Source organism: Methylobacterium sp. C1 (assembly GCF_001854385.1).
In the GTDB taxonomy this organism is placed as follows: Bacteria; Pseudomonadota; Alphaproteobacteria; order Rhizobiales; family Beijerinckiaceae; genus Methylobacterium; species Methylobacterium radiotolerans.
Genome location: NZ_CP017640.1, coordinates 2535933 through 2592677, shown reverse-complemented (window position 1 = coordinate 2592677; position 56745 = coordinate 2535933). Strand labels below are relative to the sequence as shown.

At 73.0% G+C, this 56745-nt stretch carries 48 protein-coding genes and 1 tRNA gene (2 of these 49 running past the window's edge); 32 read left to right on the top strand and 17 right to left on the bottom strand.

Annotated elements, in window-relative coordinates; genetic code table 11:
• Positions 1-277 carry the final stretch of a bestrophin family protein gene (locus tag BKE41_RS11925; protein ID WP_012319102.1) on the top strand. 620 nt of this gene lie to the left of the window's left edge, so 277 of the gene's 897 nt are visible here — the last part of the coding sequence; its start codon lies beyond the left edge, outside the window; it ends in the stop codon at positions 275-277.
• Between the two features lie 3 nt (positions 278-280).
• Here the strand turns inward: BKE41_RS11925 and BKE41_RS11920 are convergent, their stop codons facing one another.
• On the bottom strand, positions 281-862 hold the full coding sequence (locus BKE41_RS11920) for a histidine phosphatase family protein (protein ID WP_070999451.1): 582 nt from the start codon (positions 860-862) through the stop codon (positions 281-283).
• 153 nt (positions 863-1015) lie between these two features.
• Here BKE41_RS11920 and BKE41_RS11915 point away from each other — a divergent pair, with 153 nt between their 5' ends.
• The 4 genes from BKE41_RS11915 (at position 1016) to metH (ending at position 7231) form a co-directional block, all read left to right on the top strand.
• Positions 1016-2035 carry a metalloregulator ArsR/SmtB family transcription factor gene (locus BKE41_RS11915; RefSeq protein WP_070999450.1) on the top strand — a complete coding sequence of 340 codons (1020 nt, stop codon included), beginning with the start codon at positions 1016-1018 and terminating at the stop codon, positions 2033-2035.
• A 56-nt stretch (positions 2036-2091) separates the two neighbouring features.
• The gene (metF, locus tag BKE41_RS11910; protein WP_029359478.1) at positions 2092-3012 is read left to right on the top strand and encodes a methylenetetrahydrofolate reductase [NAD(P)H]; all 921 of its coding nucleotides are present in this window, start codon (positions 2092-2094) and stop codon (positions 3010-3012) included.
• 43 nt (positions 3013-3055) lie between these two features.
• The gene (locus tag BKE41_RS11905) at positions 3056-3307 is read left to right on the top strand and encodes a hypothetical protein (RefSeq protein ID WP_029359480.1); all 252 of its coding nucleotides are present in this window, start codon (positions 3056-3058) and stop codon (positions 3305-3307) included.
• Between the two features lie 171 nt (positions 3308-3478).
• Positions 3479-7231: a methionine synthase gene (gene metH, locus BKE41_RS11900; RefSeq protein WP_070999447.1), complete on the top strand. Its 3753-nt coding sequence runs from the start codon at positions 3479-3481 to the stop codon at positions 7229-7231.
• 132 nt (positions 7232-7363) lie between these two features.
• Here metH and BKE41_RS11895 read toward each other — a convergent pair whose 3' ends face one another.
• From BKE41_RS11895 to BKE41_RS11880, 4 genes are all read right to left on the bottom strand, one after another.
• A complete protein-coding gene (locus BKE41_RS11895) occupies positions 7364-8368 on the bottom strand; it encodes an SMP-30/gluconolactonase/LRE family protein (protein ID WP_089231347.1) in 1005 nt (334 codons plus the stop codon).
• Positions 8369-8419: 51 nt separating this feature from the next.
• The gene (araD, locus tag BKE41_RS11890; RefSeq protein WP_053622686.1) at positions 8420-10150 is read right to left on the bottom strand and encodes an L-arabinonate dehydratase; all 1731 of its coding nucleotides are present in this window, start codon (positions 10148-10150) and stop codon (positions 8420-8422) included.
• Between the two features lie 16 nt (positions 10151-10166).
• Positions 10167-11474, bottom strand: coding sequence for an MFS transporter (locus BKE41_RS11885; protein WP_012319095.1), 1308 nt, complete (start codon positions 11472-11474; stop codon positions 10167-10169).
• 81 nt (positions 11475-11555) lie between these two features.
• Positions 11556-12275 (bottom strand): ribonuclease activity regulator RraA, encoded by a 720-nt coding sequence (locus tag BKE41_RS11880; RefSeq protein WP_012319094.1) that lies wholly within the window; start codon positions 12273-12275, stop codon positions 11556-11558.
• A gap of 192 nt (positions 12276-12467) precedes the next feature.
• On the opposite strand from BKE41_RS11880, the gene BKE41_RS11875 reads away from it, so the two are divergent.
• From BKE41_RS11875 to ybaL, 8 genes are all read left to right on the top strand, one after another.
• Entirely contained in the window at positions 12468-13169 is a 702-nt protein-coding gene (locus tag BKE41_RS11875; protein ID WP_070999446.1) for a GntR family transcriptional regulator, read from the top strand.
• Positions 13170-13298: 129 nt separating this feature from the next.
• On the top strand, positions 13299-14969 hold the full coding sequence (locus BKE41_RS11870) for a thiamine pyrophosphate-binding protein (protein ID WP_070999445.1): 1671 nt from the start codon (positions 13299-13301) through the stop codon (positions 14967-14969).
• Between the two features lie 61 nt (positions 14970-15030).
• Positions 15031-16608: an aldehyde dehydrogenase (NADP(+)) gene (locus BKE41_RS11865; protein WP_070999444.1), complete on the top strand. Its 1578-nt coding sequence runs from the start codon at positions 15031-15033 to the stop codon at positions 16606-16608.
• Between the two features lie 82 nt (positions 16609-16690).
• Positions 16691-16765: transfer RNA gene (locus BKE41_RS11860), tRNA-Gln, on the top strand.
• Positions 16766-16982: 217 nt separating this feature from the next.
• Positions 16983-17183: a hypothetical protein gene (locus BKE41_RS11855; protein ID WP_012319090.1), complete on the top strand. Its 201-nt coding sequence runs from the start codon at positions 16983-16985 to the stop codon at positions 17181-17183.
• 56 nt (positions 17184-17239) lie between these two features.
• Positions 17240-17788 (top strand): HD domain-containing protein, encoded by a 549-nt coding sequence (locus tag BKE41_RS11850; RefSeq protein ID WP_070999443.1) that lies wholly within the window; start codon positions 17240-17242, stop codon positions 17786-17788.
• Positions 17789-18125: 337 nt separating this feature from the next.
• Positions 18126-18290 carry a hypothetical protein gene (locus tag BKE41_RS11845; RefSeq protein WP_245295952.1) on the top strand — a complete coding sequence of 55 codons (165 nt, stop codon included), beginning with the start codon at positions 18126-18128 and terminating at the stop codon, positions 18288-18290.
• Between the two features lie 501 nt (positions 18291-18791).
• The gene (gene ybaL, locus BKE41_RS11840; RefSeq protein ID WP_053622689.1) at positions 18792-20666 is read left to right on the top strand and encodes a YbaL family putative K(+) efflux transporter; all 1875 of its coding nucleotides are present in this window, start codon (positions 18792-18794) and stop codon (positions 20664-20666) included.
• Positions 20667-20727: 61 nt separating this feature from the next.
• On the opposite strand, the gene BKE41_RS11835 is transcribed toward ybaL, so the two are convergent.
• Together BKE41_RS11835 and BKE41_RS11825 are read right to left on the bottom strand one after the other, a co-directional pair.
• Positions 20728-21906, bottom strand: a complete 1179-nt coding sequence (locus BKE41_RS11835; RefSeq protein WP_070999440.1) for a heparan-alpha-glucosaminide N-acetyltransferase domain-containing protein — start codon at positions 21904-21906, stop codon at positions 20728-20730.
• Positions 21907-22262: 356 nt separating this feature from the next.
• Complete coding sequence (locus BKE41_RS11825) at positions 22263-23162, bottom strand: AraC family transcriptional regulator (protein WP_024830204.1); 900 nt, start codon at positions 23160-23162, stop codon at positions 22263-22265.
• Between the two features lie 96 nt (positions 23163-23258).
• Between BKE41_RS11825 and BKE41_RS11820 the strand changes: the two genes are divergently transcribed.
• Positions 23259-24005, top strand: a complete 747-nt coding sequence (locus BKE41_RS11820; RefSeq protein ID WP_024830205.1) for an SDR family oxidoreductase — start codon at positions 23259-23261, stop codon at positions 24003-24005.
• Between the two features lie 97 nt (positions 24006-24102).
• Here the strand turns inward: BKE41_RS11820 and BKE41_RS11815 are convergent, their stop codons facing one another.
• From BKE41_RS11815 to BKE41_RS11800, 4 genes are all read right to left on the bottom strand, one after another.
• A complete protein-coding gene (locus BKE41_RS11815) occupies positions 24103-27147 on the bottom strand; it encodes a PAS domain-containing protein (protein ID WP_053622692.1) in 3045 nt (1014 codons plus the stop codon).
• Between the two features lie 319 nt (positions 27148-27466).
• Positions 27467-29929 (bottom strand): two-component system VirA-like sensor kinase, encoded by a 2463-nt coding sequence (locus BKE41_RS11810; RefSeq protein WP_024830207.1) that lies wholly within the window; start codon positions 29927-29929, stop codon positions 27467-27469.
• Positions 29926-30975, bottom strand: coding sequence for a cytochrome c peroxidase (locus BKE41_RS11805; RefSeq protein WP_053622694.1), 1050 nt, complete (start codon positions 30973-30975; stop codon positions 29926-29928). The genes BKE41_RS11810 and BKE41_RS11805 overlap by 4 nt, the downstream gene beginning before the upstream one ends.
• A 2-nt stretch (positions 30976-30977) precedes the next feature.
• Entirely contained in the window at positions 30978-31739 is a 762-nt protein-coding gene (locus BKE41_RS11800; protein WP_024830209.1) for a response regulator, read from the bottom strand.
• Positions 31740-32114: 375 nt separating this feature from the next.
• On the opposite strand from BKE41_RS11800, the gene BKE41_RS11795 reads away from it, so the two are divergent.
• The 4 genes from BKE41_RS11795 to BKE41_RS11780 all read left to right on the top strand — a co-directional run bounded on the left by BKE41_RS11795 (position 32115) and on the right by BKE41_RS11780 (position 35943).
• Positions 32115-32417, top strand: a complete 303-nt coding sequence (locus BKE41_RS11795; RefSeq protein ID WP_053622695.1) for a hypothetical protein — start codon at positions 32115-32117, stop codon at positions 32415-32417.
• A gap of 147 nt (positions 32418-32564) precedes the next feature.
• The gene (locus BKE41_RS11790; RefSeq protein WP_024830211.1) at positions 32565-33848 is read left to right on the top strand and encodes a nucleotide disphospho-sugar-binding domain-containing protein; all 1284 of its coding nucleotides are present in this window, start codon (positions 32565-32567) and stop codon (positions 33846-33848) included.
• Positions 33839-35089: a Bcr/CflA family efflux MFS transporter gene (locus BKE41_RS11785; RefSeq protein WP_070999438.1), complete on the top strand. Its 1251-nt coding sequence runs from the start codon at positions 33839-33841 to the stop codon at positions 35087-35089. Before BKE41_RS11790 ends, BKE41_RS11785 begins: the two co-directional genes overlap by 10 nt.
• On the top strand, positions 35086-35943 hold the full coding sequence (locus tag BKE41_RS11780) for an alpha/beta hydrolase (protein WP_058621112.1): 858 nt from the start codon (positions 35086-35088) through the stop codon (positions 35941-35943). Before BKE41_RS11785 ends, BKE41_RS11780 begins: the two co-directional genes overlap by 4 nt.
• Before the next feature lie 39 nt (positions 35944-35982).
• Here the strand turns inward: BKE41_RS11780 and BKE41_RS11775 are convergent, their stop codons facing one another.
• Positions 35983-36222, bottom strand: a complete 240-nt coding sequence (locus tag BKE41_RS11775) for a hypothetical protein (RefSeq protein WP_024830213.1) — start codon at positions 36220-36222, stop codon at positions 35983-35985.
• Between the two features lie 244 nt (positions 36223-36466).
• On the opposite strand from BKE41_RS11775, the gene BKE41_RS11770 reads away from it, so the two are divergent.
• The 4 genes from BKE41_RS11770 to BKE41_RS11755 all read left to right on the top strand — a co-directional run bounded on the left by BKE41_RS11770 (position 36467) and on the right by BKE41_RS11755 (position 40643).
• Entirely contained in the window at positions 36467-37705 is a 1239-nt protein-coding gene (locus BKE41_RS11770; protein WP_070999437.1) for a cytochrome P450, read from the top strand.
• 160 nt (positions 37706-37865) lie between these two features.
• Positions 37866-39167: a nucleotide disphospho-sugar-binding domain-containing protein gene (locus tag BKE41_RS11765; RefSeq protein ID WP_029359506.1), complete on the top strand. Its 1302-nt coding sequence runs from the start codon at positions 37866-37868 to the stop codon at positions 39165-39167.
• Positions 39168-39432: 265 nt separating this feature from the next.
• Positions 39433-39678: a hypothetical protein gene (locus BKE41_RS11760; RefSeq protein ID WP_070999436.1), complete on the top strand. Its 246-nt coding sequence runs from the start codon at positions 39433-39435 to the stop codon at positions 39676-39678.
• Between the two features lie 8 nt (positions 39679-39686).
• The gene (locus tag BKE41_RS11755; RefSeq protein ID WP_024830217.1) at positions 39687-40643 is read left to right on the top strand and encodes an adenylate/guanylate cyclase domain-containing protein; all 957 of its coding nucleotides are present in this window, start codon (positions 39687-39689) and stop codon (positions 40641-40643) included.
• Between the two features lie 57 nt (positions 40644-40700).
• Here the strand turns inward: BKE41_RS11755 and BKE41_RS11750 are convergent, their stop codons facing one another.
• Positions 40701-42305 (bottom strand): ABC-F family ATP-binding cassette domain-containing protein, encoded by a 1605-nt coding sequence (locus tag BKE41_RS11750; RefSeq protein WP_070999435.1) that lies wholly within the window; start codon positions 42303-42305, stop codon positions 40701-40703.
• Between the two features lie 234 nt (positions 42306-42539).
• Here BKE41_RS11750 and BKE41_RS11745 point away from each other — a divergent pair, with 234 nt between their 5' ends.
• From BKE41_RS11745 to BKE41_RS11710, 8 genes are all read left to right on the top strand, one after another.
• Complete coding sequence (locus BKE41_RS11745) at positions 42540-43289, top strand: NAD(P)H-binding protein (RefSeq protein WP_070999434.1); 750 nt, start codon at positions 42540-42542, stop codon at positions 43287-43289.
• The gene (locus BKE41_RS11740) at positions 43286-44278 is read left to right on the top strand and encodes a sigma-70 family RNA polymerase sigma factor (RefSeq protein ID WP_024830220.1); all 993 of its coding nucleotides are present in this window, start codon (positions 43286-43288) and stop codon (positions 44276-44278) included. Before BKE41_RS11745 ends, BKE41_RS11740 begins: the two co-directional genes overlap by 4 nt.
• Positions 44279-44364: 86 nt before the next feature.
• Entirely contained in the window at positions 44365-44862 is a 498-nt protein-coding gene (locus tag BKE41_RS11735; RefSeq protein WP_070999433.1) for a peptide deformylase, read from the top strand.
• Between the two features lie 132 nt (positions 44863-44994).
• Positions 44995-45762, top strand: a complete 768-nt coding sequence (locus tag BKE41_RS11730; protein WP_070999431.1) for an FkbM family methyltransferase — start codon at positions 44995-44997, stop codon at positions 45760-45762.
• Positions 45763-45944: 182 nt separating this feature from the next.
• Entirely contained in the window at positions 45945-47069 is a 1125-nt protein-coding gene (locus tag BKE41_RS11725; RefSeq protein WP_244413236.1) for an HWE histidine kinase domain-containing protein, read from the top strand.
• The gene (locus BKE41_RS11720; protein ID WP_012319064.1) at positions 47066-47524 is read left to right on the top strand and encodes a response regulator; all 459 of its coding nucleotides are present in this window, start codon (positions 47066-47068) and stop codon (positions 47522-47524) included. Before BKE41_RS11725 ends, BKE41_RS11720 begins: the two co-directional genes overlap by 4 nt.
• Before the next feature lie 66 nt (positions 47525-47590).
• Complete coding sequence (locus BKE41_RS11715) at positions 47591-47785, top strand: helix-hairpin-helix domain-containing protein (protein ID WP_012319063.1); 195 nt, start codon at positions 47591-47593, stop codon at positions 47783-47785.
• 387 nt (positions 47786-48172) lie between these two features.
• On the top strand, positions 48173-49417 hold the full coding sequence (locus tag BKE41_RS11710; RefSeq protein ID WP_024830223.1) for a capsule biosynthesis protein: 1245 nt from the start codon (positions 48173-48175) through the stop codon (positions 49415-49417).
• 257 nt (positions 49418-49674) lie between these two features.
• On the opposite strand, the gene BKE41_RS11705 is transcribed toward BKE41_RS11710, so the two are convergent.
• The 3 genes from BKE41_RS11705 to BKE41_RS11695 form a co-directional block, all read right to left on the bottom strand.
• A complete protein-coding gene (locus BKE41_RS11705) occupies positions 49675-52395 on the bottom strand; it encodes an ATP-binding protein (RefSeq protein ID WP_070999430.1) in 2721 nt (906 codons plus the stop codon).
• 78 nt (positions 52396-52473) lie between these two features.
• Entirely contained in the window at positions 52474-53511 is a 1038-nt protein-coding gene (locus BKE41_RS11700; protein WP_043073660.1) for an HD domain-containing phosphohydrolase, read from the bottom strand.
• A gap of 53 nt (positions 53512-53564) precedes the next feature.
• Positions 53565-54956: a Tad domain-containing protein gene (locus tag BKE41_RS11695; protein WP_043073659.1), complete on the bottom strand. Its 1392-nt coding sequence runs from the start codon at positions 54954-54956 to the stop codon at positions 53565-53567.
• Between the two features lie 404 nt (positions 54957-55360).
• Between BKE41_RS11695 and BKE41_RS11690 the strand changes: the two genes are divergently transcribed.
• Together BKE41_RS11690 and BKE41_RS11685 are read left to right on the top strand one after the other, a co-directional pair.
• Entirely contained in the window at positions 55361-55987 is a 627-nt protein-coding gene (locus BKE41_RS11690; RefSeq protein WP_234742008.1) for a TadE/TadG family type IV pilus assembly protein, read from the top strand.
• On the top strand, positions 55981-56568 hold the full coding sequence (locus tag BKE41_RS11685) for a TadE/TadG family type IV pilus assembly protein (protein WP_043073658.1): 588 nt from the start codon (positions 55981-55983) through the stop codon (positions 56566-56568). Before BKE41_RS11690 ends, BKE41_RS11685 begins: the two co-directional genes overlap by 7 nt.
• 84 nt (positions 56569-56652) lie before the next feature.
• Here BKE41_RS11685 and BKE41_RS11680 read toward each other — a convergent pair whose 3' ends face one another.
• Positions 56653-56745 carry the end of a hypothetical protein gene (locus BKE41_RS11680; protein ID WP_012319056.1) on the bottom strand. It continues 129 nt past the right edge of the window, so the window shows 93 of its 222 coding nt (coding positions 130-222); its start codon lies off the right edge, out of view — the gene reads right to left on this strand; it ends in the stop codon at positions 56653-56655.

Below are 56745 nucleotides of genomic sequence, written 5' to 3'. Positions count from 1 at the left end.
GCTGCTCGTGTACCGGACCGCGTGGCTCTACTGCCTGCTCCTGCCGGTGGGCCTCACCGGCTCGCTCGGCTGGGCGACCCCGATCGTGGTCGCGCTCGTGGCCTACACGTTCTTCGGCCTCGACGCCCTCGGCGACGAGCTGGAGGAACCGTTCGGCACCGAGCCCAACGACCTGCCCCTCGACGCCATGGTCCGCGCCGTGGACCGCATCGTCCACCACGCCCTCGGCGAGCCGATGCCCCAGGCGCTGGCGCCGGACGGGTACTGGCTGCGCTAGCGCCTACCCGTTCCAGGCGCGCAGCACGGGCTCGGTCCGGTCGTGCTCGTAGCCGAGGACCGAGACGCTCGCCGTGCCGAGGACGAGGAGCGCGCCGCCCCGCGGCTCCAGGCCGATCCAGCGCGCGGCGAGCACGCGCAGGACATGCGCGCTGGAGAACACGATCAGGTCGGCGTCGCGGGCGCGGGCCCGGGCGATGACCCGGTCCGCCCGGACACCGACGTCCGCCGCCGTCTCGCCGCCGGGGCAGCCGTCGCGGAACAGGCGCCAGTCCGGCCGCTCGGCCAGGATCGCCTTGGTGGTCCGGCCCTCGTAGGCGCCGTAATCCCACTCCGCGAGATCCGGGTCGATCATGCGGCGGTCGCCGAAACCCGCCAGCGCGCAGGTCGTGGCCGCCCGGCTCGACGGGCTCGACCAGACCTCCGCGTAGGCGCGGGCCGCCAGGCGCGGGGCGAGGGCGCGCGCCGCCTCCTCGCCCTCCGGCGTCAGGGGGATGTCGCTGCGCCCGGTATGCTGACCGGACAGGCTCCAGGCGGTCTCGCCGTGGCGGACCAGCGTGATCTGCGGGAACGGGCTCTCGGCCATGCGCGCCTCCCGGGCGCGCGGTCCGCGGCCCTGCCATCGATCCTGCCGTCAACGCGGCCGCCGCGCTACCGTCTCATCGGCTCGGCACGATCGCCTCAGGCCGGTTCAAGATCGCGCTTGCGTCCGCGTCGAAACGGACATAAACATATCTTTATGTCTATCGAACGCAGGCAAGAGGCGGGGTCGATCCCCTTTCCGGAAGCCCTGGGCGTCCTGCGTGCGGCCGCGGAGGAGACGCGCCTGCGCATCCTGGCGCTCCTCGTCGAGGGTGAGCTGTCGGTCTCCGACCTCACCGACATCCTCGGCCAGTCCCAGCCGCGGATCTCCCGCCACCTGAAGCTCCTGGTGGAGGCAGGGCTGGTCGAGCGCCACCGCGAGGGGGCCTGGGCGTTCTTCCGGCTGTCCGACGCCCGCGCCGGCCTGGCGGACCCGCTGCTGTCCGGGCTCGACCGGACCGCGCCGCCGCTCTCGGAGGACCGCGCGCGGCTCGACGCCGTCCGGGCGCAGCGGGCCGAGGCGGCCACGACCTTCTTCGCCCGGCTGGCTCCCAAATGGGACGAGCTGCGCTCCCTGCACGTGCCCGAGGCGATCGTGGAGGCCGCGGTGCTCGACGCCCTGGGCGACCGCCCGATCGGCAGCCTGATCGATCTCGGGACCGGCACCGGCCGGATGCTCGGCCTCCTGGCGCCCCGGGCCGGCCGGGCCACCGGCCTCGATTCGAGCCACGCCATGCTGTCCGTCGCCCGGGCCAACCTGGAGCGCCAGGGCCTCGCGCGGGTCGATCTGCGGCAGGGCGACATTCACGCGCCGCCCTTCGCGCGGGCGAGTTTCGACCTCGTCGTAGTCCATCAGGTGCTGCATTATCTCGACGACCCGGCCCGGGCGCTCCGCGGCGCCGCGCGGCTCGTGGCGCCGGGCGGCCGCCTGCTGGTGGTGGATTTCGCGCCGCACGATCTGGAGTTCCTGCGCACCGGACAGGCCCACCGGCGCCTCGGCTTCTCGGCCGACCAGGTCTCCGGCTGGCTCGCCGAGGCCGGCCTCGCCACGGTCGCCACCTGCGATCTGGCGCCGCGCGAGTCCGGCCAGCTCACCGTCACCCTCTGGCTGGCCCAGGACGGGCTGGCCCAAGACGGGCTGACCGACACAGAACAGCCTCAGCGCGCCGTCGCCTGAGACACCGAACTCCGCAGACTTCGTCTGAACCGACCGACATAGAGGACGAGACCCCGATGCGCCGCTCCACCCACCGCGCCAGCCGCGACGGCTACCACCCGATCCGCGTCTCGATCGAGTTCTTCCCGCCGAAGACCGAGGAGATGGAGAAGATCCTCTGGGCCTCGATCGAGCGCCTTGCCCCGCTGCAGCCGAGCTTCGTCTCGGTGACCTACGGGGCCGGCGGCTCGACCCGCGAGCGCACCCACAACACGGTGGCCCGGATGGTCCGCGAGACCAGCCTCAAGCCCGCCGCCCACCTCACCTGCGTCGACGCCTCCCGCGAGGAGATCGACGCGGTGGTCCAGTCCTACTGGGATGCAGGCGTGCGCCACATCGTGGCGTTGCGCGGCGACCCGGCCGAGGGCGTCGGCCACGCCTACCGGCCGCATCCGGAGGGCTACGCCTCGACCGCCGAGCTGGTCGAGGGGATCAAGCGGATCGGCGACTTCAAGGTCTCGGTCTCGGCCTATCCCGAGAAGCACCCGGAGGCGGCCTCGCTCGATGCCGATATCGACGCCCTGAAGGCCAAGGTCGATGCCGGGGCCGATCAGGCGATCACCCAGTTCTTCTTCGAGAACGAGATCTACCTGCGCTACCTAGAGAAGGTCCGGGCGGCCGGGATCACGATCCCGATCATCCCGGGCATCCTGCCGGTGCAGAACTTCAAGCAGGCGGCGAACTTCGCCCGCCGCACCGGCGCCTCGGTGCCCTACTGGCTGGCGGCCCGGTTCGAAGGGCTCGACGACGACAAGGAGACCCGCCGCCTCGTCGCCGCCGCGGTGGCGGCCGAGCAGGTGCTCGACTTGGTGGACGAGGGGGTCAATGACTTCCACTTCTACTCGATGAACCGCTCGGATCTGGTCTACGCGATCTGCCACCTGCTCGGCCTGCGCGCCCAGGCGCCGAAGCTGGCGGCCGCGAAGGCGGCGGCTTAGATTTCAGTGGCGCCCGGTTCGGGCGTGACTGGGGGTGACTGCTATGGCTGAGCCGCAGGATATGATCGTTCCGCTCCTCAGGGAGCTGAGGACCGAAATTCGGGATCTGAGACAGGACAACACGCGCGAATTTGCAGTCGTCAATCAGCGTCTGGAGCATATCGAAGGGCGCTTGGCAAACATGCGCGAGGCGATCAACGGCGAATCGGTCCTGGGCCGCTACGCCGCCGCAGAAGTCGAGGAGCGGCTCGAAGCGATCGAGAAGCGCCTCACCGCCCTGGAGAAGGCAGGCTGACCGCAGCCGGTCCGAAATACCCGCATATCCCACCCTCCACCTCATCCTGAGGTGCCGCGCGAGCGGCCTCGAAGGGGGGCTCCAGGGAACACCGAAATATCTGGAGGCCTCCTGCGAGGCCTCCGCTTCGCTCCGGCACCTCAGGATGAGGTGGCTGATGGGATCACCCGAATGACCGCTTTTGCCCCCGTTGACGGCACCGAGATCGCCAAGGCTCTGCGCCAGCGCGCGGCCGAAAAGATCCTCGTCCTCGACGGGGCGATGGGCACCGTGATCCAGCGGCTGAAGTTCTCGGAAGAGGATTTTCGCGGCGACCGGTTCAAGGATCACGGCCACGACCAGAAGGGCAACAACGACCTCCTGATCCTGACCCAGCCCGACGCGATCCGGCAGATCCACCTCGACTACTTCCTGGCCGGCGCCGACGTCTGCGAGACCAACACCTTCTCGGGCACCACCATCGCACAGGCCGATTACGGCATGGAGTCGATCATCCACGAGCTGAACGCCGAGGGGGCGCGGCTCGCCCGGGAGGCCGCCAAGCTCGCCGAGGAGAAGGACGGCCGCCGCCGCTTCGTGGCCGGCGCCATCGGCCCGACGAACCGGACTTTGTCGATCTCGCCCGACGTGAACAACCCGGGCTTTCGGGCCGTGACCTTCGATCAGGTCAAGCAGGCCTATGTCGAGCAGGTCCGCGGCCTGATCGACGGCGGCGCCGAGCTGATCCTGATCGAGACGATCTTCGACACGCTGAACGCCAAGGCCGCGGTGGCGGCGGCGTGGCAGGTCTTCGACGAGACCGGCATCCGCCTGCCGATCCAGATCTCCGGCACGATCACGGATCTCTCGGGCCGCACCCTGTCGGGCCAGACGCCGGCGGCCTTCTGGCACTCCCTGCGCCATTCCGAGCCGCTGACCTTCGGCCTCAACTGCGCGCTCGGCGCCCGGGAGATGCGCGGCCACATCGCCGAGCTGTCGCGGATCTGCGACACGCTGGTCTGCGCCTACCCGAATGCCGGCCTGCCGAACGAGTTCGGCCTCTACGACGAGAGCCCGGAGGCGATGGGCAAGCTGGTCGGCGAGTTCGCCGAATCCGGCCTCGTCAACATGGTCGGCGGCTGCTGCGGCACCACGCCGGACCATATCCGCGCCATCGCGGAGGCCGTCGCCGGCAAGGCGCCGCGGCCGATCCCCGAGGTGCCGCGCCTGATGCGGCTCTCGGGCCTGGAGCCCTTCGTCCTCACGCCGGAAATCCCCTTCGTGAACGTGGGCGAGCGCACGAACGTCACCGGCTCGGCCAAGTTCCGCAAGCTCATCACCAACGGCGACTACGCGGCGGCGCTCGACGTCGCCCGCGATCAGGTGGCAGCCGGCGCCCAGGTGATCGACGTCAACATGGACGAGGGCCTGCTCGACTCCCAGAAGGCGATGGTCGAGTTCCTGAACCTCGTCGCCGCCGAGCCCGACATCGCCCGGGTGCCCGTGATGGTCGATTCCTCGAAGTTCGAGGTGATCGAGGCCGGCCTGAAGTGCATCCAGGGCAAGCCGATCGTGAACTCGATCTCGATGAAGGAGGGCGAGGAGAAGTTCATCGAGGCCGCCAAGGTCTGCCGCTCCTACGGGGCCGCCGTGGTGGTGATGGCCTTCGACGAGCAGGGGCAGGCGGATTCCTACGAGCGCAAGGTCGAGATCTGCACCAAGGCCTACCGGATCCTGACCGAGCAGGTCGGCTTCCCGCCCGAGGACATCATCTTCGATCCGAACATCTTCGCCGTCGCCACCGGTATCGAGGAACACAACCCGTACGGCGTGGCCTTCATCGAGGCGACCCGCACGATCCGCGAGACCCTGCCGCACGCCCATATCTCGGGCGGCGTCTCGAACCTGTCCTTCGCGTTCCGCGGCAACGAGCCGGTGCGCGAGGCGATGCACGCGGTGTTCCTGTTCCACTGCATCAAGGCCGGCATGGACATGGGCATCGTCAATGCCGGCCAGCTCGCCGTGTATGACGAGATCCCGGCGGAGCTGCGCGAGCTGTGCGAGGACGTGGTCCTCAACCGCCGCGACGATTCCACCGAGCGCCTGCTGGAGGCCGCCGAGCGCTTCAAGACCGGCGCCTCGGCCCAGGCCAAGACCGCCGACCTGACGTGGCGCGAGGCGCCCGTCGAGAAGCGCATCGAGCACGCGCTGGTCAACGGCATCACCGAGTACATCGTGGCCGACACCGAGGAGGCGCGACAGAAGGCCGAGCGCCCGCTGCACGTCATCGAGGGCCCGCTGATGGCCGGCATGAACGTGGTCGGCGACCTGTTCGGCTCCGGAAAGATGTTCCTGCCCCAAGTCGTGAAGTCGGCCCGCGTGATGAAGCAGGCGGTCGCCTATCTCGAGCCGTTCATGGAGGAGGAGAAGCGCGCCAACGGCGGCGACGGCAAGCGCCAGGCCGCCGGCAAGGTGCTGATGGCCACCGTGAAGGGCGACGTCCACGACATCGGCAAGAACATCGTCGGCGTCGTGCTGGCCTGCAACAACTACGAGATCATCGATCTCGGCGTGATGGTGCCGGCCGCCAAGATCCTGGAGACCGCCAAGACCGAGAAGGTCGACATCGTCGGCCTGTCCGGCCTGATCACACCGTCGCTCGATGAGATGGTCCACGTGGCGGGCGAGATGGAGCGCGAGGGTCTCGACGTGCCGCTGCTGATCGGCGGCGCCACCACGAGCCGCGTCCACACGGCGGTGAAGATCCACCCGGCCTACGCCAAGGGTCAGGCGGTCTACGTCACCGACGCGAGCCGCGCGGTCGGCGTGGTCTCGAGCCTGATCTCCAAAGAGACCCGCGGCGCCACGATCGAGAAGGTCCGGGCCGAGTACGCCAAGGTCGCCGACGCCCACAAGCGGTCGGAGGCCGACAAGCAGCGGCTCCCGCTCGCCAAGGCGCGGACCAACGCGTTCAAGATCGACTGGTCGGCCTACAAGCCGGCCAAGCCCAGCTTCACCGGCACCCGGGTCTACGGCTCCTACGAGGTCGCGGACCTCGTGCCCTACATCGACTGGACGCCGTTCCTGCAGACCTACGAGTTCAAGGGCCGCTTCCCGGCGATCCTGGACGACCCGGAGCAGGGCCCGGCCGCCCGCGCCCTCTACGAGGACGCGCAAGGCATGCTGAAGCAGATCGTGGAGGAGCGCTGGTTCAACCCGAAGGCGGTGATCGGCTTCTGGCCGGCCAACAGCGTCGGCGACGACATCGCGCTCTACACCGGCGAGAGCCGGTCGGAGCGGCTCGCCACCTTCCACGGCCTGCGCCAGCAGCTCTCGAAGCGCGACGGGCGGTCGAACACCTGCCTGTCGGACTTCGTGGCGCCGGCCGAGACCGGCATTGCCGATTATGTCGGCGGCTTCGTGGTCACGGCGGGTCTGGAGGAGGTGCGGATCGCCGAGCGCTTCGAGCGGGCGAACGACGATTACCGGGCGATCCTCGTGAAGGCGCTCGCCGACCGCATCGCCGAGGCCTTCGCCGAGCGGATGCACGAGCGGGTGCGCAAGGAGTTCTGGGGCTACGCGGCCGACGAGGCCTACGGCCCCGATGAGCTGGTGCTGGAGAAGTACGACGGCATCCGCCCGGCCCCGGGCTACCCGGCCCAGCCCGACCACACCGAGAAGACGACTCTGTTCGACCTGCTCAAGGCCGAGAGCCGGATCGGCGTGAAGCTCACCGAGTCCTACGCCATGTGGCCGGGCTCGTCGGTGTCGGGGATCTACATCGCCCACCCGGAGGCGCACTATTTCGGCGTCGCCAAGGTGGAGCGGGATCAGGTCGAGGATTACGCCGCCCGCAAGGGGATGGATGTCCGCGAGGTCGAGCGCTGGCTCGGGCCGATCCTGAACTACGACCCGGCGCGGTACCTGCCGCAGGCGGCCGAGTAGGGCGGGCCACCGCCGTCATCGTGAGCGGAGCGAAGCGACCCAGGGCAGCGCGACATCGGTCAGCGTGGCGCTATCCTGGATTGCTCGCCCCGCCCGCGAGGACGGCCCGGCGGCCCCACCGGCCGTCCAGCCTCAGCAGGTCCCGGCGCCCCGCGTATTCACGTACAGCGCATAAACCGAGTGCGAGGCCGTCATCAGCAGCAGGTTGCGGTTGAGGCCGCCGAAGCACAGGTTGGCGCAGCGCTCGGGCAGGCGGATCCGGCCGATCAGCTTGGCCTGCGGCGAGAGCACGATGACCCCGTCCTCGGCCTCGCTCATCCCCCAGCCGCACCAGAGATTGCCGTCGACGTCGACGCGGAACCCGTCCGGCGTGCCGGTGCCGGCGTCGTAGAACACCCGCCCGTTCGCGGTCTTGGTGCCGTTCTCGACCACGTCGTAGACGCGGATCAGGCGGTTCGGCTTCGCCCGCGCCTCGATGACGTAGAGCTTGGACTCGTCCGGCGAGAAGCAGAGCCCGTTCGGACCCGCCACGCCCTCGACCGCGACGCTGGCCTGCCCCGTCCTGGGGTCGATCCGATAGACGGTGCCGGGCAGTTCCGGCGCGGCCATCGCCTCGTGCGGGTTCGGCCCGAAGGCCGGATCGGTGAACCACACGGCTCCGTCGGAATGGCAGACGACGTCGTTCGGCGAGTTCAGCGGCTTGCCGTCGAACCGGTCGAGCAGCGTGGTGAGGCTGCCGTCGTGCTCGGTCCGGGTGACGCTGCGAGTCCTGTGCTGGCAGGTGATCAGCCGTCCCTGCCGATCGCGGGTGTTGCCGTTGGCATAGTTCGATGGCTTGCGGAACACCGAGAGTGCGCCCGACGCCTCCTCCCATTTCATGATCCGGTCGTTGACCACGTCGCTGAACAGCAGCGATCCCATGTCGCCGAACCAGACCGGCCCCTCGGCCCAGCGGAAGCCGGTGGCGACCCGCTCCACCGTCGCCGAGGCGAGGCGGTACTTGGCGAAGGCCGGATCGAGGATCTCGACGGCCGGGTCGGGCACCCGCTGCGACGGCTCCCAGCCGGCTCCGGCCGCCCGCGCGGCGCCGAGCAGGGCCGCTCCGGCGAGCAGCCCCCTGCGTGCGATCATGACCATGGTCCCTCCCTGTGGTGCGGCCCGCCGCCTGTTGCCGACGGCTCGGGCCGGTCAGTGAATCTCGGGTTCCGGGATCCCCCCGGCGCCCTCCAGAAAGTCGAAATCGCACCCCTCGTGCGCCTGCCGCACGTGCTGGGCGAACAGCCGGTTATAGCCGCGCGGATAGACCCGGTCCGGCGGCCGGAACGCCTTCACCCGCGCCGCGATCTCGGCGTCGTCGAGATGCAGGTGGATCCGCCGCCCGGGCACGTCCACGGTGATGCGGTCGCCGTCGCGCACCGCCGCGAGCGGGCCGCCCGCAGCGGATTCCGGCGCGACGTGCAGGATGCAGGCGCCGTAGCTGGTGCCGCTCATCCGCGCGTCCGAGATCCGGACCATGTCGCGCACGCCCTGCCGGAGCAGGACCTTGGGGATCGGCAGCATGCCCCATTCCGGCATGCCGGGGCCGCCGATCGGCCCGGCATTGCGCAGGATCATCACGTGGTCGGGGGTGACGTCGAGGTCGAGGTCGTTCACCGCGGCGTTCATCGCGTCATAGCTGTCGAAGACCAGCGCGGGACCGGTATGGTTCAGGAAGCGCGGGTCGGCGGCCGGCGGCTTGATCACGCAGCCGTCCGGGGCGAGGTTGCCGTAGAGGATCGCGGTCCCGCCCATGGCCACGATCGGCCGGTCGAGCGGACGGATCACGTCGTCGTTGAAGACCTTCATGCCGGCGAGCCCGTCGCCGATCGTGCCGCCGGTGACCGAGCGGGCGTCGAGGCGGAGCAGGGGGGACAGGCGCGCCATCAGGGCACGGATCCCGCCCGCGATGTGGAAATCCTCCATCAGCCACTGACCCGACGGCCGGAGGTTGGCGATCACCGGCACCCTCTGGGCGAACTCGTCGAACTCGGTGAGCTTGACCGGGATGCCGGCCCGGCCTGCCATGGCCACGAGGTGGATCATCGCGTTGGTGGAGCCGGCGAGCGCGTTGTGGACGACCAGCGCGTTGTCGATCGAGCGGCGGTCGAGGATGTCGGACGGCTTCAGGTCCTCCCAGATCATCTCGACGATCCGCCGGCCGCAGGCGCCGGCCATCCGCGGATGATCCGCGTCCGCTGCCGGGATCGAGGCCGAGCCCGGCAGGGACAGACCCAGCGCCTCGGTGATCGCCGTCATGGTCGAGGCCGTGCCCATGGTCATGCAGGTCCCGGCGGAGCGGGCGATGCCCGCCTCCATGTCGTTCCACTGCTGGGTGGTGATGTTCCCGGCCTCCTTCTCGGCCCAGTACTTCCAGACATCCGAGCCGGAGCCCAAGATCGTGCCGCCGAAATGCCCGCGCATCATCGGTCCGGCCGGCAGGAAGATCATCGGCAGGTCCATGGAGATGCCGCCCATCACGGTGCCGGGCGTGGTCTTGTCGCAGCCGCCCATCAGCACCGCGCCGTCCACGGGATGCTGGCGCAGCAGCTCCTCCACCTCCATGGCCAGGAGGTTGCGGTAGAGCATCGTGGTCGGCTTGACGAAGTTCTCGGACAGCGACAGCGCCGGCAGCTCGATCGGGAAGCCGCCCGCCTGCCAGACGCCGCGCTTCACGTGCTCCACGCGCTCGCGGAAATGCTGGTGGCAGGGGTTGATGTCGCTCCAGGTGTTGATGATGCCGACGATCGGCTTGCCGGTGAAATCCGCCCGCTCGTAGCCCATCTGCAGCATGCGCGAGCGGTGGCCGAAGCTGCGCAGGTCGGTGGCGCCGAACCAGCGCTGGCTGCGCAGGTCGTCCAGGGTCTTCTTGCGCGCGGTCATCGCTCTGTCTCCGGTCTCACGCGTTCGGCCCGGCCGGGCGGACGGCGGCGAGCGTGATCGCCGCGGAGACGAGCGCGCAGGCCGCCAGGAAGTAGAGGCCGGCCTCGTAGGTGCCGGTGTGATCCTTGAGCCAGCCCAGGACGTAGGGGCCGACGAAGCCGCCGAGATTGCCGATCGCGTTGATCAGCGCGATCCCTCCCGCGGCCGCGGGCCCGGCCAGGAACTCCCCCGGCATCGCCCAGAAGGCGGGCTTGCTCCCGTAGAGCCCGAGCGTAGCCGCCGACATCGCCGTGAGCGCCCAGAGACTGCCCAGCACCGGTCCGGAGGCGAAGAGGCCGAGGGCGGCGACCAGGGCAGCGATCGCGAAGTGCCAGCGGCGCTCGTCGCGCCGGTCCGACGACCAGCTCCAGGCGATCATGCCCAGGGTGCCGACGCCGTAGGGCACCGCCGTGGCGACGCCCGTCTCCCAGTCGGTGAGGTGCAGGCTCTTCAGGATCGGCGGCAGGAAGAAGGTGATGCCGTAGGTGGCGGTGCCGATACTGAAGTAGATCGCCCCCAGCGCCAGCACGCGCCGGTCGGTGAGGACCTGCCCCAGGGTGAAGTGCCCGTGGGTCCTGACGGTGCCGTCCCGCTCCGCCGCGAGCTCCGCCTCCAGCCACAGCCGCTCCTCGACCGTGAGCCACGCCGCCTGTTCGGGCCGGTCGGTCATCAGCGCCAGGACCGCGAAGGCCAGCAGGATCGAGGGCGCCGCCTCGAGGAGGAACAGCCACTGCCAGCCGTGCAGGCCGAGCGCCCCGTCGAGCTGGAGCAGCGCCCCCGAGATCACGGCGGTGAGGGCGTTCGAGCCCGGGACCGCCAGGAACAGCGCGGCGACCACGCGCGCCCGGTACCGCTTCGGGAACCAGTAGGTGAAATAGAGGATCACGCCGGGGAAGAAGCCGGCCTCGGCCACGCCCAGCAGGAAGCGCAGGGCGAGGAAGCTCGCCGGGCCGGTGATGAGGGCCATGCTGCCCGCCACAAGCCCCCAGGTGACCATGATCCGGGCGATCCAGAACCGCGCCCCGGCGCGCTCCAGCAGGACGTTGCTCGGCACTTCGAAGATGACGTAGCCGAGGAAGAAGATGCCGGCCGCCCAGCCGTAGACCGTGGCGGAGAACCCGAATTCCCGGTCCAGCCCGAACGAGGCGAAGCCTACATTCGTCCGGTCCATGTAGGCGACGAAGTAGATCAGGACGATCAGCGGCAGAAGACGCCGCGACACCTTGGCGATCGTCCGCCGCTCGATCTCCGGCGCCGCATCGCCCCCGTGCAACCCCGCCGCCATGGCGTCCCCCCGAGCCGAATCCGACGCGTCCCGGCCCGTTGCCGAGCGCGGGCCGGGACGGAGCGGGCCGGTGCGGCACGCTCAGCGACCGGTCCGCGTCCGCCAGGCGGCGAAATCGGCGAGGCTCTGTTCGTCGGTGGCAGGGTAGAGGCCGAGGATTGTGCGGCCCTTGCGAACCTCCTCAGTGACGAAATCCTCGTAGGCGGTCATCTCCACGGCCTCGTCGGCGACCGCGTCCGCGAGGTGGGCCGGGATCACCGCCACCCCGTCGCCGTCGCCGACGATCACGTCGCCGGGGAAGACGGGCGCGTCGCCGCAGCCGATCGGCACGTTGATGTCGATCGCCTGGTGGACCGTGAGGTTCGTCGGCGCCGACGGGCGCGCGTGGTAGCTCGGCATCTCGAGCCGGGCGATCTCGTCGGCATCGCGGAAGCCGCCGTCGGTGACGAGCCCGGCGCAGCCGCGCACCATCAGCCGGGTCGCCAGGATCGAGCCCGCGGAGGCGGCACGGGCGTCCTTCCGGCTGTCGATCACCATCACGGCGCCGGGCGGGCACTCCTCCACGGCCTTGCGCTGCGGGTGCGCGCGGTCGCGGAACACCGTGATCGGGTTCAGGTCCTCCCGGGCCGGGATGTAGCGCAGGGTATAGGCCTCGCCGACCATCGTCGGGCCGCCGGCCTTCAGGGGCAGCACGCCCTGGATCATCTGGTTGCGGAAGCCGCGCTTGTAGAGGGCGGTCATCAGCGTCGCCGTGCTGACGGTCTTCAGCTTGGCGCGCGTCTCAGGGGACAACCCGGACATCCGCTTCTCCTCCCCGGGCCTCGGTCTCCACGCCCGGCAACGGTGACAATCACCCGTCGCTTGCGCCGGCCTTGGCTCCTGCCCGCGCTGCGCGCGGACTGATATCCCAAGTCTTGAGTAACGCGCCGCGCGGCGCCATTGTCAACCGGCGCAGGTTGCGACGGATACGGGCACATATCGACGGGGAAGTCCTTGGCCGGATTGGAATTTGCGGGCCGCGGGCGCGCGACGCCGGCGGACGCGCCGAGGCCGCGCTCGCTCGCCGAGACCGCCTACGACGCCATCGAGCAGATGATCATCAGCCGCCGCCTCGCGCCCGGCGCCATGGTCTCAGAGGGCGAACTCGGCGCCGAGCTGGGCCTCGGCCGGACCCCGGTCCGCGAGGCGCTGGCGCGGCTGAAGATGATCGGGTTCGTGGAGGTCCACCCGCGCCGCGGCGTCCTCGTCACCCAGGTCGACATCATCAAGCACCTCGAACTGCTGGAAGTGCGGCGCCCCCTCGACGAGACCGTGGCCCGCTGCGCCATCGCGCGCGCCACCGAGGCCGACGTGGCGCGGCTGCTGGACTGCGTCGGCGGGCTGCGCAGCACCGCCGAGGCCCGTGATCGAGAAGCGTATTTCCGGCACAAGCGCGCCCTGCACGAGGGCCTGGTCGGCGCCGCCCACAACCCGACGCTCACCGGCACCATGGCGGCGCTCCACGCGCAGTCGCGCCGGTTCTGGTACACCTACGAGCCGACGGCGAGCTTCCCGGACTGCGCCGCGATCCACGCGGCGATCGTGTCGGGCATCGCGGCGCGGGACGCGGGTACGGCCCTTGCCGGGATCGGGACGCTGTTCGACTTTCTCGACCAGATGACCCGCCGGGCCCTCGACCGGCGGCCCCTCGTCTGACAGGTTGACCGCCCCGAACCCGTCCCTATCCTGAAACTGGGATATCAGACGCATCTCAGCGGCGGGCGGATCCACGGCCGATCCCGGCACCACGCCCCGGATGCGGCCCGAGCGCCAGGGAGGAACGGCTTGAGCGGATTGCCCCCACGCACCGGCGCGCAGGTGCTCGTCGATCAGCTCCGAGCGCAGGGTGTCGAGCGCGTGACCTGCGTCCCCGGCGAGAGCTACCTCGCGGTGCTCGACGCCCTGCGCGACAGCGGTATCGACATGCTGGTCTGCCGGCAGGAGGGCGGCGCGGCGATCATGGCGGAGGCCGCCGGCAAGCTCACGGGCCGCCCGGGCATCTGCTTCGTCACCCGGGGGCCCGGCGCCACCAACGCCTCCGCCGGCGTGCACATCGCCCGCCAGGATTCGACGCCGATGATCCTGTTCGTCGGCCAGATCGCCCGGCGGATGCGGGATCGCGAGGCGTTCCAGGAGGTCGATTACCGGCAGATGTTCGGCGGCGTCGCCAAGTGGGCGGTGGAGATCGACGACGCCGCGCGCATCCCGGAGATCCTCGCCCGGGCCTTCCGGGTCGCGATGCAGGGCCGCCCGGGCCCCGTCGTGGTCGCCCTGCCGGAGGACATGCTCGACGACGTCGCGGCCGTGCCGGACGCGCCGCGCGTCGTTCCGGCCGCGCCGGCCCCGTCCGGGGACGACGTCGCGCGCCTGCGGGCGATGCTGGCGGAGGCGCGGCGGCCGGTGGTGCTGCTGGGCGGATCCCGCTGGACGCCGGGCGCCGTCGCCGCCATGGCCGCCTGGGCCGAGCGCCACGACCTGCCGGTGGCGGTCTCGTTCCGGCGGGCTCAGCTCTTCCCCGCCGACCACCCGAACTTCGCGGGCGAGCTCGGGATCGGGCCGAATCCGGCGCTGCTCGCCCGGATCCGGGAGGCCGACCTGCTGCTGATGGTGGGCGGCCGCCTCTCCGAGATGCCCGCGCAATCCTACGGCCTGCTCGGCATCCCCGATCCCGGCCTGCCGCTGGTCCACGTCCACGCCGACGCGGCGGAGCTCGGCCGGGTCTACCAGCCGGCGCTGGCGATCGAGGCGGCGCCCGAGACCTTCTGCGCGGTCCTGCCGGATTTCGAGGCCACCGGGACCGGCCGCGCCGCCGAGGCCCACGCCGCCTACCGCGCGTGGTCCGAGACGCCGGAGCCGAAGCCCGGCGCGTTCCAGTACGGCGCGGCGATCACGTGGCTGCGCGAGCGGCTGCCGCCGGACGCGGTGATCTGCAACGGCGCCGGCAACTTCGCCACCTGGGTCCACCGCTACTACCGGTTCCGCGCCTTCGGCACGCAGCTCGCGCCGACCTCCGGCTCCATGGGCTACGGGCTGCCGGCCGCCGTGATGGCCAAGCGCAGCCGCCCGGAGCGGATCGTCGTGGCGCTGGCCGGCGACGGCGACGTGATGATGACCGTGCAGGAATTCGCCACCGCCGTGCAGTACGGGATCGCCGTCGTGGTGGTCGTGCTCGACAACGGCATGTACGGCACGATCCGGATGCACCAAGAGCGCGAGTATCCCGGCCGCGTCTCGGCGACGGAGCTGCGCAACCCCGACTTCGCGGCCCTCGCCCGCGCCTGCGGCGGCCACGGCGAGCGCGTGGAGCGCACCGAGGAGTTCGCCCCCGCCTTCGAGCGCGGCCTCGCCTCCGGGCTGCCGGCGATGATCCACTGCCTCGTCGATCCCGAGGCGCTCACCCCGACCATGACCCTCGCGGCTATCCGCGAGAAGGCCCTGGCGGCGCAGCGGGGCTGACCGCCCGCACGCGCCGTCCCGGTGCGGCCCCGCCCGCACACCCTATCGAGAGGAGCAGCTCATGACCCTGCGCGGCGAGAACCTGATCGGCGCCGAGGCGCGGCGCGGCACCGAGGCGGCCTTCCGGGCCGTGGAGGCGGCCACTGGACGGGCCCTGGAGCCGGATTTCCCGGGCGCGAACCGGGGCGACCTCGACCGGGCCTGCGCGCTCGCCGAGGCCGCGTTCGACACCTTCCGCGAGACCGATCCGGAGGCGCGGGCCGGCTTCCTGGAGGCGATCGCCGCGAACATCCTGGACATCGGGGACGACCTCGTCACCCGCTGCATGGCCGAGACGGGGCTGCCCCGGCCGCGGATCGAGGGCGAGCGCGCCCGGACGGTCGGCCAGCTGCGCCTGTTCGCCGGCGTCGTCCGCGAGGGCAGCTACGTCGAGGCGCGGATCGACCCGGCGCTGCCGGACCGCAAGCCGCTGCCCCGGCCGGACCTGCGCCTGCGCCGGATCGCCGTCGGCCCGGTGGCGGTGTTCGGCGCCTCGAACTTCCCGCTGGCCTTCTCGGTGGCGGGCGGCGACACCGCCTCGGCCCTGGCGGCGGGCTGCCCGGTGGTGGTCAAGGCCCATCCCGCCCATCCCGGCACCTCGGAGCTCGTCGGCCGCGCCATCCAGAAGGCGGTGGCCGCCTGCGGCCTGCCGGAGGGGACCTTCTCGCTGCTGTTCGATGCCGGCCAGTCGATCGGGCAGGGGCTGGTGGCCGATCCCCGGATCGCCGCCGTCGGCTTCACGGGCTCGCGCCGGGGCGGCACCGCCCTGATGGCGATCGCGGCCGGCCGCCCGTCGCCGATCCCGGTCTACGCCGAGATGAGCAGCATCAACCCGGTGCTGCTGTTCCCCGGCGCGCTCGCCGCGCGGGGCGCCGCGATCGGCAAGGCCTTCGCGGCCTCGCTGACGCTGGGCGCCGGGCAGTTCTGCACCAATCCCGGCCTGATCCTGGCGCTGCCGGGCCCGGGCCGCGACGCCTTCCTGGAGGCTGCCGGCGCGGCCCTGCGCGAGAGCCCGGCCGCGACCATGCTGACGCCCGGCATCCAGCGCGCCTACCGCGAGGCCGTGGCGCGGGTGGCCGGCCACGCCGCCGTCACCCGCATCGCCGAGGGTGCGGAGGGCGGGGCGACCCAGGGCCGGGCCACCCTGTTCGCCGCGGACTCGGACGTGTTCCTGGCGGATCCCGAGCTGCAGGAGGAGATGTTCGGCGCCTCGGGGCTCGTGGTGCGCTGCGCGGACTTCGCCGCGATGCGGGCGGTTCTGGAGCGCCTGGAGGGCCAGCTCACCGCCTCGCTGCACCTCGCGCCGGAGGATCACGCGGCCGCGCGCGACCTGCTGCCGCTCCTGGAGCGCCGCGTCGGCCGGATCCTGGTGGACGGGTTCGGGACCGGCGTCGAGGTGGCGCATGCCATGGTGCATGGCGGCCCCTATCCGGCGACCTCGGACGGGCGCACGACCTCGGTGGGCAGTCTCGCGATCGACCGATTCCTGCGGCCGGTGAGCTATCAGGACGTTCCCGACGCGCTGCTGCCGGCCGCGCTCCAGGCCGCCAACCCGCTGGGCCTGCCCCGCCGGATCGACGGCACGCCCGAGCGCCGCTGAGCCGCGGCTGGCGGGCGCCGGACGGCCGCGATCCGCCGCTTGCCAGGGGCGGGCGCGGCGTCTAGACAGCCTCCGCTCACCTTGGGGCGTCGCCAAGTGGTAAGGCAGCGGTTTTTGGTACCGCCATTCCCAGGTTCGAATCCTGGCGCCCCAGCCAAATTTCCCAAGGGAAACAGGACCTTCGGGACCGGGATTGAGCGGGCGGCCGGGTCGCGCGTGGCGTTTGCCCGCGGCGCGGAAATCCGCTCTGGCCCGAACGTCCTCCGGCGCCGGCGCTCCCAGGCGAGGAGCCTGCGCGCCGACACCGCCACCGCGCCGGGGCTTCGCCGCACGAGGGTGACGGCCGCGGTCATCATGGGCTTTCCGAGACCGACATGAGCGACGTGCCCGATCAGAAGCGGACGAAGATCGCCGAGAGCGTGCTGGTTCGTCTCAGCACGTTCGCGCTGGGCGTCGGCCTCTGCGATGGCATCGCCCGGAGCATCGTCGAGAAGGTGGTTGCCGACATGCCGGAAGCCTCCGTCGAGCAGATCGCGGCGGCGGCGCGGATGATGATGCTGTTCGTGTCGGGCTGAGCGCGGTACATGGCCCGGACCAGCCCCGCTGGCACATCCGGTGAAAGGATGAGCGCGTGATCCTGCCGCCCCTCCGCCGGACCGCGGCCGATGCCCAGACGGTGGCCACCATCGTCCACCGAGGCCAAGTCGACAAAGCCGGCAGGCCGTACATCGAGCATCTGGCGCGGGTCGTTGCCGGCGTGCTCAGGCTGTCGGAAGGGTGCCCGTTCTGGTCCGATCTGGAGCGGGACGAGGCGGTGCAAGCCGCATGGCTGCACGATGTGGTCGAGGATACCAGCTACGGGTTCGGCCACTTGGCCAAAGAGGGCTTCAGCGACAACGTGCTGACCTCGGTCGCCATGCTCACGAAGCCCGGTGGGCGCGTCACCTACGCGGCCTGGATCAACAACATCGCGAAGGTGGGCACCCTTCGGGCCACGCTCGTGAAGCTCGCCGACCTGGAGGACAATTCGGATCCCGGGCGTCTGGCGCTCCTCGCCGCGGAGACTCGGGAGCAGCTCATCCTCAAGTACGAACCGGCCAAGGCCAGCCTGCGCACAGCGGCCGCGGCGAAGGGCTGGCTCGGTTCGCCGACGACGGTCGAAGGCGACAGGCCGCGTTAGCCCGGCGCCCTCCGAAGGCACCGCCGCCGGGAGCGGCACGGCGCCGCCAGGCGGCCCAGTCGGGACGGGATCAGCCGGCGCGTCGATCCGCGTGCCCGGACCGCGCGATGCGGTCCGCCACGGGACATCCTGAAGAACCGGACACTTTCCGGAAGATCAGCCGATCTTCTCTGCAGATCGAGAGCGTGCGCGAGCGCACGCGTTTCACAATCCCCGCCGCAGACCGCCGCGCGCGCGCGGATGAAGACCCGATGATGGGACCGTTAATACAGGGGGCCTCGATTTCGGGAGGCAGCGCGTGGGCCGCACGTATCCGAACACTCGCAGAGGGCGAGCCTTGCTGTTCAGCCGGCAAGCCGAGCCGGCCATTCGGACGTCGGATCTGGTCGGCGCCACGGCCGGGGTCGCGCTCCTCGGCGGCCTGTGCTTGCTGCTCGTGGCCCTGTTCACGAGCGAGGCGCAGGGCTTCACGGATCTCGCGTCGATCCTCCCCGGATCTTAGGTCCATCGCCGGCCCTGCCGGAGACCGGCCACGCGCCTGCATCCGCGTCGGCCGGCGGCGTCTCTCCCTCCGGCGCGGGCCGGCCCGCGACCCGCGGGGCGGGGCACGCAGCGGCCGCGCCGCCGGTCGCGGGCACCACCGGACACATGCGCATGTGGCGCGGCCTCCGACGGCGCCCGGTCGCGGCAGCGGTGAAGCCGCGGGTGCCGGGTCCCGGCCGATCGTCCCGCCCCGACCCGCCTCGGCCCGCGACCGCGCGCCGGATCCCTGCACGATGGCCGCGATTGGAGACGCGGGCGGCGCCGGCCGCCCCGTCGCGGGACCGCACGCCGCCCGACCATCGCGGCGCGGCGGCCGTGGTCTCGCAACGCCCGGATGGGACGCGGCGATCGCTGACGGCGATCCGCACAGCTGTTCGGCCGGAAGAGGGTTGAATCGCGTTCGCCAGTCGAGAAGGCTCGCTCCGCCCGACCCGCATCGCCCCTCGGAGGTGAAGACCCTGTGCCGCACGCGACCGAACTGATCGCCGTCATCGCCCTCGGGCTGACCCTCGCCTTCATCTGCGGGATGGTCGCGCAGCGCCTCAGGCTGCCGCCTCTGGTCGGCTACCTGGTCGCGGGCGTCCTCGTCGGCCCCTACACGCCGGGCTTCGTGGGCGACAGCAACCTCACGGGCCAGCTCGCGGAGATCGGCGTCATCCTGCTGATGTTCGGGGTCGGGCTGCACTTCTCCTTCAAGGACCTGATGGCCGTGCGCTCCATCGCCCTGCCCGGCGCGGTGGTGCAGATCACGGCGGCGACCGCCATGGGCATCGGCCTGGCCCTCGCCTGGGGCTGGACCCTCGGCCAGGGCCTGGTCTTCGGCCTCGCCCTCTCCGTCGCGAGCACGGTCGTCCTGCTCCGCGCGCTGGAGGAGCGCGGCCTCCTCGACACGGATAACGGCCGCATCGCGGTGGGCTGGCTCATCGTCGAGGATCTGGCGATGGTGCTGACCCTCGTGGTCCTGCCCGCCCTCGCGCCTTCGCTCGGCGGCGAGGCCCGCGGCCTCGGGCACGGCACGGCCCACGCGCTCACGGACCTCGTGGCCCAGCTCGTCGGACCCGACCGCGCGCAGAGCCTCGCGCTGACCGTCGCTCTGACGCTCGCCAAGGTCGCCGTCTTCGCGGCGCTGATGCTGGTCGGCGGACGCCGCTTCGTGCCCTGGCTGCTCGATCAGGCGGCGCGCACCGGCTCGCGGGAGCTGTTCACCCTGGCGGTCCTGGCCCTGGCCCTGGGCATCGCCTTCGGCTCGGCGGAGCTGTTCGGAGTCTCCTTCGCGCTCGGGGCGTTCTTCGCCGGGATGGTGCTCGCCGAGTCCGATCTCAGCCACAAGGCGGCCGCCGACTCGCTGCCGCTGCAGGACGCCTTCGCGGTCCTGTTCTTCGTCTCCGTCGGCATGCTGTTCGATCCGGGCATCCTCGTGCGCGCGCCGCTCTCGGTCCTGGCGGTGCTCGGCGTGATCATGGTGGGCAAGTCCCTGGCGGCGGTCGCCATCGTGCTGGCCTTCCGGCACCCGCTGGGCACGGCCCTGACGATCGCCGCGAGCCTCGCCCAGATCGGCGAGTTCTCCTTCATCCTGGTGTCGCTCGGGCTGTCGCTGAAGCTCCTGCCGGAGGAAGGGCGGAACCTGATCCTGGGCGGAGCCCTGCTGTCGATCACGCTCAACCCGCTCTTCTTCGCCCTGGCGGCCCGGATCGAGCAGGCCTTCGCCGACCGGCCCGAGCTCGCCGCCCGCTTCGAGCGCGAGGGCGTGGTCGACGTCGCCGTCTCGGGCGGGGAGCCGCCGCGCCGGGACCACGTCGTGATCGTCGGCTTCGGACGCGTCGGCAGCAGCATCGGCGCGACGCTGGAGACCTGGGACCTGCCCTACGTCGTGGTGGAGCGCGACCGGCGCCGCGTGCTGGCCCTGCGCGCGGCGGGCACGCAGGCCGTGTTCGGCGACGCGACGGCGCCCGGCATCCTCGAAGCGGCCGGCATCGGCACGGCGCGCCTGCTCGTCGTCGCCACGCCCGACGCGCACCAGGCCCGCCGGCTCGTCGAGGCCGCGCGCGCGGCCAATCCGGGGATCGACACCGTGGTCCGCACGCACAGCGAGGCGGAGCGACGCCATCTCGAGGAGGACGGGGTCGGCCTCGTGCTGATGGGCGAGCGGGAGCTCGCCCTCGGCATGTCCTTCTACGCGCTGCGCAGTCTCGGCGTGCGGGAGGGCGAGGCCCGCGTCTTCATCGACACGGCCCGCGCGGAGAGCCGGAGCGACGCGGAGCGGACGGTCGGGCCGGTGAGGGGAAGCCCCGAGTTGCGCCACCAGCACGACCGCGACGGGGCGGACCTGTCCTGACGCGGGAGCACGAGGGCGGCCCGGTCTTGACCGGCCCCGGCCGGAGCGCGGGGAGCCGCCGTCAGAGGTAGCTCAGGGCCGGCCAGGTCGAGGCCCGCTTCAGGCGCACCATGGCGCGGCACGCCAACCAGAGGGGAACGCTCACGGCGGCCGCGATGAGCCAGAGCGCGAGGGGCGAGCCGGCCTCCACCCGTCCCGACGCTCCGGCGAGGCCCAGCGCCGCGGCACCGTCGTAGAGGAAGCGCAGCAGCGCGAGGTGCAGCAGGTAGAAGAACAGCGGCGCGCCGCCGAAGACGCGCAGGCCGCCGAGGAGCCGCTGCGGCAGCGTCTCGAACAGCGCCAGCAGGCCGAGGCCGAGCCCGAGCGTCAGCAGCAGGAAATCGGCCGAGGGCGGGTACTTGGTCAGGTTGACGAAGGACAGGGCGGTGGCGAGCGGCGTGGCCCCCGGCTGCCACGGCACCGGTTCGCCGTAGCCGTTGAGCACGCGCAGGGCGAGGAAACCGACCAGGGCGGCCGCCCCCAGCCCGAGGAGCCGCGCGCGCCGGCGCGCGGGATCGACCCCGCCGGCGAAGAGCGGCCCGAGGGCGTAGCCCGCCGCGATCACGCCGATCCAGGGCAGGAGCGGGTACGAGGTCCGCGCCAGGCCGCCCCAGGGCAGCGCGATCATCCCGCGCTGATGCAGGATCGACCAGAGCACGTAGCCCGGCTCGTCCGCCCGGATCGCGATCCCGTCGAGCAGGTTGTGGCCGAGCATCAGCGCCAGGGCCCCGGCCACGAGGGCGAGCCGCGGCAGCCAGAGGAGCCCGGCCAGCGCCACCATGCAGAGGCCGATCACCCAGATCACCTGCAGGTACAGGATCGACGGTCGGACGCTGCCGGCCCAGGCGAAGCTGACGAGCGTCACCTCCAGCAGGATCAGGAGCAGCCCGCGCTTGAGCAGGAAGGCGGCGGTCGACCGCCGGCCGTGCTTCTGCCCGTAGAGGCAGGCCGAGAGGCCGGTGAGCAGGACGAAGACCGGCGCGCAGAGGTGCGAGGCCGCCCGCGTCAGGAACAGGTCGGGCGGCGTCGCGGCGAGGTCCATCGGGTCGCGGACCTGCGCGTGCAGGTAGAAGAACTCCCGCACGTGGTCGACGAGCATCAGCAGCATGACCAGCCCGCGCAGGGCGTCGATGGAGCCGATGCGCCGGGATGCCGCCGGGCCGCCGGTCGCGGCGGCGGGCGCCAGGGAACGAGAGACCATCAGGAGCGCGCCGTCCTGCGGAGTGCGCCCCGCAGGCGCGCGCCGATGCCGGCTCGGACGCCGCCGGCGATCGCGCGGGACGCCGACGCCCCCCGACCGGCGCGGTCCCGGCGGCGGCCGGCACCGGCAACGATCTGAGAGCGGAGGGCCGGCGGATCGGTGATCAGGACGTTCTCCTGCGCGAAGGGGCGAGGCGCGTCGGTCACGCCGCCGCGGATGCGACGGTCGAGCGCGATGCCGGTCTCGTAGCCGAACCCGGCCTCGGGGCGAAGGGTCGACTGGCCCCGTCGATGCCGGTGTCGGGCCGGAATGAGGCCACCGCCTCGTCGCGCCCGGGCACGGTCAGCCGGCCCGGATCACCGCGCCGGCCGCCCGCTCGCGTACCGGACCGGCGGCCGGCCGACGTGCCGGGCGAAGGCGACGCTGAACGTGCTCGCCGAACTGTAGCCCACCCGCTCGGCCACCTCGGCCATCCCGATCGCCTCGCGGCTCAGCAGATCCTTCGCCAGCGCCATCCGCCACGCCAGCAGGTACGCCATCGGCGCGACCCCGACCGCGCGGCGGAACCGCTCGAAGAACGTGGACCGGGAGAGCCCCGCTTCCCGCGCGAGCGCGGCCACCGTCCAGCTCTCCGTCGGCCGGTCGTGCATGAGCCGCAGCGCGGCGGCGAGCCGGTCGTCGGCGAGGCCGCGCACCAATCCCGAGGGCGCCGCCGGCCCGGCTGTGGCGCGCAGCGCCTCGATCAGCACGACCTCCAGCAGGCGGGCGAGGACCACGTCGCGGCCCGGCCGGTCGGCGCGCGTCTCCTCGTTCACGAGGCCGAGCAGGGTGGTCAGCCGGGCGGCGCCGCGGACATGCACGTACCGGGGCAGCAGCGACACGAGCAGGTCCGCGTCGCTCGACGCGAAGACGCAGTGACCCACGAGCATCCGGACGTTCGGCGGCCCCTCGGCGGCGCCGAGCCGGAACACGCCGGGGGCCACCTCGACGGGAGGCGGCGCGGCGCGCCGCGGCGGGTCGAGGCTCGTGGTGGTGAACGCGTGGGCCGCGGGAATGAGGACGAAGTCGCCCTCTCGGAGCACGATCCCGGCCTCGCCGTCGATCGCGAGACGGCACCCGCCCTCGAGCACGGCGGCGTAGAACGGCCGCCCGGAATCCGCGCGCCGCACCGCCCAGAGGCCGGATCCGGTGACGAGTTTGGACAGCGGGGCACTCGGCCGGAGGAGGCCGACCACCTGGGTGAGCGGATCGGGCATTCTCGGACGCTCGCCAATGCGAACCGGACTTGCGCACGTATCGGGTCCGGCCCGCGCTCCCTATCACCCCGTTGCCCCATCTGCACGGGAATTCCCATGAACACGATCCTGATCACCGGCTGCTCGTCCGGCTTCGGCCTGGAGACGGCCCGCACCTTCCTCGCGCGTGGCTGGCGCGTGGTCGCCACGATGCGCAGGCCGCGGGGCGATCTGCTGCCGCCGTCCGATCGTCTCAGCCTCCTGCCGCTGGACGTGACCGACCGCGACAGCGTCGCCCGCGCGGTCGCGGCCGCCGGACCGGTCGACGTGCTGGTCAACAACGCGGGCGTCGGGCTCCTGAACGCGCTGGAGGGCGTCTCGATGGACGCCGCGCGGGAGGTGTTCGAGACGAACACCCTCGGCACGATCGCGATGACCCGGGCCGTACTGCCGCAGTTTCGGGAGCGCCGTGCGGGCGTCGTCGTCAACGTGACGTCGAGCGTGACGCAGCGCCCGCTGCATCTGCTGTCGGTCTACACGGCGAGCAAGGCGGCGGTGAACGCCTTCACCGAGTCCCTGGCGCTGGAACTCGAACCGTTCGGCGTGCGCGCGCGGCTGGTCATCCCCGGCCGCGCCCCGGAGACCGCGTTCGGCGCCAACGCGCGCGCCCGCATGGGCATGGACATCCCCGAGGCCTACGCGGCGGTGGCCGCGCAGGTCTTCGCCGGCTTCCAGCAGGCGGACGAGGACCTGACCCGGCCCGCGGACGTGGCGGAGGCGGTGTGGCGCGCGGCGACGGACCCGTCATGCCCCACGCGCCTGCCGGCCGGTGCCGACGCGGTGGCGTGGGCCAAGGCGGGCTGAGGGCGGGCTGAGGACGGAGTGCGCGCGGAGTGCGGGCGGCGGCGAACCGCGCCGGCCCCGGACCGGAGGTCCGGGATCCCGACGCGGAAGCCCGGGCTCAGGACGGATCCGCGGACGCGCCGGCCGTCCGGCCCAGGCCCAGGGCCTGATGCAGGATGCGGCTGAGCTGCTCGGCCGAGTACGGCTTGTGCAGCAACGTGAAGTCGTGGGCGTCCGACTGCGCGAGCACGTGGCTGTAGCCCGATGTCAGCACCACGGGCACCTGCGGCGCGCGCCTCCGCAGCTCCTGCGCGAGCGCGACGCCGCCCATGCCGGGCATCACCACGTCCGAGAAGATCAGGTCGAACCGGTTCCCCGCCCGGCCGAGTTCGTCCAGCGCCTCCTCGGCGTTGGCCGCCCAGGTCGGCTGGTAGCCCAGATCCTCCAGGATCTGTGTCGCGAACTGCCCGACGCCGACATTGTCCTCCACGACCAGGACGCGCTGCCCGCTCCCGAGCGGCGCGCGGTCCGCATCCTGCAGGCGGTCACCGGCCGGACGCTCCTGCGACCGCACCTCCGGCAGGTAGAGGGTGAAGGCGGTGCCGGCACCGAGGGTGCTGCGCACGTCGACGTCGCCGCCCGACTGCTTGGCGAAGCCGAACACCTGGGACAGGCCGAGGCCGGTCCCCTTGCCCACCTCCTTGGTGGTGAAGAACGGCTCGAAGATCCGCCCGATCTGCTCGGGCGGGATGCCCGTGCCGGTGTCGATCAGCGACACCGCCGCGAAGGGCTTCTGGGACCCGGCATGGCCGCGGATGGCCGGCAGGGCCGCGCCGCAAGTCACGCGCAGGATCAGCGTCCCTTCTCCATCCATCGCGTCGCGGGCGTTGACCGCCATGTTGACGAGCGCGGTCTCGAACTGGCTCACATCCGCGCGGATCAGGCAGGTCGTCTCCGGCACCTCGGTCACGACCTGCACCCGCGCGCCCGTCAGCGTGTCGAGCATGTCGGCGATCGCCCGCACCCTCTGGCCGACGTCGAACACCTCGGGCTTGAGGGCCTGACGGCGCGCGAAGGCCAGCAGCTGGCCCGTGAGCTTCGCGGCCCGCTCGACGGTCTCTGAGACCGCGTCGAGGTAGCGGCGCTTGCGGACCTCCGGCAGATCGGGCCGGCGCAGGAAGTCGACGGACGAGCGGATGATGGTCAGCAGGTTGTTGAAGTCGTGCGCGACGCCGCCGGTGAGCTGGCCGACCGCCTCCAGCTTCTGGGACTGGCGCAGCGCTTCCTGCGCCTGGGCCAGCTCGGCCTGGCCGCGCAGGCGCTCGGTGACATCCACGACGAACTGGTAGCAGCCCGCGCGCGCGCCCCGCGCGTCGCGCAGGGTGCGGAAGCTGATCTCGTAGTGGGGACGCGCCCGCCCGGCGTCGCCGAACGCCTCGACCAGGGTGATCTCCTCGCCGGCGAGCCCGCGTCCCCACACCGCCCGCACCTGCGCCTGGTGCTCCGGCTGATCGGCCAGCAGGTCGAGCATGTTGTCGCCCACCTTCGGCCTCACGCCGTAGATGCGCGCGAACTCGTCGGCATTCGCCTTGTTGATCGCCAGGATGTTGTAGTCGAGATCGGCCGCCATCACCATGATGTCGGTCCTCTCGACGATCGTGGCGAAGAGATTGCGCTCCGCGGTGCGCTCGGAGACCTGCAGCTCCAGGGTCTCGTTCAGGTGCTGGAGGCGGCGCTCGCTCTCGGCCAAGCGCTGCTCGGCCTCCTTGCGCCGGCTGAGATCGGCCGTGACGATCAGCAGGCTCTTGAGCCTGCCGTCCGCGTCGTCGAGGCGCCGGATGCTGCTGCTCGCCCAGATCGCGCTGCCGTCCGGGCGGCGATACCGCTTGTCGAGGGCGACGCTGCGGTCGGTCTCGAGGGCCCGCGCCATCGCGGCCGCGCTCGGCGACCGGTCCGCGGGATCGGTCACGTCGCCGATGCCGAGCCGCAGCAGCGCCTCGGCCGGCCGGTCGAGGATGCGGCACAACTCGGTGTTGACCCGCAGGAAGCGCCCCGCGGCATCCACCTCCGACAGGCCGACGGAGGCGCCGGCGAAGATCGCCGCCAGGTGCTCCTCGCTCTTGCGCAGGGCCGCCTCGGCGCGGGCGCGCTCGATCGCCGCCTTCACGCGCTCGCCGACGTCGCGGATCAGGTTACCCTCGGCGGTGGTCCAGGCGCGCGGGACCGCGCTCTGCACCGCCAGCAGGCTGACCCACTCAGCGCCGCGGAACAGCACGACGTCGACGAAGGCCGCGACCTCGCGCGACCCGAGGCCGGCGCGCGCCGCGTCGCTGAACCGGAGATCGGCGGCCACGTCCTCGACCGCGACGACGTTCCCGTCGCGGTAGGCGGCCAGCAGGTCAGGGCCGAACGCGGCCAGGGAATGCTCCCCCACGATCGAGCCGACGCCCCGGGCGTATTCGCGCTCGACCTTCATCAGGCTGCCGCAGATCTCGGCGTAGAAGACGCGGCTGGCACCGAGGCGCTCGCCGAGGCGCCGCGAGGCCACCTCGACGATCTCCGCCGACGCGGTCAGCGGGCGGAGCGTGTCGCTGAGATCGAGCAGGAAGGATTGCCGCTCCTCGTTGTCCCGAAGCGACGCCTCCGTCTCGCGCGGACGGCGCGCGGCGGGCTCCTGGCCGGCGAGCGCCGTGCAGGCCCCGTAGAGGCCGGCGACGTGCCCCGCCGTGTCCCGGACGGGCACCAGGGAGAGGGCGAAGCGCGCCGCGCCGGCCCCGTCGCCCCCGTCGTGGAGGACGTGCTCGCCATCCGCCGTGTGGACCGGGCGGCCGGAATAGGCCCTCTCCACGAGGGGGGCGAGACCGGCCCCGATCGCGCCCCAGACCTCGAGGTAGTCCCGGCCGAGGGCCGCGGGGTGCCGCCCGCCGAGGATCTGCGCGTAGAGATCGTTGTACAGGAGCCGCCGCTCCGGACCCCAGACGATGAACATCGGCTGGTTCGCGCCGAACATGACCGCGACGAGGGTCTTCAGGGATTCGGCCCAGGCGAGCGGCGCGCCGAGGGGCGTACTGTCCCAGTCGTGCGCGCTCAGGAGCACGCCCATCGCGCCGCCGTCGGCCAGGAAGGCCGGGCCGCGGATCGGGGCGTCAGATCTGCCGTGCATGACGTCCTGGCGCGGCTTCGAAGGGCATCGGGGGATCCTGGGGCGACGGGGTCGGATGCCGGTCTCGCCCGCTCCCTCGGGCGGCCGGCCGCGTTGCGGCGCGCGCCGGCGGATCATCGCACGCGGAGGTTACCGCGAAGGTCGACCCGGTCCGTTCGGTCGTCGGGGCGGCATCGCGCATCTGGTCGCCCGGCATGCCAGAGCGGTCCCACGAGACGCCGAGCTTGTCAAAGCCGGGGCCGCGATCGCGATCCCCGCCTCGCAGAATCCTGATACAGCCGGGGACCGGACAAGCCGGGCCGCGCGTCGTCCAGGTCCCTCAGGAGACGGCGGCCGGGCCGCGCGCCGGGCGGGCGGAGGCGAGCTGGCCCTGCAGGGTCAGCGCCAGGGCGTTCGAGCGCCACGGCCGCCGGACGATGTCGGCGATGGGAACCGCCGCGAGCACCTCCGGCTGCACCGCGTCGGTCGCCGACAGCGAGAGCACGATCGGCCGCACGCAGATCTCCGCGGCCCGGTGCGCGAAGGCGAGGCCCGAGGAATCGGCGAGACGGTTCTCGACGATCAGCAGATCGAACCGCTGCGGATCCCGCCGGAGGACGGCCAGGGCCGCCTCGGGATCCGCGTAGCCGACCGGCTCGTAGCCCAGGGCGGCCAACGTCTCCTCGTCGTCCTGGACCGACCCGGGCGTGCGCCCGACCAGCATCACGGTCCCGCCGGCCGCCGCCCCGCCCTCGACCTGCGGGATCACGGGCAGCCACACCGCGAAGGCGCTGCCCCGGCCCGGTGCGCTGCGCACGTCGAAGGCGCCGTCGTGCTCCTGAACGAACTCGTAGGCCGTGGCGAGCCCCAGGCCGGTCCCGGCCGGACGGGTGGTGAAGAACGGCTCGAAGATCCGCGCCAGCGTGGCCTCGTCCATGCCGCGGCCGGTGTCGGACACGCGGATCCGCACGTAGTTGCCAGGCCGCAGGGTACCGTGGGTCAGGGCGCCGGGACCCGGCAGGGCGACGCGGTCGAGCCGCACGTCGACGGCCGCGCCCGGCTCGGAGGCCTGGACGGCATTGCGGATGAGGTTGTGGACCACCTGCTGCAATTGCGCCGGCTCGCCGCCGACGCGGGCGCCCTCCGCGGTGCCCGAGAGCTCGATCGTGGCCGGGCCGGCCGTGGAGGCGCGGATCTGCGCCACGGTCTCGTGGAGCACCGCGTCGGCCGCGCTGGTACACTGCGCGGAGCGCCCGCGGCGGCCGAAATCGAGGATCTGGCCGGCGATCTCGCGCGCGCGGCCGCCGGCCTGGACCAGCAGCCCGACATGCTCGGCCGCCCGACCGGGATGGGACGGCAGGGCGTCCCCGGCGATCTCGGCATGACCCAGCATGACGTTGAGGACGTTGTTGATGTTGTGGGCGACGCCGCTCGCGAAGGTGCCGATGGCCTCGAGCCGCTGCGCGCGGCGCAGGGCCGCCTCGATCTCCCGGCGCTCGGCCCAGACGTGCTGCCGCTCCAGGGCGGCCGCGAAGCTGTCGGCGACGACCTGCAGCAGGCCGCGCGAGTGCCGCAGCCACGGCGGCAGGCCGGAGGTGGTGCGCTCGAAGCAGAGCAGGCCGACGATGCGCTCGCCCCGGCGCAGCCGCGCGCAGGCCCACGAGACGACGCCGCGCGCGGCCAGGGACCGGCGCAGGGCCGGCGGCCCGGTCTCGTCCGCCACCTCGACGAAGATGAGATCGCTGGCGGCGGCCGCCACGTCGTGCACGAGAGCCTGCTGCGCCACCGGCCAGCCGCTCGGCGGCGCGAGGCCGGGCCGGTTCCAGAGGTAAACCGCGCCGGTGCCATCGAGCATGAGGACGTAGCCGTGATCCGTGTCGAGCCCCTCGCCCACGATGGCGAGGACGTCCACGATGCGCGTGGCGGTCTCGTCGGGCTGGCTCGCCAGGAACCGGTTCGCCGCCCGCGCCACGACGGTCTGGAAGGCCACGGTCCGGCGCAGGATCCGGGTCCCGGCCCGCATCAGCAGGCCCACGCGGACCACGAGGGCGAGGAGCGCGAGGGCGACGGCGTAGAGCGCGAGGCGGAACCCGTCCGCCCGGGCCTGGCGCCGGTCGCGGAGGCCGCGGCGGGCGTCCAGGAGCGCCTCGCGGGCCGCCTCGCTCGACGAGGCCGGCAGCGAGCGCGTGACCGCGTCGACGTGCGGCAGCAGTTCCAGGAGCTGCCGCCCGTGCAGGACGATGGCGTCGACGTCGCCGGCCCGGGCGGCCGCCCCGTCGGCGGCGTGCAGCGTCTCGAGGCGGCTCCGGATGTCGGCGAGGCGCGCCGGCGTCGAGTCGCGCACGAGTTCCGAGACCCGGATCTGGAGCGCGGCCACCGCGCGCGCGAGCCCGGGGGCGATGTCGGACTCGGACAGACGGTCGCTGAGCGAGTCGAAGTAGGCGATCGAGTTCTGCACCAGGGCGTTGCCGGTCTTGAACCGCTCGACCATCTCGGCCTCCCGGTCCACCGCCTCGGCCAGCACCCGGACATCGGCATCCCCGGCATTGCTCGCCTGCAGGTCGGCCACGGCCTTCTGCATCTCGCGCAGGTGCGCGACGATCGGATCGTAGTTGCGCAGCAGGCCGGTCCGGGCCCGCAGCACATCGTGCTGCATGCGCGACTCGGCCAGCGCCAGGGCGTCGACGGTCCGCTGGGTCGCCACGTAGGCGGCCTCCATCCCGCCGCTGCCGTTGATCAGGAGCCATGTCAGCAGCGCCGCGAGCAGCGCGCCGAGCGTGACGGCCTGCAGGGTCAGTCTCATAGCTGCGGCTTGCCGTCCGGGCGCGCGCCGTCCTGCAACCCCGCGCCGGGCGCCGGCGGCGCGGTCAGGGGCCGGCCCTCGTAGGTGCCGGTCAGGGTTCCCAGGAAGGCGACGATCCCGTCGACCTGCGCCGGGGTGAGTTCCCGGCCGAGCTGCGCCCGCGCCATGAGCCGGACCGCCTCGGGGAGCGTGGCGACGCCGCCATCGTCGAAGTACGGCGCCGTGACCGCGACGTTGCGCAGGCTCGGCACCCGCAGCACCTCGGCGACCTTGTTGGGGATCGTGACGAAGATCCCGACCTTCTCGAACAGGTTGCCGCCGACATTGACGCCCTGGTGGCACGCCGCGCAGCCGATCCGTCGGAACAGGTCGTAGCCCGCCCGCTCCGGGCCGGTGATGGCGCGGGCGTCGCCGCGCAGCCAGCGGTCGAAGCGGCTGTCCGGGGTGAGGAGGGTGCGCTCGAAGCTGTTGATCGCGTCGATCACCGCCTCCCGGTCGGCCGCGCGGCCGTAGGCGGCCTGGAACATCGGGGCGAGCACCGGGTCGTCGCGGACCGTGTCGAGGATCCGCGGCCAGGAGCCGCCCAGGAATTCGGGCCGCGTCAGGGCGAGCTCGGCCTGCTCGCGCAGGCTCGGGATGTCGCCGGCCCAGCCCAGCCGGAAGCTGAGCGCCGCGTTGAAGGCCGTCGGCGTGTTGCGCGGAACCGGCGTGCCGTCAGCGGTCAGGTTCCGGGGCACCGCGCTCGCGCCGCTGGTGCGGATGTCGTGACAGGTGATGCAGGCCCGGTCGCCTCCGCGCGACAGCCGCGTGTCGGTGAAGAGCAGCCGGCCGATGGCGGCCCGGTCCGGGTCCGCCCCCAGGGTGCCCGGCACCGGCGTGATCACCCCCAGGGCATCCGCGGCCTCGGCGGAGAGTTCGGCGTCGGCCGGCCCCGCGTGCGGCCCCTCGTGCGGCCTCTCGTGGGCGGCCGCCGCGAGGATCGCCAGCGCGCTGGCGAGGAGCGCGGCGACCGCGACGCGGCCGCGGCCGGGACGGAACCGGGCCACGGCTACAGCTTCTCGACGGTCGCGGTGAGGACGTAGCCGACGCCGCGCTCGGTGACGATCAGGCGGGGCGCGCTCGGATCCGCTTCCAGCTTGCGGCGCAGCCGCAGGATCTGGACGTCGATGCTGCGGTCGAACACGTCCTCGTGGACGCGCGTGGCCTGGAGGAGCTGCTCGCGGCTCAGCGGGCGCTGGGGCGCGTCGAGGAAGGCCACCAGCAGCGCGTACTCGCCCTTGCTGAGCGCGACCTCCGCGCCGTCGGGATTGGTGAGGCGCCGGCGGCGCCGGTCCAGCACCCAGCCGGCGAAGCGGCTGCGGTGGGACTCCTGGACCCGCGCCGGGGCGGGCGCCACCTCGGCGCGGCGCAGGATGACCCGCACCCGCGCGAGCAGCTCGCGCAGGCCGTAGGGCTTCACGAGGTAGTCGTCGGCGCCGAGTTCGAGGCCGATCACCCGGTCGATCTCGTCCCGGCGATGGCCGGTGGTGATGATCACCGGCAGGTCGCTCCGGGTGCGCAGGTCACGCAGCAGGTCGAGCCCGTTCTCCGAGCCCAGCCGCAGGTCCAGCACGACGAGGTCGAATTCGGCCTCCGCGAGCCGCTTCTCCGCCTCCGCCCGGTCGGTCGCCGCGGTCACGGCGACGTCGTGATCGGCGAAGTGGTCCGAGACGATGCGCTGCATGCCGGCGTCGTCCTCGACGAGGAGGATGCGGGTCGCGCCGGCGCGCGCGCTCCGACCCTGAACTCGGTCCAGACTGGATTCGATCATGGCCACCTCCGGTTCGCGGCGGCTCGCCGCGACGGCACGATCTCGACGCGCCGGCTCCCGGGGCGGGAGGAGTGTCCGGTCGGGCGGATATCGCCGACCGGAAGACCTTCGCGTCCGTCGCCGGTCCGCCCCGGCGGCCTACCTGGGCGCGTCCGGTCATCGGGCCTTACACGGCCGAGTTGATATCACGCCCCCTAAAAGATTGCGCCCTTCGCATTGTGCGTGACAGCACAGCGCGAGCATTCGAACGGTCCCGTACCGTATCGGACCAACGAAATTCGGACCTGTTACCGTTGTAACGGAAAACATCTTGCCCAGACACGGGGATGTAACTCGCGAAAATCACGATCACGCTCTCGCAATAGAGAGGTGACCATGCCTGACGCCGCGATTCTGGAAATCCGCCCGCGCCGTCGGCGACACTTCGGCAAGTCCGGGCCCGACTTCCGGAATGCGCCGGCTGACCTTGTCGGGCCGCCGCGACGCCCGCCGCGGGAGCGCGACGGTCCGATCTCGTCTCCGGTCGCCGCGTCGCAACCGGCGCGCGGCGGCCTCGGACGACGGCTGCTCGACGCGCTGGTGGTCAGCTTCGCGTTCGGCGGGTGCATCCACAGTATCCACCCGGATTACGTCGACTTCCTGCGCGATATCAGCAGCACGAATCGGCACGCGCTCTGATCTCTCCGCTGTCGACAGAGCAACCTCATCCAGATCGATCCAGCCAGGTCCGCCTCGTCGCGGCCTAACCGCGCCTGCGCCGCGGGACGTGCCCCCGAGCTGGGCGGGCATGACGCCCGCCCGCGATCATCTTGGGACATCCAGATCATGTCGCTCAACGTCCTCTGCATCTCGTGGGGCACCACGGGCAACCTCAGCCCTGTCCTCACGGCGGCCCGGCAGCTGCGCCGCGCGGGGCACCGCCCGCGCGTCATGGCCGACCCGGCGATGTGCGGGGAGGTCGAGGCCGCGGCCTTCCCGTTCGTCGGGTGGCGCCGGGCCCCGACCGGCCTCGATGCCGATCCGGCCGACTTCTCGGATCTCGCCGACTGGCTGCGCCGGACGATGTTCGCCCCGGCGGGCGCCTACGCGGCCGACACGCTCGACGAGATCCGCCGCCTCCCGACCGACGCGGTCCTGAGCCTCGACCTCCTGCCCGGCTGCGCCCTGGCGGCCGAGGCGGCCGACCTGCCGCACGCGGTCCTGTCGCCGCATATCAGCATCCGCCCGCTCCCCGGCATCCCGCCCGCCGCGAGCGGCCTGACGCCGCCGCGGACCGAGGCGGAGCGGGACGCGGTGGACGCGGCGACGGCCGCGATCGTGTCGGCGATGGAGCAGGGTCGGCCGGCGCTCAACGCCGCGCGGCGCGCCTTCGGGCTGCCGCCGGTCGCCAGCGCCTTCGCGCATTTCGATCGCGCCGACCGCGTCCTGCTGGCCGTCAGCCGCGCCTTCGACTTCGACACGCAGGCGCTGCCCGCCAACTATCGCTACATCGGCCCGCTGCTCGACGAGCCGGGCTGGTCCCGCGGCGCGCTGACCGCGTGGCCCGGGGCGCGGCGGCCGCGGATCCTCGTCGCCGGCAGCACCGGCGCCCAGAACCAGACCGCCCTGCTGCGGCGGGTCGCGCGCGCCGTCGGGACGGTCGAGGCCGAGACCGTCGTGACCACCGGCCCGAATGTCGGGGCCGCGGACCTGGACGCTCCCGCCGCCGTCCGGGTCGTGGCGGCCGCCTCCCACGACGCCCTGATGGCGCGGGCCGATCTGGTGGTGTGCCAGGGCGGCCACGGCACGGTCAGCCGGGCGCTGCTGCACGGCGTGCCGCTGCTGGTGATCCCCCTGGCCCGCGACCAGGCCGACAACGCTGCCCGCGTCGCCCTGCGCGGCGCGGGCCTGCGCCTTCCGGCCGGCGCGGACGAGGCCGAGATCGCCGCGGCGGCGCGCCGGCTCCTGGCGGAGCCGGGCTTCCGCAGGGCCGCCGAGGCCCTCGGGGCAGCCGTGCGGGCGGATCTCGACGCGGGCGGCCTCGTCCGCGAGATCGACGCGATGGTGGCGGCGCGCCGGGATCCCGGGGCCCGGGGTGTCGCTCGAGGCGGAGACCGGCTTTGGGCCTGACCCGCGCCGCCCCGGCGCATCCCCCCATCCGCCCCGGCTCGGCCGCCTTCTCGGCGCTGCTCGGGCTGCTGGCGGCGCTCCCCACCTTCGGGATCGACATGATCCTGCCGAGCCTGTCGGACACGGCGGCCGCGCTGCATGTCCCGGCCACCGCGATGGGCGCGGCTATGGGCGTCTACCTGCTCGGCTTCGGCGGCGCGCTGCTGGTCTACGGTCCGGTCTCGGACCGGCTGGGCCGCAAGCCGGCCATCGTCTGCGGCTGCCTCCTCCTCGTCGTCGGCAGCCTCGGCTGCGGCGCGGCGCGGACGCTGCCGGACTTCCTGCTGTTCCGAGCCGTGCAGGGGATCGGCGCGGCGGGCCCGGGCATGGCGGTCCTCGCGATGGTGCGCGACCTGTTCGAGGGCGAGGCGGCGCGCGCCCGGATGTCGTTCGTCGTCCTCACCATCAACGTGGTGCCGACGGTGGCCCCGACCCTCGGCGCCGGGCTGATGCATCTCGGCGGCTGGCGCCTGATCAACGCCGCGCCGGTCGCCGCCGCCCTGGCGGCCCTGGTGGCGATCCGGCACGTCGACGAGCCCCTGCGGCGCGCCGCGGATCCCGGGCCGGCCTCCGGGATCCTGCGCGGCTACGGGCGGATTCTGGCCAGCCGGATCTTCCTCGGCCACGCCCTGTGCAACGCCGCGGCGGCGGGAGCGGTCTTCGCCTACATCACCGGCTCGGCGCTGGTCTTCGTCGACGCCCTCGGCCTCGACCCGCTGGCCTACGGGCTGGTCTTCGGGGCGAGCTCCCTGTCGGTGATGGCGGGCGCCTTCCTGAACGGGCGGCTCGCGGCCCGGGGCGTCCCCCCGTCGCGGGTGATCGCCGCCGGCCTCGCCCTGGCGACGGGCGCGGCGGCCGCGCTCCTCGTCGCCGCGCTGGCCCGGCCGCCCGCGGCCCTGCCGGTGGTCGCCGCGATGGTCGGCGTGGCCCTGGCCTTCGGCCTCGTCTCGCCCAACGCCATGCACGGCGCGACGGAGCGCAACCCGGAGGACGCGGGCGCGGCCAGCGCCGTCGCGGTCTTCCTGCAGATGCTCGCGGCGGCCATCGCCAGCGATCTCGTGGCCCGGTTCTTCGACGGCCGGTCCGCCCTGTCGATGGCCGCCGCGATGCTCGGCTGCTGCCTCGCGGCCGCCGCCGCCCAAGCGGGTCTCGCCCGATCGGCGCCCCGCGCCCCCTCCCAGCCCCACGGAGAACCCGCATGATCTTCGACCCGCCCCCCTGGCCGCCCCACTACCTGACCCGCGAGGACGGCCGGCTCGCCCATATCGAAGCCGGGCCGCTCACCCCCGAGGGGCAGCCGCTGCTGCTGATCAACGGCTGGACCGGCGATCACGGCATCTTCACGCCGCAGATCCGGCACTTCGCGAAGACGCGCCGCGTCGTGGCGGTCGACCTGCGCGGCCACGGCGCGAGCGACGCGCCGGAGCGGGCCTACACGGTCGCGGGCTTCGCCGAGGACGTCGCGTGGCAGTGCCGGACGCTGGGCCTCGTGAAGCCGATCGTCATCGGCCACAGCTTCGGCGGCGCGGTGGCCCTGGAGCTGTGCGGCCGCCACCCCGACCTCGCCGCCGGCCTCGTCATGATCGACTCGATCGTCCTGCCGTCGGCGGACAGGGCGGGCGCCGGCGCGATCGAGGGGCTGCTGGCGGGCGTCGGCGGCCCGGATTACCGGTCCGTCGTCCGGGAGATGGCCTGGGCGATCGGCGGCGACTACGACCACCCGGCCAGGCGGAAGGCGATCTTCGAGACGTTCATCCTCGGCGGCTGCCAGCGGACGCCGCAGCACGTCGCCTACGCGGCGCTGCGCGACATGGTGCTGGGTCACGACCCCGTCCCGGCCGCGCGCGCCTGCCGCATCCCGATGGCCTACATCTCGGCGGACGTGCCGCTGGTGGCAGCGGCCCGCGACCTCGACCGGCTGCGGGAGCTCTGCCCGCAGCTCGTGACCGCCCAGACGCTGCTGGCGGGCCACTTCAACACGATCGAGGTGGCCGAGCAGGTCAACGCGATGATCGAGCGCTTCCTGGCGGTCGGCCTGAGGCCGCGCGGGCCGTAGCGGGACGCCGCGGGACCGTCGCCGGACGGGCGGGGCGCGTCAGGACGCCCGGCCCGCCTCCGTCCGGTCGCCCAGGAGGCGCCGCGCCGACGAGATGACCTGGAGCGTCTGGGAGCTCAGCTGCTCCTCGCGCGCCCGCAGCGCGTAGTGTCTCAGACGGACGATGAGCTGGTCCTCGTCCGGGACCCCGTGGTCCATACCGCCCATCACGAAGTCGGTGATCGTCCGTCGGAGCAGCGTCTCGAAGACGTCGTCCGTATTCGCCCGCCCTGCAACCATGAGGACTTCTCCTTCTGCGAAGCGGCGCCTTTTTCGGAGCGTTAAGTTACGGCATGATTTCGGAACATCTCACACACCAAACCCGCGGCGCCCGGCGTGCTCTTCCGCACAAGGCGGGCGCGTGGGTGCCCGGCCCGCCGGAACGCCGAATGTTATGGCTGTAATCATCGGCCAAGCTCCCGCAATCATCCTGTAGCTCGGGCTTCCGAGAGTTCTCGCGCAACACAGCAGCGAGAATTTCCGGATGAATGCGACCGACGATCTGACCCGACAGGCCGGGCCGCCCGGCTCCCCGGCCGATGTCCCGACGCTGACGGTGGCGGAGCTCGAGGCCGACCCGCACGGCGTGTTCCGGGCGTGGCGGCCCAGGCTGCCCTTCGTCGGCCACGAGATCGCGGGCGTCCTGATCCTCCGCGCCCGCGACGTCGATCTGCTGATGCGCGACCCCCGCGCCCAGGCGACGGAGACGCTCTATCCGGAATCGCGCGCGATCCCCGAGGGCGCGCTGTTCGACATCTTCGCGCACGGCATGCTCACCGCCAACGGCGCGGTCCACCGCCGGCGCCGCTCGCCCTTCACCCGCACCTTCGCGGCCCGCCTGATCGAAGGCCTGCGCCCCCGGATCCGCGTCGCCGCGGAGGGCCTCGTCCGCGACTGGCTGGGGGACGGAGAGGTCGACCTCGTCGCGCGCTACACCGCCCAGATCCCCGCCCAGGCCATCGCCGACATCCTCGGCCTGCCGCGCGACGACATTCCCCGGTTCACGCACCTCGCCTACGAGGTCTCGCGGGTCCTGAGCTTCACCTTCGGACCGGAGGACATCCCGGACCTCGAGGCGGCGGCGGTCGCGCTGCAGGACTACGTGGCCGCGATCCTCGCCGCGCGCCGGTCGGCGCCCCGCGACGATTTCCTGTCGCGCTTCCTCGCGGAGGCCGAGGCGGCCGGCGAGCTCACGCCGCAGGAGGTGGTGATCCAGCTCGTGCAGATGATCATCGGCGGCACCGACACGACCCGGGTCGCCGGCGCCATGCAGGTGGCGCTGCTGCTGCAGCATCCCGAGCAGTGGGCGGCGGTCAGCCGCGATCCCGAGCTGATCCCGGCCGCGGTGGCGGAATCCCTCCGCTACGAGCCGAGCGCCGGGTCCGCCGGACGCGTCGCCCGGGAGGACATCCCCCTCGACGGGCACGTCGTGCCGGCCGGGAGCCTGATGCTGCTCTCGACGCTGTCGGCGATGCGGGACGAGACGGTCTACGCGCGTCCCGACACCTTCGACATCCGGCGCACCGACCTCCCGCGCCTCCACCCGGTCTTCGGCGGTGGCGCGCACCGGTGCATCGGCGAGGCCCTGGCACGGATCGAGCTGGAGGAGGGGCTGGGCGCCGTGCTGCGCCTCGCCCCGCGCCTGCGCCTGACCGGTGCGATGCCGGTCCTCCGGGGCCACAGCGGCATCCGCCGCATCGACGCGCTGCGGGTCGCCGCCTAGCGCCCGCGCCGCCTCCCGCGCGCCCGTTGCAGCCGTAGCCACTTCGGCTCCGCGCCGCAGCCACGCCGTAACGGGCCGCCCCCAGCCTCGCTCCCGGACGCCCCGACGATCGTGCCGCGATCGCGCGGCGCCCTCACGTCCCACACGGAAAGGACATGCGATGAAGGTCCTCCTCTGCTCGACGCCCGCCACGGGCCATCTCAATCCCCTCCTCGCGATCGCCCACATGCTGACCGCCGACGGTCACGAGGTCATGGTCCTCTCGGGCTCGGCCTTCCGCGACCGCGCCGTGGCGGCCGGCGCCCGCTTCATGGCCCTGCCGGGCGCGGCCGATTTCGACGGCCGCGACCTCCGCGCCGTCGTGCCCGAGCTGGCCCAGATCGCGCCGGGGCCGGACTGGCTGCGCGTCGCCATGGAGCGCATCTTTGTCGACCGCATCCCCGACCAGGCGCGCGGCCTGCGCGCGGCGCTGCGGGCCTTCCCGGCCTCGGTGGTGATCGGCGACGACATGTTCTTCGGCGTGCTGCCATCGCTCCTGGGGCCCCGCGCGGAGCGCCCCGCCATTGTCCTGTGCGGCACCTCGATCCTGCACTGCGCGCGGCCCGACCGGGCTCCGGCCTTCCTGGGCCTCCCGCCGGCCGAGACGCCCGAGCAGGAGGCCGCCTACGGCCGCATCGCCGAGGCCTACGACGCGGCGGTCGACCGGCCGGTCGGGCTGAGCCTCGCCGCCAAGCTGGCGGAACTCGGGCGCGCCGCCCCGCCCTGGCCGCTGTTCGACGCGGTGGTGCGGCTCGCCGACACCTACCTGCAGCTCACCGTCCCGAGCTTCGAGTACCCTTTCCCGCTGCCGCCGACGGTGCGCTTCATCGGGGCGCTGCCGATCGTCCCGGGGCAGGCGGCGCTCCCGCCCTGGGCGGCCGATCTCGACGGCGCGCGCAAGGTCGTGCTGGTCACGCAGGGCACGGTCGCGAACCACGATTTCGGCCTGCTCGTCGGCCCCGCCCTCCGGGCCCTCGCCGATGAGCCCGACATCCTGACCGTGGTGACGGGCGGCGGCCGGGGGCTCGACGCCATCCCGGGCCCGATCCCCGCCAACGCGCGGCTCTCGCCCTACCTGCCCTTCGAGTGGCTGCTGCCACGGGTCGACGCCATGGTGACCAACGGCGGCTACGGGAGCGTGAACCAGGCCCTGAGCCACGGGATCCCCCTCGTCGCCGCCGGCCTCACCGAGGACAAGGCCGACGTCAACGCCCGCATCGCGTGGTCGGGTGCCGGGATCGACCTCGCCGCGAACGACCCGGCGCCGGAGGCGATCCGGCAGGCGGTGCGGACCGTGCTCGACGCGCCCGGCCATCGCCGGGAGGCGCGGCGCCTCGCCGCCGAGTTCGCCACCTACGACGCGAAGGCCGAGATCCTGCGGCTCCTGTCGAGCCACGGCGGCCGCGCGCGCAGCGCCGCCTGACCGGTCCCGCTCCCGACCCGAGGGCCGTCCCGGCGCGGACGACCCTCTCATCCGCGCCCATCACGGCACCCGGTCCGGCGGACCGGGTGCCGTTCGCGTCTCGGGGCGACGCGTCCGATCTCCGGTCGCGATCGTCCCGGCAACGATCCTGAGCACACCCGTCGATCGCGCCACATTTCTGCTGTCATTGTTTTCCGATCCGCCGAAATCGCGGTGAAAGATCGGGTTTTTACTTTGGCTCCTCCACCACGAGGAGCACCAGATCATGAAATCTCACCGCACACGCACCGCCGCGGCCCCCGCGATCGGGACGCTGCTGATGGTCCTGGCGGCCCCGACCGAGGCGCGGGCGCAGCCGGTCCCGCGCTTCGCGCAGCCCGACGTTCAGCGCCTCGCGGCGATCATCCATGCACGCCCGTTCCGGACGGATCTGGACCTCCGCTCCCCCGCCGTGGCGCGCGAGCACGCGCGGGCCCGGCGCATCATCGGCCGCGTCTGCACGGGCTGCTGATGCCCGCGATGGCGCTCCGGCAACCCCGCGCGGACAGAGCGGACGCCTGTCCCGGCCGCGCGGGGGGTGCCGGGCGACGGGCGGGGACCGCCCCGATCCGCCGACGCCTCGCCGTCGCGGCGGCGGAGCACGGCCGGCTCCTCGCCGCGGCGCCCCTGCCGCTGCTCCTGGCGCTCGCGGCCACGACGACGCCGGAGCCGGTCACCCTCGGGCTCGGCGGCCTCGCCCTGGCGTGGCTCTCGCTGCGGGTGCAGCGCCTGCGCGGAGCCGCGCGCGCCGCGACGCGCCAGCGGAACAACCTCGCGCGCCTGACCGCGCCGACGGTCGCCCGATGGGTCGCCGAGACGGATCGCGCCGCCCGGCGCCCCGGCTGGGAGCAGGAGGCGACGGTGCTCTTCGCCGACATCCGCGGTTTCACCCGCCTCTGCGAGGGCATGGCGCCCGGCGAGGTCGCGGATTTCCTCGCCGCGTTCCGGTCCCGCGCCGCGCGCGCGATCGAGGCGGCGGGCGGGCTCGTCGACAAGTTCGTCGGCGACGAGGTGATGGCGGTGTTCGGCGTGCCGGACGCGGCGGCCGGGGACGCCGAGCGCGCCATCGCGGCGGCGCGCGCGCTCGCGGCCGCGATGGCGGCCTGGAGCCGGGAGCGCGGGGAGGCCGGCCAGCCGCCGGTGCGGCTCGGCATCGGACTGCATCGCGGCCCGGTCTTCATCGGCGTCATCGGGGCGGAGCGCATCGAGTTCACGGCGGTCGGCGACACCGTCAACGTGGCCCGTCGCCTGGAACAGATGACCCGCGCGCTGCCCTGCGACTGCCTCGCCTCGGAGGCGGTGGTGCGGGCCGCGCCGTCCGGCGGGGCGCGGCTGATCGCCGTCGGGCCGGTGCGCGGCGCCCGCACCGTCCTGCGCCTGTTCACCCTCCGGCTCGACCCGCCGCGGACGCGTGCGGACCGAACCGGCGCGTCCTGAAGACCCGGCGGGGCAGGGGGCGGCGACCGCGGCCCGCCGCCGTTCCGGATGCCGCCCTCACGCGCGGGGTCCCTCGGCGAGATCGTCGAGGTCGACGCGCCGGGTGATCCCCAGCGCGTCCAGGAAGGTCGCGTCGTGGCTGACGACGAGGAGCGCGCCGTCATAGGCCGCCAACCCGGCCTCGAGGGCCGCGACCGCGTCCAGGTCGAGGTGGTTGGTCGGCTCGTCGAGGAGCAGGAGGGGCGGGGGCGCGCGGTTGCCGAGCGCGCAGGCGAGGGCGGTCCGGACCTGCTCGCCGCCGCTCAGCGCCGCGACGGGGCGGTCGGCGGCGGCCGACCGGAACTGGAATCGCGCCAGGGCCGCCCGGCACCCGTTCGCGTCCTCCCCCGGGTTGAGACGCGCGAAGTTGTCGGCCACGGTCCGGTCGCGGTCGAGCAGGTCGAGGCGCTGGTCGAGCAGCGCGGCGCGCACGCCGACCGACACGCGGCCCGACCACGGGCTGAGGCGGCCGGCGACCACGGCGAGCAGGGTCGACTTCCCCGACCCGTTCCGCCCGCAGAGGGCGACGCGCTCCGGACCCGTGACCGCGAGGGACACGGCCCTCAGGACCGGTTGTCCCGGCCGGTAGCCGACCGTCACATCGGTGAGCGCGAGGACGTGCCGGTCGGCGTGGAGCCCGCTCGGCGGGACCGCGATCGCGGCCGGCTTCACCGACGCGATCCGGTCCCGGGCCTCGATCAGTTCGGCCTCGGCGCCGGCGCGCTGGCGCTCGGTGAGGCGCGCGCTCCCGCCCGCCGTCCGCTCGGCGTTGTCCCGGCGGGCCCCGGCCAGGATGCGGGGCAAGTCGCCCTTCGCGGAGCGGCGATGCCCGGCCGCGTCGCGGCGCTGCTGGCGCTCGACCCGCTCCTGCGCCCGGCGGGCGAGGTCCGCCGCCCGCTTCTCGGCGACCGCGAGGTCGTGCTCGGCCGCGGCGAGGCGCGTCGCCTTGGCCTGCCGGAAGGCCTCGAAATTGCCCCGGTAGCGGGTCGCCCCCGCCGGCGCGAGGTCCACGATGGCGTCCATCGCGTCCAGCAGGGCCCGGTCGTGGCTGACCACGACCGCGCCGGCGCGCCAGCCCTGCAGCACCTCGCGGACCGCCCGCCGCCCGTCGCGATCGAGATCGTTGGTCGGCTCGTCGAGGAGCAGGAAATCCGGCGCGGCGAAGACCGCCGCGGCGAGCGCCGCGCGGGCGCGCTGCCCGCCGGAGAGGCGCCGCAGCGGCGTGTCGGGGCTCACCGGCACGCCCGTCCGCGCCAGCGCTCCCGTCAGGCGCTCCGCGAGCGTCCAGTCGGCGAGGGCGAGCTCGTCGGCCTCCGCCGCACCGGTCTCCGCGCGGCGGAGCAGCGCCAGGCCCGCGGTCGCGCCGAACAGGTCGGCGACGGTCTCGTCCGCGGTCGGGCCCGCGAACTGGCGCAGCAGCGCGACCGTGCCGTCGCGGTGGACGGTGCCGCTCGTCGGCGCGAGGCGGCCCGCGAGGAGGCTCAGGAGCGTGCTCTTGCCGGCGCCGTTGCGGCCGACGATGCCGGTCCGCTCCCGCGCGAAGCTGGCGGTGATGCCGGAGAGGACCGGGCGCTCGTCAGGCGCGGTCCACGCGACGTTCAGGAGGGCGAGCTGTGCTGGCATGCGGAGAGACGGTCCTGGCGGCAAGGCGGGGCGGCGTTGCAGTCAGGGTCAGTCTCATCGGCGTCTCGGCTCCGGCGGGGCGCCTCGGTAGCGCCGGCCGCGCCCTCCCGCAATGCCGCCGTCGCTTTTTTCGCCGGGATGTCACAAACCGGGACGCTGCATCGTCTCGTCGCCGACCGGGAGGCCGGAGCGGCAGGGTGCCGCTCGGCCCGGTCCGCGCCGGAGACGGGAAACATGAAGATCGTGGTGATCGGCGGCAGCGGGTTGATCGGCCGGCATCTGAAGGCCGAGCTGGAGCGCGCGGGCCACGAGGCCGTCCCCGCCTCTCCGAGCACGGGCGTCGACGCCGTGACCGGCGACGGCCTCGCCGAGGTCCTCGTCGGCGCCGACGCCGTGGTCGACGTCGCGAACGCGCCCTCCTTCGAGGACGCGGCGGTGCTCGACTTCTTCGAGCGCTCGAGCCGCAACCTCCTCGCCGCCGGCCGGCAGGCGGGCCTCAAGCACCACGTCGCCCTCTCGATCGTCGGCACGGATCGCCTGGACGGCAACGGGTACTTCCGGGCGAAGGTCGCGCAGGAGCGGCGGATCGCGGCCTCGGGCCTCCCCTACACCATCGTCCGCGCGACGCAGTTCTTCGAGTTCATCGCCACGATCGCCGAGGCCTTCGCGGTGGGGGATCGGATCGTCGTGCCGGACGCGGATTTCCAGCCCATCGCGGCCACGGACGTCGCCGCGGCGCTCGCCGCGGTGGCGGTCGGCGCGCCCGCCGACGGGACGATCGACGTCGCGGGGCCGGAGCGCTCGTCGTTCCGGGCGTTCGTCGCCCGGCGCATGGCGGCCGCCGGCGACGGCCGCGCGGTGACGGTTGACGGCGCGGCCCGCTACTTCGGCGCCCCGCTGGCGCGGGGCTCCCTGGTTCCCGACGACGGGGCCGCGGCCCGCCTCGGCGGCACGCGCTTCGAGACCTGGCTCGCGACGGCATGACGGGACCCGACCGTCCCCGCGGACAGGTCCGGCCGCGACGCGTCCGGGCATCCGATCCGGTCGCGCGGCCGGTGCACGGGGACGGGACCGCCACCTTCGAGGCCCACCGCCCCCGGCTCCTCCGCATCGCCTACCGCATGCTCGGCTCGCGCAGCGAGGCCGAGGACGTCGTGCAGGACGCGTGGCTGCGCTGGGTCGCGGCGGACCGGACCGGGGTCGCGGCGCCCGACCGGTTCCTCGCGCGCGTCGTGACGCGGCTCTGCCTCGACCAGATCAAGTCGGCGCGCGCGCGGCGGGAGAGCTATGTCGGCCCCTGGCTGCCGGAGCCGCTGGTCGAGGCGGCGGCGGACGGCGTGGACGAGGACGACCTCACCCTGACCCTGATGCTCGCGCTCGAGCGGCTGTCCCCCTTGGAACGCGCGGCCTTCCTGCTCCACGACGTGTTCGGCCTGCCGCTCGGCGACGTCGCGGAGACGCTCGGGCGCGCGCCGCCGGCGGTGCGCCAGCTCGCGGCGCGCGCGCGCCGGAACGTCCGGGCCGCGCGCCCGCGCTATCCCGTGACCCGCGACGAGGGCGAGCGCGTCGCCCGGGCGTTCTTCGAGGCCTCCGCGAGCGGCGATGTCGCGCGGCTGCGGACGCTGCTCGCCGACCGCGTGACGCTGTCCTCGGACGGGGGCGGCAAGGTGCTCGCCTTCGTCAATCCGATCCGGGGGCTGGAGCGCCTGCTCCGGCTCTACGCGGGCGTGCGGCGCAAGTGGGGTGACGACCGGGCGGCGCTGGTCGCGTTCGTGTGGATCGACGGGCTTCCGGGCTATGTCAGCCGCGAGCGCGGCGGCCTCCTGCAGACGACCGCCCTCGCGATCGAGAACGGCCGGATCGACGCCATCTACGTCACGCGCAATCCCGACAAGCTCCGCCACGTCGCGCGCGCCGTCGCGGCCGGGCCGACGCGCGGCGGCGCGGCCGCGACCGGAGCGGGCCCGTCTTGACGACCCGCCCCGCGGCGCGGCTTGCATGGTGCGCGGCGGGCCCTCGCGTCGCCGCAGGTGGACCGACCCACGCGGACTGATCAACCATGCCGGCGCGCCCGCTCGTCCTGTTTCCCGATCCGCGCCTGACGCGCCCGGCCGAGCCGGTCGACGCGTTCGGGCCGTCCCTGCAGGCCCTGGCCGACGACGTCCGGGACACGCTCATGGCCGAGAGCGCCATCGGCCTGACGGCCCCGCATATCGGCGTCCCCGCGCGCCTCGTGGTGGTCCGGATGTCGCCGGACGAGAGCGCCCGCATCTACGTGAACCCCGTCGTGTCCTGGGCGTCCCCCGAGACGGCAACCCACGACGAGGGCAGCGTCAGCATGCCGGGGGTGCGCGAGCGGATCGCCCGGCCCGCCCGCATCCGCCTGAGCTACCGCGACCTCGACGGGTCCGCCCGCGAGGCGGAGACGGAGGTCTTCCCGGCCGCGGTCCTCCAGCACGAGATCGACCAGCTCGACGGCGTGTTCTGGATCGCCCGCCTGTCGCGGCTGAAGCGCGAGCGGCTGCTGAAGCGGTTCGAGAAGGGCCGGCCCGCCTAGACAGGTCCGGGCCCCGCCGGCGGGAGCCGGCGCCCCGCCGCGAGCGTGCTGGCGGAGCCGGCGCAGGGAGGGCTAGGATGAGGGCGACGTCGCCAGCCCTCCGGACTTGTCTCCGCAGAACGGACCTTGCGCATGCATCCTGCCGTGGCCGCCGCCACCGCCTTCAAGGCGGTTCACGAGACCGGTCAGGTCCCGGACTACGAGCGCATCCTGCGGCAGGGCTACAGCCGCTTCCTCGCCCCGGGTGACGTCGTCGTCGATGTCGGCGCCCATACCGGGCTCCACCTCGTCGCGTTCGCCGACCTCGTCGGTCCGACCGGCAAGGTCCACGCCTTCGAGCCGATCCCGTTCCTGATGAAGGACCTGGCGCGGCGGTTCGGCCGGCGGCCCGAGGTGGAGCTGCACGACGTCGCCCTCTCCGACACCGCGGGGCGGACCGCATTCACGGTCGCCAGCGTGCACGGCGAGAGCGGGCTCCGCGCCCGCTACTTCAGCAGTCCCGCCATCACGTCGAAGACGATCACGGTCAGGACGGCGAGGCTCGACACCGTCCTCGGTCATCTCCCCGCGGTGGCCTACATCAAGATGGACATCGAGGGCGGGGAGCTGAACGCCCTGAGCGGCGCGGCCCAGCTCCTCCGGCGATGCCGCCCGATCGTCAGCGTGGAGTACGGCTGGGCCGGCTACTCCGCCTACGGGCACGCGCAGGACTCCCTCTACCGGTTCGCCGAGAGCCACGGCTACATCTGCGCGGACATCACGGGAAACCTGATCGACGACGCGAGCACGTGGCTCGCGGTCAGCGACTGCGTGACGTGGGATTTCTTCCTCGTCCCGCAGGAGCGTCGACCGGACTGGGGCGCGATGTTCGCGCTCCGCCCGGTGCCTGGACCCGCGTGATCCGGACCCGGGCGGGACAGCGCGACCGGTCCGGATCACGCGGCGGAACAAGCGCCGCGCATGGTGCGTTGCACGCTCCCGCTTCTGCGCCGTCCGGCGTGGCCGTCCGTCCATCGTGCCCAGTCCCGAAGGTCCGTCAGGACCGCGCGCAGGGTATCTCAGACCAACCCGCGTGAAGGGTCGTGACCGTGCCGAAATCGCGGCAGCCGCTGCAATCCTCGTCCGCCGCCAGCGCGCCGCTGGTGAGCCTGCGTCGCGGATCGGGCCAGCTCTTCGAGAGCGAGCGTCGCCTCAACGCGGTCCTCGACAACGCCTCCGTGTCGATCTTCCTGATGGATGACCGCCAGCATTGCATCTACATGAACCGCGCCGCCGAGCAGCTGACCGGCTGGACGCTGCGCGACGTTCTCGCCCGCGACTGCCCGCTGCACGACATCGTCCACCACAGCTACCCGGACGGCCGGCCGTTCCCGCTGGAGGAGTGTGCGATCGACCGCGCCTTCCCGGAGAACAACCAGGAGCGGGGCGAGGAGGTGTTCGTGCACAGGGACGGGCACTTCTTCCCCGTCGCGTTCACCGCCAGCCCGATCCGCGACGACGCGACCAACATCATCGGCACGATCATCGAGGTCCGCGACATCAGCGACGAGAAGGCGGCGGCCGAGCGCCAGCGCCTGCTGATCAACGAGCTCAATCACCGGGTGAAGAACACCCTCGCCACCGTGCAGTCGATCGCCGCGCAGACCTTCCGGGGGCAGACGGACCAGACGGCGCGCGCCGTCTTCGACGCCCGGATGGCCGCCCTGTCAAACGCCCACAACGTGCTGGTCGAGGACAATTGGGAGAGCGCCAGCCTCCGCAGCGTGGTCGAGCGCGCGCTCGCCCCCCACCTTTTGGCAGAGGTCGATCCCGGCCGCTTCCGGTTACAGGGACCGGACGCGCGATTGCACCCTAAGGTGGCAGTGACGCTGGCAATGGCCTTGCACGAGTTGATGACCAACGCGGCGAAGTACGGCGCCCTGTCGACGCCCGAAGGCCAGGTCGCGGTGACGTGGTCCCTGCACGACCGGGATGACGGCCGGCAGCAGCTCGACCTGCTCTGGGAGGAGCGGGGCGGCCCACCGGTCGCGCCCCCGACCCGCAGGGGGTTCGGCTCACGGCTCATCGAGCGGCAATTGCCGCTGGAGTTCGACGGCAGCGCGGCGATCACCTACGCGCCCGCGGGCGTGACTTGCCAGATGCGGATCCCGCTGACCCGCCTCGGCTGGATCGGCCAGGAGACGGTCGAAGGACCGCGCGCGCCATGACGCCGCTCGCCGGACGCCGGGTGCTGCTGGTCGAGGACGAGAGCCTCGTCGCCATGCTGGCCGAGGACATGCTGCTCGACCTGGGCTGCGAGGTCGTGGTGGCGATGCGCCTCGACAGGGCCCTGGCCCATGCCCGGAGCGAGGCGTTCGATCTGGCGGTGCTGGACGTGAATCTCGGCGACGCGCGCAGCTACCCGGTCGCCGACCTGCTGCTGGCGCGCGGGACGCCGTTCCTGTTCGCCACCGGGTACGGGCAGCACGGCCTGGACGCAGCCTATCAGGCCGTTCCGGTGCTTCAGAAGCCCTATCAGGCGGCGCCGCTCGAGCATCTGCTGCTCCGCCTGCTGAGCGGCGAGGACGCGTGCCGCGCGGACCCGACCGGCCTGCCGCCGTCCTGCCGCTGTCGGGCATCCGAGCCCGCCCACGGGCAGTTCCGCGCCGATCCCATCCGCTGAGGCGGCCGGGCCGATGCGGGGACCGAAGCGACGGCACGGCGCCGACCGGCAGGGAGGGGCACTACCATGATCGATCTCAACACGGCGACGGCCGAGGAGCTGGACAGCGTTCCGGCCCTGAAGGGCCACGGCTTCGAGATCGTGCGTTACCGGGAGGAGCGCGGCCGGTTCACCAGCCTGCGGCAGCTCGACGAGGTGCCGGGCCTCAGCGGCAAGACCGACGGCATCGCCGATCAGGTCACGGTCGCGGAACACCCTTAGCGCCGGTTCCGAGCGGGCTGGGACCGAGGCGATCGCCGAGCCCGTGCCGCGAGCGGCGCGGGTCCCTTCTCCCGTACCGGAGAGGGGCATGGTGCGGCGGTCCCGACCGGGGGCGCCGTCCTTCCGAAACCTCGCGACAGGATCGGGAACGGCTGCGGCGCCGGACCCACGGGGTCGCACCGGTTCAGCACCGCCCGCGTACGCACGGATCTGCCCCTGCGGCGGATCGCGGGACCGCTGGCCCGGCGGGATGGCCGGGCGCGGCCGAACCCGGAGGATCGCGGCTGACATGCTTTCGCCGCCTGTCCGTGTGATGGGCTGCGCGAGCGGTGTGAACGCCGCGCGGGCCGACGATGCCCGCGCAAGCCCGAGCTTCGAGAAGCAACGATGAACATGCAGGTCGAGAAAGCCCAGGGCAGGCCTCTGAAAGGCATCGACCGGAACAAGGTGATCGCGCAGTCGCTGCGGCAGTTCGCGCGCCTCCCGGGCCTGCCCGACACCAAGAAGGGCGTGCGCTCCTATCAGAGCCACGTCAAAAGCGACCCCTGGCTGCCGCTCCTGTTCGTTGTCTGCTTCGTCCTCCCGACCCTGGCCGCCGGGATCTACTACGGGCTGATCGCCTCCGACCGCTACGTCACCGAGGCGCGATTCGCGATCCGGCCGACCATCGGAACCGCCGACAAGGCGACACCCGACACGGTCGGCACGAATGCCGGCGTGATCAAGGCGACCGTCGCCCAGGAAACGCTCATCGCGCAGGAGTACATCCACAGCCGGCCGATGGTCGAAGCGGTCTCCGCGGAACTCCCGATCCGCGCGTGGTTCGGTCGGGACGACATCGACATGTTCTCCCGCTTCAACCCTGAGAAGCCGGTCGAGAAGTTCCTGCGGTACTGGCGGCGCCGGGTCGATGTCGACGTCGAATCCGCGTCCGGCATCATGTCGCTGACTGTCGAGGCCTTCGATCCCGACGAGTCGCTCGCCATCACCAAGGCGGTCATGGCGGACACCGAGCGGATGCTGAACGAGCTCAGCATGCCGTCCCGGAAGGACGCCCTCGACGTGAGCACGCGCGTCCTGAAGCTCGCGGAGGAGCGGGAGGCCAAGGCCAACGCTGCCCTGAACGAGCTGCGCAACCGCGAGGGCGTGCTCGACGTCATCAAGTCGAACACCGCCACCATCAAGTCTGTCTCGGAACTGCGGGAGACGCGCACCAAGCTCGCCGTCCAGCTCGCGGTGCTCCAGCGGGACCTCGGCCCGCAATCCCGCAGCATCGTCGACCTGAAGCAGCAGATCGGTGATCTCGACGCGAACATCGCGCGGGTCCAGCAGCAGCTGGCCGGCACCGCGCCGACGGAGAAGCGGCGCCTGTCGGACGCGCTCACGCGGTTCGAGGATCTCGAGCACGAGCGCGAGAACGCCGAGAAGTATCATCGCGACGTGCAGCTGGCCTATGACCGGGCCCGCATCGTCGCCCAGCAGCAGGTCGTGGCCCTGGTGCCGATCGTGGAGCCCATCAAGGCCGGGTCCTCGACCGAGCCCCGCCGCATCCTGATGACGAGCATCATCACAGCCGCCGCCGCCGTGCTGTTCGCGGCCGCGATGTTCACCCGCCGCATGCTCATCACCTGATCCCGGGTCAAGCCGGCACACGGCCGGCACCACGAAAAAGCCCGCCGCGGCGGACCGGGCGGGCTGAGGGAGTGCTTGGGAGGAAGCGGAACCGTACGGCGGATCCCTCTGGTATGCCAGATACCGGATCGCAGGGCAGGTCTGCGAAATCGCGCGGTCTACCGAGGGAATACATTTCCTGAACGAGGCATCGGGCCGGCCAGACCGGGTGTCGAAGCTGTCGGCGACAGCGGTCTTCGGCTGCGCCCGCGCCGCTCCTAGGCAGCCGCCGCCCGGGGCCGGGTCCGCTCCTCGAGGCCGCGGATCGTCGCGGTGAACAGCCTGTCCAGGGCGTCACACGCGTCCGCCCGCTCGGCGCAGGCGGCGCTCCGGGCAGCCTCCTCGATGACGCGCAGCCGCGCCACGAGGGCGCGCGCGCCGACATTCGCGCTCATCGACTTGAGACTGTGCGCGGCCCGGGCGATGGCCGGCTGATCGGAGGCGGCGAGGGCCGCCCTGAGATGGGCGAGCGCCACCGGACCCTGGGCCCGGTACAGGTCGAGGACGCGGTCGAGGAAGGCGCCGTCCCCGAGGCCGAGCAGCCCGTCCAGGACCTCGGCGTCGAGGAGGTCGTCGGCCGCCTCGGGCGGCGCGGCGACCGGGCCGACCGATTCGGGCGTGCCGGTTCGCGCGGGGGCGTCCGCCGGCGCGCCGCGCAGCGCCGGCACCTGCGCCTGCAGCAGGTCGGCGAGCTGGCGCAGGGTGAAGGGCTTCAGGAGCGTCCCGTCCATGCCGGCCGCCACGGCGGCGTCCGCGGCCTCGCCGAGGACGTGCGCCGTGAGGGCGACGATCGGAACGCGCCCGCCGGCGGTCGCCTCGCGCTGCCGGATCCGCCGCGCGGCCGCGAAGCCGTCCAGGACCGGCATGCTGCCGTCCATCAGGATCAGGTCGAAGTGCCGCGCCGCGGCGGCCGCCACGGCCGCGGCCCCGTCCTCGACGGTCACGACGTCGGTCACGCCGCAGCGGGCCAGCGCCTCGCGGGCGACCTCGCAATTGACCGCGCTGTCGTCGGCGACGAGCACCCGCGCGGCCGGGAATTGCGGGAGCGCCTCGGCCGTGGCGGCTGTCGCGGCCGAGGGCGCGGACGCCGCGAGGGCGTCCCCGGCGGCCAGCGCCGCCAGGACGGGTTGCCACTCCGCCTGGGTCACCGGCCAGCGCAGCACCGCGTCGGCGAGGCCGGCGCTGAGCACCGCGTCCGCCGCGCCGTCCCCGGCCCGCGACGGCGAGCACCCGCCCGCCCGGTCCGGCGGCGGCCCGCCGCCACGAGGGCGGCCGCGTCGCCGATCCAGTGGCGGCGGTGCCGCTCCCCGGCGCGACCGGCGCCCCGGTGCGAAGCCGGCCGCGCCAGCCGGCCGCAGGGCGGCGCGGGTGGCGGGGCCGGCCGCGTCCAGCACGATCGCGCGCGGCACCGCCTCGCGGCGCCGGACCGGGCGGGCCGGCTCCGCGACGGTCACGGGGATGCGCGCCGAGAAGGTCGAGCCCGCGCCGACGCGGCTCGTCACCGCCACGGTGCCGCCCATGGCGGCGACGATCTGCTGGGCGATCGAGAGCCCGAGGCCGGTGCCGCCGAACCGGCGGGTCGTCGACTGGTCGGCCTGCGAGAAGGCCGAGAAGATCGTGGCCAGCTTGTCCTGCGGGATGCCGATCCCGGTGTCGGAGACCGCGATGACGAGGCAGCCGTCGCCGGCATCGATCGCCATCCGGACGGAGACGTGGCCGGCCTCGGTGAACTTCAGCGCGTTCGACACGAAGTTGCTCAGCACCTGCCCGAGGCGGACCGGGTCGCCGAGGATCGCGCGCGGAACCTCCGGCGCGACCTCGGCCGCGAGGTCGAGCCCGGCCGTCCGGGCCCGCTCGGCGAAGAGCGTCACCGCGGTGTCGGCCAGTTCGGCGGGGCTCACGGGCACGCGCTCGAGCTCGAGCTTGCCCGCCTCGACCTTCGCGAAATCGAGGATGTCGTTGATGATCGCCAGCAGCGACCGGCCGGACCGGGCGATCACCTCGGCGTAGCGGCGCTGGCGCGCGGGCAGGTCGGACCCGGCCAGCAACTCGGCCATGACCAGCACGCCGTTCATCGGGGTCCGGATCTCGTGGCTCATCGTGGCCAGGAAGGCCGACTTGGCGGCGTTGGCGGCGTCGGCGACCTGCTTGGCCTCGCTCAGGTCGGCCGTCCGGGCGCTGACCTCGGCCTCGAGGTGAGCGCTGTGGGCGGCGAGGCGGTGATCGCGCTCGTTCACCGCCGACAGCAGATCGTTGAAGGTCCGCGCCAGCGCGCCGACCTCGTCGTCGCCTCCCACGGGCGCGCGCTGCGCGTAGTCGTGGCGCAGGCGGGCCGCCTCCATGGTGCGGGCGAGGGCGGCGAGCGGGCGCGTGACGCTGCGCTGCAGGTAGAGCGACACGCCGACGCCGATCGCGACGGCGAGCAGCGCCGCCAGCGCGGCGTTCTGCGCGGCCGCCCAGATGTGGCCGAGGATGTCGTCGGTCTCGCCGATCAGCACGACCCGGCCGACGGGCAGCCCGTTCTCCACGATCGGCGCGGTCGCCTGGAGGCTCCGGGTGGCGAGCAGGTGCAGGAGGGACAGGTCCGCGCCGTCCTGGGCGGCGTCCCGGGTCAGGCGCAGGCCGATCCCCTGCTCGGCGAGGACGGACCCGTCCAGCCGCTCGATCGCGCCGTAGACGATGGACGGCACCTTGCCGATCGCCCGCAGCGACGCGTCCGCGCCGTCGGCGTCGCCCGCGGCGGTGGCCCGGGCGCCGCCATGCGCGAAGACCTGCGCGACGGCTTCCAGCGCCGCCTGCTTGTCGGCGGCGTAGCGGGCGACCTCGCGCCAGACCGACAGCGCCGCCGCCAGGACGAGCGCCGCCGTGACGGCGCCGGTCACCGCCAGAGCCAGCCGGCCCGCCAGGGAGCGCCTCGGCCTCAGCCACGCGAGATGCACGCTCTGCTCCTTGAGGTGGCCCGGTCGGGCCCGAACGCGGGAAGGGGCGGGGAAGGGGGGACGGGAACGGGGATGGTGTCAGGCGGCGGCGCGCAGGCAGGTCCGCGTCACCGCGTCCCAGCCCGCGAGGAACGCCTCGACGCAGCGGGGATCGAAGTGGCGGCCGCTCTGGTCCGCCACGAAGGCCCGCGCCCGCTCGAGCGGCCAGGCCGCCTTGTAGGGCCGCTCGGTCACGAGGGCATCGAACACGTCCGCCACCGCCACGATGCGCCCGGAGAGCGGGATCGCCTCGCCGCGCAGGCCCTTCGGGTAGCCGGTGCCGTCCCAGCGCTCGTGGTGGCTCTCGGCGATCTCGGCGGCGAGCCGCACGACGTCGGAGGTGCTGCCCTCCAGGATCCGCCGGCCGCGCTCGGCGTGCTTCTCCATCTCGGCGCGCTCCTCGGCGGAGAGCGGTCCCGGCTTGAGCAGGATCGCGTCGGGCACGCCGATCTTTCCGACATCGTGCATCGTGGAGGCGAGCTTCAGGATCCGGATCTCCTCCGGGTCGAAACCGAGGTTCCGGGCGATGACGCCCACGTAGCCGGCCACCCGGGCGATGTGGTCGCCGGTATCGGTGTCGCGGTGCTCGGCGGCGCGCATCAGGAGGGCGATGATCTCGCGCTCCCGCGCCTCGATGACGGCGACCGCCGCCGCGACCTCGCGGGCGAGCCAGGCGGCCCGGTCCTGCTCCTGCCGGTGGGCCGCGCTAATCTTCATCAGGTTGGTGATGCGTGCCTGGATCTCCACGGGATCGCAGGGCTTGCCGAGGAAGTCGGTGGCGCCGGCGCGCAGGGCCTCGTGGCGCAGGCTGCGCTGGTCGAGGCTCGTCACCATCACGATCGGCACGTGCGCGAAGCCCGGGATCGCCCGCGCCGCCGCGATGACCTCGAGGCCCGTCAGGCCGGGCATGTCGTAGTCGGTGACGACGACCCCGATCCGGTCGACATGCGCCCGCAGGAAGTCGAGCGCCGTCACGGGGCACGTGAAGGCGACCGGCTCGCAGTCCGCCACGGGCTTGAGCGCCTGCATGATCAGCAGGTTGTTCATCTCGGAATCGTCGAGGATCAGCGCGAGCACCGTGTCACTCCCAGGCGACGAGCCGTCGACGCAGGATCCGCATCGCGTCCTCCCTACTGCGACAGCAGCAGCTTGCCCGAGAGGGGGCCGACCCCCTTGGGCACCGGCACGCTGGTCGCGTCGTAATTCGCGTTCAGATAGAGGTTCGGGCCCTGGTACAGGTTGACCTGCTGGGCCACGATCACCGTGTAGGCCGACTGGTCGGCGACGGGCTTGTCGGCGTCGATCACGACGCGACCGGCCGGCAGGTAGAGCGTCCCCAGCATAGTTCGCGCGTTGTCGCTGATGATGCGGTAGGTCCGCATCGGCTTGGTCGCGGCCAGCGGCGGCGGGGTCGGCGACGGGGGCGACGGGGGCGACGGCAGCAGCGGCGCGACAGCCTGGTCCAGGCCGGCGAGGATCGCCGCGGGATCGACGGGATCGCTGACCGTGCGCTCCTCCATCATCAGCAGGCCGGCCATGGGGCCGGTGGTCGGCGCCGACAGGCTGACCGTTGTCTTCTTGTCGAAGAGGAGACCGCCCTTGTTGCCGGTGAAGTAGAAGGCGACGTCGGTGCCGGACATGGCGGCGCTCTGGTCGACGATGAGCGGCCCGTCCTTCATCACGTAGGTGCCGGCGCGCAGCGTCACCGAGGCGTTCTTGGTGATGCGCAGGCCGCCGCAATAGGTGCCCGGCTCGAGGGTGGCGCTCTGGTCGACGAGGTTGCCGCCGGTGTCGCGCTTGCTGTTGGCCGAGGAGGGGATCGCCGTGCACGCGCCGACCGGCGGCGCCGCCCGGTCCTTCAGGGGGTCCTGGATCGGCGGGCAGCCCGTCTGCGGCGGCGGCGCGAAATTCGCGCGGGCGCCGTCGAAGCCGCCGGCGGTGCAGATCGTCTGCGCCCGGGCATAGGCGCTGTCCTTGCCGACCATGCCGCGCGGGCTCTGCGAGTTGCTGTAGAGGGAGCAATCCTGGGCGGTCACCTCGGCGCTCTTCTCCAGCTCGAACGCGCCGGCGGCGAGCGGGTCCAGCGTCAGCAGGCAGAGGCGCATCTTGCCCACGACGCGGACCGTCGAGCGGACCGAGACCTTGACGGCGGGCACGCCGACGAAGCCGCCGAACGCGAGCTTGACGGTCTCGTCCACCGTCGTGGCGACGCTGGTCTTGTCGTCCGCCACCTCGACCCGCAGGGCGTAGGGGCTCTCGGGGCGCGGCGCCGCCTGGGCGTGGACCGTGTCGACCACGATGCTCTTGGCCGCCGCCGAGGTCGCGACGGCGAGCTTGAGGTAGTTGCCGGCCGCGAGGACGCCGGCATCGGCGGCGTTCTGAAGCTGGCTGCGCCGGGCGGCGAGGCGGGCGTAATCGATGCCGCCCCCGGTCAGGCCGAGCAGCACAACGGCGCTCAGGCCGAAGGTCAGGGCGACCGAGCCGGACCGGTCGGTCACGGCCCGCGAGCCCGCGCGGAGCACTCTCCAGAAGGGGGAAATGGACGCGTCTCCCAGGGCGGGACCGGATCGGCGGCTGCGGCGGCACCGGCCACCGCTCCGGCAGGCGTAGAGTCCAGCTCCTAAAATTCCGTCGCGCCGGAGCCCCGGAAAGCTGTCGGAGCTCGAGTAAGGCCCCTTTAGCTGTGAACAACGTCTATACGCTGCCCTCCAAGGCCCGCCGCTGCGCCGACGACTGGCCGCATCGGGACCAGCACCGTGAGAGGATACAACAATACACAACCTGAGGGCGAATCTGGCCCCTCATCAAGCGTCGCGCCGGCAAAATCTTCCTGAACACGCAATTTCTACTCAGATTTGAACCGTTTTTAAACGGCCTCGTCATAGGGTTATTTCGTCCGCGCCTCTGCGTCCGGACAGCGGCAGGCGTGGACCTGCAGAGTTCGTTCGGCATGATGGGCATCTTGCGGCGCGTCGCGACCGGCCGCCGTCCCGGCGGGACCGAGGGCACCGCCCGGCGCGTTCGGCGGTTCGCCGGTCACCGGACCGGCGCCTCAGCTGTGGAGTTCGCGCTCCTGGCCGCGCCGTTCCTGGCGCTCCTGGGCGTCGTGGCGGAAGCCGGCGTCATCGCCATCGAGCAGCAGACGCTGGACATCGCGGTCGACCGGAGCGTCCGGCAGCTGCGCACCGGCACCTTCCAGGACGGCTCCGACGGCAGCGATCCGAGTGAGCGCCTCCGGAAGATCGTCTGCACCGGCCCCTCGGCGCTGTTCCCCTGCGCCGATCTGCGCCTCGACGTCTCGCGGACACCCTCGTTCGCGACCTCGCAGCCGGCGGAACCGTTCGACAAGACCACGAAGAACTGGACGCCGGGCTTCGGCCAGCGGTTCGAGTGCCCGCAGGGCGGCGACACCGTCACGGTCCGGGTCGCCGTGCCGGTGATGCGGCTGTTCCAGATGCTGGATTTCACCGGCCGGATCATGGCCGACAAGACGCAACTGCTGGTCACGACCGAGATCTTCAGGGCCGAGGATTACGAGCCCAAGCCGTGCTGAGCGGCCGTCCGCGCGCCTGCCTGATCCGCTTGATCGGCGACCGGGAGGGCGTCAGCGCGATCGAGTTCAGCGTGATCGCCCCGATCCTGCTGCTGATCCTCATGGGGTCGATCGAGCTGCCCCGGGCCTACATGATCGGGAAGCGGCTCGACAACGCGGCCGCCACGATGGCCGACCTGATTTCCCGCGGCAGCTACGCCGACCTCAAGCCGGTCTTCGCCGCGACGGGCGCGATCTCCAACCCCTACGACGTGAGCCGGGCGAGCATCGTGCTGACGGCGGCGGGCACCTACAGCGACGGCAGCTCGGCGACGACCAAGGTCTGCTCGAGCGCCGAGTCCAACGGACAGGCCCGCACGGCGGGCTCCTCGCTCGGCGCACCGCCCGCCGGGATGACCCGGAACGGCGACCGCTTCGTCGTGTCGGAAGTCACGATGACCTACCACCCGATCTTCCCGGTCCTCTCGAACCTGACCCGGTGGACCTTCCGGTACAAGAAGATCTGGCCGGTGCGCGGCGGCGAGATCTACAACGGGCAGAGCGAGGTGGTTCTGCCCGGGGGCAAACCCTGCCCGGCCTGACGGGCGGGCGCTTCGCGCCGGGCCGGCGCTGCGGCCGGCGCCACCGGATCGCCCGGTGGCGCCGGATCGCGGCCACGCCCCGCCTCAGCGGGCCGAGACCGCGGTGGCGACGACCCGCCGCGAGGCCGGGCTCGCCGGGACGAGGCGCGGCGTCGTGGTCAGCTCGGAGGCCGGCCG

Bases quoted from the DNA above. Each gene is read 5' to 3' on its own strand.
- BKE41_RS11730 (WP_070999431.1), top strand. From the start codon at position 44,995: ATGCATCCTGCCGTGGCCGCCGCCACCGCCTTCAAGGCGGTTCACGAG.
- BKE41_RS11735 (WP_070999433.1), top strand. From the start codon at position 44,365: ATGCCGGCGCGCCCGCTCGTCCTGTTTCCCGATCCGCGCCTGACGCGC.
- BKE41_RS11780 (WP_058621112.1), top strand. From the start codon at position 35,086: ATGATCTTCGACCCGCCCCCCTGGCCGCCCCACTACCTGACCCGCGAG.
- BKE41_RS11905 (WP_029359480.1), top strand. From the start codon at position 3,056: ATGGCTGAGCCGCAGGATATGATCGTTCCGCTCCTCAGGGAGCTGAGG.
- BKE41_RS11880 (WP_012319094.1), bottom strand. From the start codon at position 12,275: ATGTCCGGGTTGTCCCCTGAGACGCGCGCCAAGCTGAAGACCGTCAGC.
- BKE41_RS11820 (WP_024830205.1), top strand. From the start codon at position 23,259: ATGAACACGATCCTGATCACCGGCTGCTCGTCCGGCTTCGGCCTGGAG.
- BKE41_RS11915 (WP_070999450.1), top strand. From the start codon at position 1,016: ATGTCTATCGAACGCAGGCAAGAGGCGGGGTCGATCCCCTTTCCGGAA.
- BKE41_RS11710 (WP_024830223.1), top strand. From the start codon at position 48,173: ATGAACATGCAGGTCGAGAAAGCCCAGGGCAGGCCTCTGAAAGGCATC.
- araD (WP_053622686.1), bottom strand. From the start codon at position 10,150: ATGACCGCGCGCAAGAAGACCCTGGACGACCTGCGCAGCCAGCGCTGG.
- BKE41_RS11895 (WP_089231347.1), bottom strand. From the start codon at position 8,368: ATGGTCATGATCGCACGCAGGGGGCTGCTCGCCGGAGCGGCCCTGCTC.
- BKE41_RS11760 (WP_070999436.1), top strand. From the start codon at position 39,433: ATGAAATCTCACCGCACACGCACCGCCGCGGCCCCCGCGATCGGGACG.
- BKE41_RS11800 (WP_024830209.1), bottom strand. From the start codon at position 31,739: ATGATCGAATCCAGTCTGGACCGAGTTCAGGGTCGGAGCGCGCGCGCC.
- metH (WP_070999447.1), top strand. From the start codon at position 3,479: ATGACCGCTTTTGCCCCCGTTGACGGCACCGAGATCGCCAAGGCTCTG.
- BKE41_RS11750 (WP_070999435.1), bottom strand. From the start codon at position 42,305: ATGCCAGCACAGCTCGCCCTCCTGAACGTCGCGTGGACCGCGCCTGAC.
- BKE41_RS11825 (WP_024830204.1), bottom strand. From the start codon at position 23,162: ATGCCCGATCCGCTCACCCAGGTGGTCGGCCTCCTCCGGCCGAGTGCC.
- BKE41_RS11865 (WP_070999444.1), top strand. From the start codon at position 15,031: ATGACCCTGCGCGGCGAGAACCTGATCGGCGCCGAGGCGCGGCGCGGC.
- BKE41_RS11770 (WP_070999437.1), top strand. From the start codon at position 36,467: ATGAATGCGACCGACGATCTGACCCGACAGGCCGGGCCGCCCGGCTCC.
- BKE41_RS11795 (WP_053622695.1), top strand. From the start codon at position 32,115: ATGCCTGACGCCGCGATTCTGGAAATCCGCCCGCGCCGTCGGCGACAC.
- BKE41_RS11920 (WP_070999451.1), bottom strand. From the start codon at position 862: ATGGCCGAGAGCCCGTTCCCGCAGATCACGCTGGTCCGCCACGGCGAG.
- BKE41_RS11745 (WP_070999434.1), top strand. From the start codon at position 42,540: ATGAAGATCGTGGTGATCGGCGGCAGCGGGTTGATCGGCCGGCATCTG.
- BKE41_RS11755 (WP_024830217.1), top strand. From the start codon at position 39,687: ATGGCGCTCCGGCAACCCCGCGCGGACAGAGCGGACGCCTGTCCCGGC.
- BKE41_RS11775 (WP_024830213.1), bottom strand. From the start codon at position 36,222: ATGGTTGCAGGGCGGGCGAATACGGACGACGTCTTCGAGACGCTGCTC.
- BKE41_RS11855 (WP_012319090.1), top strand. From the start codon at position 16,983: ATGAGCGACGTGCCCGATCAGAAGCGGACGAAGATCGCCGAGAGCGTG.
- BKE41_RS11720 (WP_012319064.1), top strand. From the start codon at position 47,066: ATGACGCCGCTCGCCGGACGCCGGGTGCTGCTGGTCGAGGACGAGAGC.
- BKE41_RS11740 (WP_024830220.1), top strand. From the start codon at position 43,286: ATGACGGGACCCGACCGTCCCCGCGGACAGGTCCGGCCGCGACGCGTC.
- metF (WP_029359478.1), top strand. From the start codon at position 2,092: ATGCGCCGCTCCACCCACCGCGCCAGCCGCGACGGCTACCACCCGATC.
- BKE41_RS11815 (WP_053622692.1), bottom strand. From the start codon at position 27,147: ATGCACGGCAGATCTGACGCCCCGATCCGCGGCCCGGCCTTCCTGGCC.
- BKE41_RS11835 (WP_070999440.1), bottom strand. From the start codon at position 21,906: ATGGTCTCTCGTTCCCTGGCGCCCGCCGCCGCGACCGGCGGCCCGGCG.
- BKE41_RS11790 (WP_024830211.1), top strand. From the start codon at position 32,565: ATGTCGCTCAACGTCCTCTGCATCTCGTGGGGCACCACGGGCAACCTC.
- BKE41_RS11715 (WP_012319063.1), top strand. From the start codon at position 47,591: ATGATCGATCTCAACACGGCGACGGCCGAGGAGCTGGACAGCGTTCCG.
- BKE41_RS11765 (WP_029359506.1), top strand. From the start codon at position 37,866: ATGAAGGTCCTCCTCTGCTCGACGCCCGCCACGGGCCATCTCAATCCC.
- BKE41_RS11885 (WP_012319095.1), bottom strand. From the start codon at position 11,474: ATGGCGGCGGGGTTGCACGGGGGCGATGCGGCGCCGGAGATCGAGCGG.
- BKE41_RS11810 (WP_024830207.1), bottom strand. From the start codon at position 29,929: ATGAGACTGACCCTGCAGGCCGTCACGCTCGGCGCGCTGCTCGCGGCG.